The 57,671-nt window shown below is 72.0% G+C and carries 42 protein-coding genes (2 of these 42 running past the window's edge); 13 read left to right on the top strand and 29 right to left on the bottom strand.

Translation table 11 applies throughout. The annotated features are described in order from the left end of the window. Together ACFYM0_RS17655 and ACFYM0_RS17650 are read right to left on the bottom strand one after the other, a co-directional pair. Positions 1–74, bottom strand: the 5' end (the start) of a protein-coding gene (locus ACFYM0_RS17655; protein ID WP_388502072.1) for an ATP-binding protein. The gene continues 1,048 nt to the left of window position 1, outside the view; only the first 74 of its 1,122 coding nucleotides appear in the window; the start codon lies at positions 72–74; its stop codon lies off the left edge, out of view. A 532-nt stretch (positions 75–606) separates the two neighbouring features. Further along, entirely contained in the window at positions 607–1,002 is a 396-nt protein-coding gene (locus ACFYM0_RS17650; protein WP_250742110.1) for a cell division protein SepF, read from the bottom strand. A gap of 191 nt (positions 1,003–1,193) precedes the next feature. On the opposite strand from ACFYM0_RS17650, the gene ACFYM0_RS17645 reads away from it, so the two are divergent. Then, positions 1,194–1,928 carry a DUF2470 domain-containing protein gene (locus ACFYM0_RS17645; protein WP_388502070.1) on the top strand — a complete coding sequence of 245 codons (735 nt, stop codon included), beginning with the start codon at positions 1,194–1,196 and terminating at the stop codon, positions 1,926–1,928. Between the two features lie 110 nt (positions 1,929–2,038). Next, positions 2,039–2,959, top strand: a complete 921-nt coding sequence (locus tag ACFYM0_RS17640) for an NADP-dependent oxidoreductase (protein ID WP_388502068.1) — start codon at positions 2,039–2,041, stop codon at positions 2,957–2,959. Between the two features lie 79 nt (positions 2,960–3,038). On the opposite strand, the gene ACFYM0_RS17635 is transcribed toward ACFYM0_RS17640, so the two are convergent. The 8 genes from ACFYM0_RS17635 to ACFYM0_RS17600 all read right to left on the bottom strand — a co-directional run bounded on the left by ACFYM0_RS17635 (position 3,039) and on the right by ACFYM0_RS17600 (position 10,934). Further along, complete coding sequence (locus ACFYM0_RS17635; protein ID WP_385375065.1) at positions 3,039–3,407, bottom strand: 4Fe-4S binding protein; 369 nt, start codon at positions 3,405–3,407, stop codon at positions 3,039–3,041. Continuing rightward, entirely contained in the window at positions 3,404–4,987 is a 1,584-nt protein-coding gene (locus tag ACFYM0_RS17630) for an FAD-dependent oxidoreductase (protein WP_388502066.1), read from the bottom strand. The genes ACFYM0_RS17635 and ACFYM0_RS17630 overlap by 4 nt, the downstream gene beginning before the upstream one ends. Then, on the bottom strand, positions 4,984–6,333 hold the full coding sequence (locus ACFYM0_RS17625; protein ID WP_388502064.1) for an LLM class flavin-dependent oxidoreductase: 1,350 nt from the start codon (positions 6,331–6,333) through the stop codon (positions 4,984–4,986). The genes ACFYM0_RS17630 and ACFYM0_RS17625 overlap by 4 nt, the downstream gene beginning before the upstream one ends. Before the next feature lie 162 nt (positions 6,334–6,495). Further along, the gene (locus ACFYM0_RS17620; protein WP_388502061.1) at positions 6,496–7,443 is read right to left on the bottom strand and encodes an ABC transporter permease; all 948 of its coding nucleotides are present in this window, start codon (positions 7,441–7,443) and stop codon (positions 6,496–6,498) included. Continuing rightward, complete coding sequence (locus ACFYM0_RS17615) at positions 7,440–8,255, bottom strand: ABC transporter ATP-binding protein (RefSeq protein ID WP_388502058.1); 816 nt, start codon at positions 8,253–8,255, stop codon at positions 7,440–7,442. The genes ACFYM0_RS17620 and ACFYM0_RS17615 overlap by 4 nt, the downstream gene beginning before the upstream one ends. Positions 8,256–8,263: 8 nt before the next feature. Beyond that, positions 8,264–9,295, bottom strand: a complete 1,032-nt coding sequence (locus ACFYM0_RS17610) for an ABC transporter substrate-binding protein (protein ID WP_388502056.1) — start codon at positions 9,293–9,295, stop codon at positions 8,264–8,266. A 71-nt stretch (positions 9,296–9,366) separates the two neighbouring features. After that, positions 9,367–9,924 (bottom strand): NADPH-dependent FMN reductase, encoded by a 558-nt coding sequence (ssuE, locus tag ACFYM0_RS17605; RefSeq protein ID WP_388502053.1) that lies wholly within the window; start codon positions 9,922–9,924, stop codon positions 9,367–9,369. 71 nt (positions 9,925–9,995) lie between these two features. After that, entirely contained in the window at positions 9,996–10,934 is a 939-nt protein-coding gene (locus tag ACFYM0_RS17600) for a TauD/TfdA dioxygenase family protein (protein ID WP_388502051.1), read from the bottom strand. Between the two features lie 1,040 nt (positions 10,935–11,974). Here ACFYM0_RS17600 and ACFYM0_RS17595 point away from each other — a divergent pair. From ACFYM0_RS17595 to meaB, 4 genes are all read left to right on the top strand, one after another. Further along, entirely contained in the window at positions 11,975–13,186 is a 1,212-nt protein-coding gene (locus ACFYM0_RS17595) for an ROK family protein (protein WP_388502048.1), read from the top strand. Between the two features lie 62 nt (positions 13,187–13,248). Beyond that, positions 13,249–15,105 carry a methylmalonyl-CoA mutase family protein gene (locus ACFYM0_RS17590; protein WP_388502045.1) on the top strand — a complete coding sequence of 619 codons (1,857 nt, stop codon included), beginning with the start codon at positions 13,249–13,251 and terminating at the stop codon, positions 15,103–15,105. Continuing rightward, entirely contained in the window at positions 15,102–17,297 is a 2,196-nt protein-coding gene (gene scpA, locus ACFYM0_RS17585) for a methylmalonyl-CoA mutase (RefSeq protein WP_327255564.1), read from the top strand. The genes ACFYM0_RS17590 and scpA overlap by 4 nt, the downstream gene beginning before the upstream one ends. A 5-nt stretch (positions 17,298–17,302) precedes the next feature. Then, a complete protein-coding gene (gene meaB / locus ACFYM0_RS17580; RefSeq protein WP_388502042.1) occupies positions 17,303–18,286 on the top strand; it encodes a methylmalonyl Co-A mutase-associated GTPase MeaB in 984 nt (327 codons plus the stop codon). 33 nt (positions 18,287–18,319) lie between these two features. Here the strand turns inward: meaB and ACFYM0_RS17575 are convergent, their stop codons facing one another. Continuing rightward, a complete protein-coding gene (locus ACFYM0_RS17575) occupies positions 18,320–19,330 on the bottom strand; it encodes an asparaginase (protein ID WP_388502039.1) in 1,011 nt (336 codons plus the stop codon). Positions 19,331–19,466: 136 nt separating this feature from the next. Between ACFYM0_RS17575 and ACFYM0_RS17570 the strand changes: the two genes are divergently transcribed. From ACFYM0_RS17570 to ACFYM0_RS17550, 5 genes are all read left to right on the top strand, one after another. Further along, positions 19,467–19,916, top strand: a complete 450-nt coding sequence (locus ACFYM0_RS17570; RefSeq protein ID WP_254384480.1) for an Lrp/AsnC family transcriptional regulator — start codon at positions 19,467–19,469, stop codon at positions 19,914–19,916. Positions 19,917–20,061: 145 nt separating this feature from the next. After that, positions 20,062–21,651: an amidohydrolase gene (locus ACFYM0_RS17565; RefSeq protein ID WP_388502037.1), complete on the top strand. Its 1,590-nt coding sequence runs from the start codon at positions 20,062–20,064 to the stop codon at positions 21,649–21,651. A 14-nt stretch (positions 21,652–21,665) separates the two neighbouring features. Continuing rightward, positions 21,666–21,896: a hypothetical protein gene (locus ACFYM0_RS17560; protein ID WP_388502036.1), complete on the top strand. Its 231-nt coding sequence runs from the start codon at positions 21,666–21,668 to the stop codon at positions 21,894–21,896. Continuing rightward, entirely contained in the window at positions 21,887–22,615 is a 729-nt protein-coding gene (locus tag ACFYM0_RS17555) for a 4'-phosphopantetheinyl transferase family protein (RefSeq protein WP_388502034.1), read from the top strand. The genes ACFYM0_RS17560 and ACFYM0_RS17555 overlap by 10 nt, the downstream gene beginning before the upstream one ends. 88 nt (positions 22,616–22,703) lie before the next feature. Further along, the gene (locus ACFYM0_RS17550) at positions 22,704–23,264 is read left to right on the top strand and encodes a GNAT family N-acetyltransferase (RefSeq protein ID WP_388502032.1); all 561 of its coding nucleotides are present in this window, start codon (positions 22,704–22,706) and stop codon (positions 23,262–23,264) included. Positions 23,265–23,355: 91 nt separating this feature from the next. On the opposite strand, the gene ACFYM0_RS17545 is transcribed toward ACFYM0_RS17550, so the two are convergent. The 6 genes from ACFYM0_RS17545 to ACFYM0_RS17520 all read right to left on the bottom strand — a co-directional run bounded on the left by ACFYM0_RS17545 (position 23,356) and on the right by ACFYM0_RS17520 (position 28,974). Next, a complete protein-coding gene (locus tag ACFYM0_RS17545) occupies positions 23,356–24,489 on the bottom strand; it encodes an acetylornithine transaminase (RefSeq protein ID WP_388502381.1) in 1,134 nt (377 codons plus the stop codon). 47 nt (positions 24,490–24,536) lie between these two features. After that, entirely contained in the window at positions 24,537–25,439 is a 903-nt protein-coding gene (argB, locus tag ACFYM0_RS17540; RefSeq protein WP_388502378.1) for an acetylglutamate kinase, read from the bottom strand. Between the two features lie 74 nt (positions 25,440–25,513). Then, positions 25,514–26,665: a bifunctional glutamate N-acetyltransferase/amino-acid acetyltransferase ArgJ gene (gene argJ / locus ACFYM0_RS17535; RefSeq protein ID WP_388502030.1), complete on the bottom strand. Its 1,152-nt coding sequence runs from the start codon at positions 26,663–26,665 to the stop codon at positions 25,514–25,516. Then, positions 26,662–27,720 carry an N-acetyl-gamma-glutamyl-phosphate reductase gene (gene argC / locus ACFYM0_RS17530; protein ID WP_388502027.1) on the bottom strand — a complete coding sequence of 353 codons (1,059 nt, stop codon included), beginning with the start codon at positions 27,718–27,720 and terminating at the stop codon, positions 26,662–26,664. Before argC ends, argJ begins: the two co-directional genes overlap by 4 nt. A gap of 142 nt (positions 27,721–27,862) precedes the next feature. Next, a complete protein-coding gene (locus ACFYM0_RS17525; RefSeq protein WP_388502025.1) occupies positions 27,863–28,531 on the bottom strand; it encodes an isochorismatase family protein in 669 nt (222 codons plus the stop codon). Positions 28,532–28,761: 230 nt separating this feature from the next. Further along, positions 28,762–28,974 carry an MbtH family protein gene (locus ACFYM0_RS17520; RefSeq protein ID WP_243331582.1) on the bottom strand — a complete coding sequence of 71 codons (213 nt, stop codon included), beginning with the start codon at positions 28,972–28,974 and terminating at the stop codon, positions 28,762–28,764. A 193-nt stretch (positions 28,975–29,167) separates the two neighbouring features. Here ACFYM0_RS17520 and ACFYM0_RS17515 point away from each other — a divergent pair, with 193 nt between their 5' ends. Continuing rightward, on the top strand, positions 29,168–30,283 hold the full coding sequence (locus ACFYM0_RS17515) for an alpha/beta hydrolase-fold protein (protein WP_388502023.1): 1,116 nt from the start codon (positions 29,168–29,170) through the stop codon (positions 30,281–30,283). Positions 30,284–30,382: 99 nt separating this feature from the next. Here ACFYM0_RS17515 and ACFYM0_RS17510 read toward each other — a convergent pair whose 3' ends face one another. The 8 genes from ACFYM0_RS17510 to ACFYM0_RS17475 all read right to left on the bottom strand — a co-directional run bounded on the left by ACFYM0_RS17510 (position 30,383) and on the right by ACFYM0_RS17475 (position 50,645). Continuing rightward, positions 30,383–32,086 carry an ABC transporter ATP-binding protein gene (locus ACFYM0_RS17510; protein ID WP_388502020.1) on the bottom strand — a complete coding sequence of 568 codons (1,704 nt, stop codon included), beginning with the start codon at positions 32,084–32,086 and terminating at the stop codon, positions 30,383–30,385. Beyond that, complete coding sequence (locus ACFYM0_RS17505) at positions 32,073–43,088, bottom strand: amino acid adenylation domain-containing protein (RefSeq protein WP_388502017.1); 11,016 nt, start codon at positions 43,086–43,088, stop codon at positions 32,073–32,075. Before ACFYM0_RS17505 ends, ACFYM0_RS17510 begins: the two co-directional genes overlap by 14 nt. Before the next feature lie 58 nt (positions 43,089–43,146). Further along, positions 43,147–44,934 (bottom strand): ABC transporter ATP-binding protein, encoded by a 1,788-nt coding sequence (locus tag ACFYM0_RS17500; protein ID WP_388502014.1) that lies wholly within the window; start codon positions 44,932–44,934, stop codon positions 43,147–43,149. A 2-nt stretch (positions 44,935–44,936) separates the two neighbouring features. Beyond that, on the bottom strand, positions 44,937–46,004 hold the full coding sequence (locus ACFYM0_RS17495) for an iron-siderophore ABC transporter substrate-binding protein (protein WP_388502012.1): 1,068 nt from the start codon (positions 46,002–46,004) through the stop codon (positions 44,937–44,939). A 107-nt stretch (positions 46,005–46,111) separates the two neighbouring features. Continuing rightward, the gene (locus ACFYM0_RS17490; protein ID WP_388502010.1) at positions 46,112–46,957 is read right to left on the bottom strand and encodes an ABC transporter ATP-binding protein; all 846 of its coding nucleotides are present in this window, start codon (positions 46,955–46,957) and stop codon (positions 46,112–46,114) included. 40 nt (positions 46,958–46,997) lie between these two features. Then, entirely contained in the window at positions 46,998–48,095 is a 1,098-nt protein-coding gene (locus ACFYM0_RS17485; protein WP_388502008.1) for a FecCD family ABC transporter permease, read from the bottom strand. After that, complete coding sequence (locus ACFYM0_RS17480; protein ID WP_388502005.1) at positions 48,092–49,180, bottom strand: FecCD family ABC transporter permease; 1,089 nt, start codon at positions 49,178–49,180, stop codon at positions 48,092–48,094. The genes ACFYM0_RS17485 and ACFYM0_RS17480 overlap by 4 nt, the downstream gene beginning before the upstream one ends. Before the next feature lie 97 nt (positions 49,181–49,277). Beyond that, positions 49,278–50,645, bottom strand: coding sequence for a lysine N(6)-hydroxylase/L-ornithine N(5)-oxygenase family protein (locus ACFYM0_RS17475; protein WP_388502002.1), 1,368 nt, complete (start codon positions 50,643–50,645; stop codon positions 49,278–49,280). Between the two features lie 260 nt (positions 50,646–50,905). On the opposite strand from ACFYM0_RS17475, the gene ACFYM0_RS17470 reads away from it, so the two are divergent. Further along, on the top strand, positions 50,906–51,853 hold the full coding sequence (locus tag ACFYM0_RS17470) for a methionyl-tRNA formyltransferase (protein WP_388501999.1): 948 nt from the start codon (positions 50,906–50,908) through the stop codon (positions 51,851–51,853). A gap of 96 nt (positions 51,854–51,949) precedes the next feature. On the opposite strand, the gene ACFYM0_RS17465 is transcribed toward ACFYM0_RS17470, so the two are convergent. The 4 genes from ACFYM0_RS17465 to ACFYM0_RS17450 all read right to left on the bottom strand — a co-directional run. Beyond that, entirely contained in the window at positions 51,950–53,536 is a 1,587-nt protein-coding gene (locus tag ACFYM0_RS17465) for an NnrS multi-domain protein (RefSeq protein WP_388501996.1), read from the bottom strand. Positions 53,537–54,420: 884 nt separating this feature from the next. After that, positions 54,421–55,554, bottom strand: a complete 1,134-nt coding sequence (locus ACFYM0_RS17460; protein ID WP_388501992.1) for an IS630 family transposase — start codon at positions 55,552–55,554, stop codon at positions 54,421–54,423. A gap of 181 nt (positions 55,555–55,735) precedes the next feature. Continuing rightward, on the bottom strand, positions 55,736–56,956 hold the full coding sequence (locus ACFYM0_RS17455) for an McrC family protein (protein WP_388501991.1): 1,221 nt from the start codon (positions 56,954–56,956) through the stop codon (positions 55,736–55,738). Then, positions 56,953–57,671, bottom strand: partial view of a DUF4357 domain-containing protein gene (locus ACFYM0_RS17450; protein WP_388501988.1) — the 3' end only. The gene runs 1,129 nt beyond the window's last position; the window shows 719 of its 1,848 coding nt (coding positions 1,130–1,848); its start codon lies off the right edge, out of view; the stop codon is at positions 56,953–56,955. The genes ACFYM0_RS17455 and ACFYM0_RS17450 overlap by 4 nt, the downstream gene beginning before the upstream one ends.

Below are 57,671 nucleotides of genomic sequence, written 5' to 3'. Positions count from 1 at the left end.
GGGCCGAGGGCGAACCGGGCCCCGCGGTGCGCCCCGTAGGCGGAGAGCCGCAACTGGGTGACGGCGGGCCGCACATGCGGGGCGCCTGCGGCGGGCGGAACCTGACCAGGGGCCTGCCCCGGTACCGAGGCCTGACCCGGGACCCGACCCGGTACCGAGGCCTGCCCCGGGGCCGAAGCCTGGGCCAGGGCCGGAACCTGGGTCGGCGCAGGCGCCGTGGCCGATACCGGAGTTGCGGCAGGAGCCGGTACCCAGCCCACGGCTAACCCCGGACCGGCAACCACGGCGGAAGCCGCGGAAGCGGCGGGCGCGGCCGCGGAAACGACAGTAGCCACAGAAGCGGCCGGCGCTGCCGCCACCGCCTCGGGTACAGCAGTAGCCGCAGAGGCGGCAGTCACCGCCGCGGGAACGGCAGTAGCCGCAGAGGCGGCGGCCGCGGGGGCGACGGGAGCGGCCCGTGTCGTCGCGGGGGTGGCGGCCGTGGGGGTGGTGGCGGGCACCGTGGGAGGGGGCGCGGGAACGGCGAGGCGCGAGGTCATGCGCGGGACGGTACGGCCCGGCGAACCCCCCGTGGGTCCGGCGAACCGTTCCGCCCGCGGGACCTTCCTACGATCGGGGGACGGCCGCGGCCGCGATCCCCTCCACCTCGGTCCCGACGGGTGCCAGCAGGAAGACGTTCCGGTCGACCCGGTGCATGCCGCTGCCGAGCCCGAAGACCACGCCGCTGCTGAAGTCCAGGATCCGCTTGGCCACTTCGCCGTCAGCGCCCGTGAGGTCCAGCAGCACCGGGATCTGCGCGATCAGGTACTCCGCCACCTCCCGCGCGTCCGCGAAGACCTGGACCCGGATCACCACGAAGCGCCGCTGCTCCGCCGCGGACGCCCCCGGAACCGTGGGGATCGTGCGGTGATCCACCCGGGAGGGCCACTCGTTGCGACTCCGCAGGGGGACCACCTGCGCGAGCCCCTCCCACTGTTCGTCGGTGACGTCGTACCTGCTCACCAGGCCGCCTCGGCCTTGCGCTTCATGTGCATCCCCCCATCCTCTCGCGTTTCACCCGTTCAGCCCAACACCGACACGAGGCAGCTGAGACACCCCGCCGAACACCCCCGTCTACCCCCCACTCGCCGAGTAGGTTAGGTTAGGCATACCTAAGTACGCGCCTCTCGCCACTCGGGACGACGGAGATCCACATGCACCTCCCCCTGCCGCTGCCGCTGCCCACCGACGCCGAGCGGGTCAGGTCCGTCTTGGCCGCCGCCCACTCCATGACCGTCGTCACCGACGGCCGGCGCACGGAGATCCGCCACCTGGACGGCACCGACCCCCTCGGCCGGCTGCACCTGCACCCCGTCGAGCCGGGCGGCCGCGCCGAACACCTCCCCGCGATCCGGATGGAGTTCACGGACATCGCGCCCACCCCCGTACGGGACCGCGTGCGCGCCCGGGTCACCCTCGTCGGCCGCCTGCTCACCCCCTACACCGACGGAGCCGACGGGGGCGACGGGGGCTCCGACTCCACCTGCGTGGAGTTCGGCCGGGCCGTCCTCGAAACCCCCGACGGCGCCCGCGCGTACGTCGGGCTCGACGAGCTGGACGCGGCCCGCCCCGACCCGCTCGCGTTCTACGAGGCCGGGATGCTCACGCACCTCCTCGACGACCACGCCGAACTGGTCACCCTCCTGCTGCGCCTGGTCCGGCCGCAGCCGGCCACGGACCCGGCGGCGGGGTCCGCCGTCCTGCGCGCGCTGCCCCTCGCGATGGACCGGTACGGAATCACCCTGCGGCTGGAGGAACGGCGCGGCCACCGCGACGTACGGATCCCCTTCCCCTCCCCGCTCGACGACGTGGAGCAGTCCGGGGCGCAGATCCAGGCCCTGTTCAGCGCGGCCCGGCGCAGCTCGCACCGCAACACCCTGCCCGCCTGAGTGTTCCTGCCCGACCGTCCCCGCCCGCGGCCTCCGCCGAGAACCGGCCATTCCGGAGCGGAGCACCGAACCCCGGAACAACGCTCCCCCGGCGGCCCGTTGGGAAGATCATGAAGGCAATCACATACACCGCATACGGAACGCCTGACGTCCTCGCCCTCACCGAGGTTCCGGAGCCCAAGGTCGGTCCGGGCGAGGTCCTCGTCCGCGTCAGGGCCGCCGGGGTGAACCCGGTGGACTGGAAGCTCGCGGCCGGATACCTCGACCCGATCCTCGAGGTCCGCTACCCGGTCATACCCGGCTGGGACGTCGCGGGCGTCGTCGAGGCGGTCGGCGAGGACACCTTCGACTACGCCGTCGGCGACGAGGTGTACGGCTACGTCCGCAAGGAGTGGGTCGAGCTGGGCACTTACGCCGAGCTGGTCTCCGCGCCCGTCCGCACCCTCGCCCGCAAGCCGCGCGAGCTGACCTTCGAGCAGGCCGCCGGCGTCCCGCTGGCCGGGCTCACCGCCTACCAGTCGCTGACCCGCGTGGGTCTCAAGGCCGGCGAGACCGTGCTCATCCACTCCGCCGCCGGCGGCACCGGCTCCCTCGGCGTGCAGATCGCCGTCGCGCTCGGCCTGCGCGTCATCGGCACGGCCGGCGCACACAACCACGACTACCTGCGCTCCCTGGGCGCCGAACCGGTCCTTTACGGCGAGGGCTTCGCCGACCGGGTCCGCGAGCTGGCGCCCGAAGGGGTGGACGCCGCACTGGACTTCTTCGGCGACGACGTCGTCCCGGCGCTCCAGTCCCTGGTCAAGGAGCGGCACCGGGTGGTGTCCATCGCCGACTACACCGCGGCCGCCCAGGGCGCGCACCAGCTGTGGGTCCGCCCGGACACCGCCGACCTGACCTTCCTCGCCGAGCTCGCGGACGAGGGCCGGCTCACCGTCGACGTGCAGCACGCGCTGCCGCTCGCCGAAGCGGCGAAGGCCTGGGAGCTGAGCGCCACGGGCCGCACCCGCGGCAAGATCGTCCTGACCGTGTGACCCGTGTGGCCCGTGTGGCCGTGTGACCCGTCTGACGGTCCGACCGTCAGACGGGTCAGGCGCGGGCGCGGGCCCTCGCTCAGGAGGTGATGGGCGGCGCCGCACCGCCGCCGCCCGCCGGGCCGAGGGAGGGCCCGACCGCCCGCAGGGCGCCCGGTGTCCGTCCCTCGCCCCAGCCGATCTCCCGCCGGTAGCTGCCGAGCAGACCCCGGCCGGCGAGTCCGGCCTCGTCCCGTACGGCCGGGTCCTCCGGGACCGGACGGGTCAGCGGGGACACGAACAGCGCGTCCACCGGGCAGTTGGCCTCGCACAGGAAGCAGGTCTGGCAGTCCTCCTGCCGGGCGAGCAGCGGGATCCCCTCCGGCCCCCGCTCGAAGACGTCGGTCGGGCACACCTCCACGCACTTGTCGCAAGCGATGCACCGCTCGGCCGAGACCAGTTCGATCATGCGACCAGCTCCGCCGGCCGCGTCCACACCCGGTCGAGCCCGCCGGTCACGATCCGGTGGTGCTGCGCCGGGTCCTGCCCCGGGTGGTCGAGCCGGCGGGCCATCCCGCGGCTCTCGGTGCGGGCCAGCGCGGAGGCGTACATCCAGCGGGCGTGGGCCGTCATGGCCGCCGCCTGGCGGACCTTGACCAGCCCGGCACCCTCCCCGCGCAGGGAGCCGCGCAGTTGCGCCCAGACCTCGTCGAGGGCTCCGAGCGAGCCGGTGAGCACGGAGCCTTGCCGCAGGTAGTTCTTGTCGTACGGCAGCACTTGCTCCTGGACGAGGCGTACGAGTTCCCGTGCCTCTCCGGGCCCGGCCGCGAACCCGGCGCCCCCGGTGGGCCGCAGGCCCGCCCCGCCGGCCCCGGTGACCGGCCGGAAGGCGGCACGGCCCGAGCCGAGCGAGCGGGCGTACCGGGCCGCGCCGGCCCCCGCCCAGCTGCCGGAGGACATCGCCCAGGCGGCGTTGTGGCTGCCGCCTCCGGTGAAACCTCCGCAGATCTCCTCACGGGTGGCCGCGTCCCCGGCGGCGTACAGCCCGGGGACCGAGGTGGCGCAGTCCTCCCCGGCGAGCCGGATCCCGCCGGTGCCGCGGACGGTGCCCTCGGCCAGCAGGGTCACCGAGAAGCGGTCGGTGAAGGGGTCGATGCCGAGCCGGTCGAAGGTGAGGAAGAAGTTGGGCTGCGCGAGCCGCATGGCGGCCTGCGCTGTGGCGTCGGCCCGGTCGAGGCGGGCGTAGACCTTCGCTCCGGTGAGGAGTTCGCGGGCGATGACGGAGCGGCCGCCGAGGCTGGCGGCGCCCTCCAGGACCTCGCCGTCCTCCTGGTAGAAGGTGGCGAAGGTGTAGAAGGCGGTCTTGGTGACGGAGGTGCCCTCGGGGGCGATCCCGTAGGAGTTGGAGAACTCCATGCCGGACAGTTCGGCTCCGGCCTCGGCGGCGAGCAGCGCGCCGTCCCCGGTGTTGGTGTTGGTGCCGAGCGCGCCGCTGAGGAAGGCGCAGCCCCCGGTGGCCAGGACGACGGCGCCGGCCCGGACCCGGTAGGGCTCGCCGGCCTGGCGGCGGTAGCCGGCGGCGCCCGCGGCGGCGCCGTCGGCGTCGGTCAGCAGCTCGGTGACGGGGCTGTGGTCGAGGATCCGGACCCCGGCGCGGCGGATCCGGATGCGCATCCGCCGCATGTACTCCGGCCCCTGCAGGCCGTTGCGGAGCGGCCGGCCGTCGGGACCGGTCGGGAAGGGATAGCGCCCTTCGTCCGCCAGCTCGTTCATCCGGTCGTACGTCTCGTCGAGGACCCGGGACATCCACCGCCGGTCGGCGAGGTACCCGCCGAGCCCCTCTCGGCTCGCCATGGCGGCTTCCCGGGCGGCCGGCTCCGGCGGGACGTACCAGACGCCGGTGCCGCCCGCGGCCGTCGCCCCGCTGGTGCCGCAGTAGCCCTTGTCGGCGAGGACCACGCGGGCCCCTGCCCCGGCCGCCTTGAGGGCGGCCCAGGCGGCGGCGGGGCCCCCGCCGACGACGAGCACGTCGGCGACGTGCTCGCTCACGCTCCGGCCCCGGGGGCCGCTCCGGCCGACGCGTAGCGGTTGGCGGGGCGGGCCAGCCCGTAGTTCTCCCGCAGGGTGCGGCCGGTGTACTCGGTACGGAAGAGCCCACGGCGCTGGAGGATCGGCACGACCTGGTCGACGAAGTCGGTCAGCCCGGTGGGGAGTACGGGAGCCATGATGTTGAAGCCGTCGGCGGCCCCCTGGGTGAACCACTCCTCCAACTGGTCGGCGATCTGCTCGGGCGTCCCGGCGAAGACGCGGTGGCCGCGGCCCGCGCCCAGGCGGGCGATCAGCTCGCGCAGGGTGAGGCCCTCGCGGCGGGCGAGCTCGGCGACGAGCGTGAAGCGGCTCTTGTTGCCGTTGATGTCCCGCTCCTCGGGCAGCTCGGGCAGCCCGCCGTCGAGCGGCAGCCCGCTGAGGTCCACGCCCAGCATGTTGGAGAGCTGGGCGAGACCGTACTCGGGGATCTGGAGCTCGGTGAGCTCCTGCTCCAGGGCCCTGGCCTCGGCCTCGGTGGAACCGATGACGGGTGCGATGCCGGGCAGAACGAGCAGCTCGTCCTCGGAGCGGCCGTACTTGGCGAGGCGGGACTTGAGGTCCTTGTAGAAGGTCTGCCCGTCGGCGAGGGTCTGCTGGGCGGTGAAGACGGCCTCCGCGTACTGGGCGGCGAACTCCTTGCCGTCCTCGGAGGATCCGGCCTGCACGAGCAGCGGGTGGCCCTGCGGGGAGCGGGGCACGTTGAGCGGTCCGGCGACCCCGAAGTATTCGCCGCGGTGGGCGGCGGGGTGGAGCTTGTCGGTGTCGGCGTAGATGCCGTTCTCCTTGTCGAGGACGATCGCGTCGTCCTCCCAGCTGTCCCAGAGCTTGGTGGCCACGTCGAGGAACTCGCGGGCCCGGTCGTAGCGGAGGTTGTGCTCCAGGTGCTCCTCCCGGTTGAAGTTGCGGGCCTCGTCGACGCTGCCGGAGGTGACGATGTTCCAGCCGGCGCGGCCGCCGCTGATGTGGTCGAGGGAGGCGAACTTCCGGGCGGTGTTGAAGGGCTCGTTGAAGGTGGTGGAGACGGTGGCGATGAGCCCGATGTGCTCGGTCACCGCGGCGATCGCGGAGAGCAGCGTGAGCGGCTCGAAGCCGCCGACGGCGTTGTAGCGGGCCTTGCCCCAGAGGGCGACCCCGTCGGCGAAGAAGATCGAGTCGAGCCGTCCGCGCTCGGCGGTGCGGGCCAGTTCCTGGAAGTAGCGCAGGTCGGTGATCCGCTCGGGGCTGCTGGCCGGGTGGCGCCAGGCGGCATCGTGGTGCCCGGCGTTCATGAGGAAGGCGTTGAGGTGGAGGGTCCGGGGTGCGGTCATGTCATGTCCTCGGTTGGGATCCGGGCGCGGCGGCGCCCGCGGGGGTGGTCGTGGCGGGGCGGACGCGGGGGTGGTCGTTCGTGGCGGGCCGGACGGCCGCGGGGGTGGTCGTTCGTGGCGGGCCGGACGGCCGCATCGGCCGCCGGGCGGTGGATCAGGGCCTCAGGACGGGACGCGCCACGTGCTCAGCCGGCGTTCGATCGTGACGAGGATCTGGTTGAAGGCCAGGCCGATCACGGAGATCGTGACGATGCCCGCGTACATCTGCGGGATCGCGAAGTTGAACTGCGAAGCGTTGATCAGGTACCCGAGGCCCGCCTTCGCGCCGATCATCTCGGCGGCGACCAGGACCAGGATGGAGACGGCCCCCGCCAGCCGGATGCCCGTGAAGATGACCGGCACCGACGCCGGCAGGATCACCTTCTGGAACAGCTTCGGCGTGGACAGGTCCATGGAGCGGGCCAGTTTCACCAGCGTCGGATCGGCGTTGCCCACGGCGCTGATGGTGTTCAGCAGGATCGGCCAGACGCAGGCGTAGACGACGATCGAGACCTTCGAGGTCTCCCCGATGCCCAGCAGCAGGACGAACACCGGGAGCAGCGCGAGCGCCGCCGTGTTGCGGAACACCTCCAGCAGCGGTCCGAGCAGCGCCGCCACCGGCCGGTACCAGCCGATCAGGAGCCCGAGCGGGACCGCGACGGCGACCGCGATGCCGAATCCGCCGAAGGAGCGGGCCAGGCTGGCCTTGCTGTGCTCGGCGAGCTGCCCGTTGCCCAGCAGCTCCCACCAGGCCTTGGCCACCTCGCTCACCGGCGGCAGGAACGTCGCGTCGACCAGCCCCAGCCGCGGCGCCGTCTCCCACAGGGCCAGCAGCGCGAGGATCGCCGCGGAGCGCAGCGCCACCGCCCGCAGCCCCCGCAGGACGCGCCGCGCCAGGGCCGCGGCCGGCGACGGTGCGGGGGGCCGCGCGGGGGTCCGGACCTCCGGGGGCGCGAGGTCGCGTACGGCTGTCGCCGCCACGTCCGCCGCCACGTCCGCCGCCACGTCCGCCTCGGCGTCCGCCGCCCCGTCCGCCTTCGTCTCCACCGCCGCTTCCACCGTGGTGCTCATACGGCGACCTCCTCCTTCTCCAGTTGCTGGGCGCGGGCCACCTCGTCGTGGAGCAGGGTCCAGATCTCGTGGCGGTAGCGGGCGAACTCCGGGCTGGAGCGCAGGTCTTCACCGGTCGCCCCGGTGGCCCGGTCGCCGAACGACACCGGGACGACCTGCTTGACCCGGCCGGGGCGGGAGGTGATGACGGCCACCCGCTGCCCGAGGTACACGGCCTCTTCGATGCCGTGCGTGATGAACACGACCGTCTTGCCGGTGCTCTGCCAGATCCGGCGCAGTTCGTCCTGGAGGGACTCGCGGGTCTGCGCGTCGAGCGCGGCGAACGGCTCGTCCATCAGCAGCACGTCCGGGTCGTAGGCGAGCGAGCGCGCGATGGCGACCCGCTGGCGCATGCCTCCGGACAGTTCGTGCGGGTGCCGGTCCTCGAACCCGGTGAGACCGACGAGGTTCAGGAACTCCCGGGCTTTCGCCGCGCGTTGGCGGCGCGGGACGCCGGTGGCCTCCAGGCCGAACTCGATGTTGCCCAGCGCGGTGCGCCACGGCAGCAGCGCGTACTGCTGGAAGACGATGCCCCGGTCGAGCCCCGGCCCGGTGACCGGCTTGCCGTCGAGCAGGATCCGCCCGGAGGTGGGCGGGGTCAGGCCGCCGAGCAGGTCCAGGAGGGTGGACTTGCCGCAGCCGCTGGGGCCCACGACGACCACGAACTCCCCGGACCCGATCTCCAGGTCGATCCCGTCGAGGGCGGTGAACTCGGTCTTCTTGTCCTTCGTCGGGAAGGTCTTCGTCACGGAGTCGAACACGATCTTCGCCATGGCGCCGCTCAGCCCTTCCCTTGTCCGTTGAACTCGTTGGTGTAGAGGTCGGCCGCCTTGAGCTGGCCCTTCTTGATCTCGCCGCGCCCGCCCAGCCAGTCGATCCACAGCTGGAACTCCTTGTCGGCGATCCGGCCGCCCGGCTCGGCCACTCCGTAGGAGCGCCAGAACTTCAGGGTCGAGGTGTCCTCGTTGCGGCCGCGCTTCTTGACGATCTCCGTCATCCGGGCGATGACCTCCTCGCGCGGGGTGGCGCGGGACCAGTCGATGGCCTTGCCCACGCCCGTGGTGAAGGTGCGGACGGTGTCCGGGTTCTCCTTGATGAACTTCTGCGTCATCACGTACGAGCCGGCGCTGAACGCGCCGAGCAGTTCGAAGTCCTTGAACAGCGGCCGGATGCCACCCGCGGCCAAAGCCTTGTCGCGCAGCACGCCGCTGAGGACGCCGACCTCGATCTGCTTCTGTCTCAGCGCCTGCTCGGTGTTGACCGGGGGCACGACGAGCGACTCGACCTTCGCGGCCTCCGCCTTGGGTACGCCGTTTCGCTCCAGGTAGATGTCGAGCAGGGCCTGGGCGTGGGCGCCCAGGGTGTTCATGCCGACCTTCTTGCCGATCAGGTCGCGGGCGGAGCGGATCGGGCTGTCCTCCAGGACGTAGTAGCCGAGGTAACTGTCCTTGTCAGAACCGTAGTAGGAGGTGACGGCCTTGATCTGGGCCTTGCTCGCCGCGAGTTTGACGATCGCACCGTTGAAGGCGCCGCCGAAGTGGGTCTGGCCGGTGGCCGCGGACTGGATGTCCTGGGGGCCGCTGATGGTGTTGCCGACCCAGTCCAGGGTCACGTCGCCGAGGTAGCCGAGGTCGGCGGCGAGCTCGGGCAGGGTGACCGCGCCGACGTTGCCCTGGTACTTCAGGGAGGTGACCTGTCCACCGCGGGCGCCGGTGGCGGTCGCCGTCCCGCAGCTCACCGCGGCCGCCGAGATGCCGAGCAGGGTGAGGAACTGGCGTCGGGAGGTACGGGTGGAGGTGAAAGCTGCGGACATCGCGATTCCTTGTCGATCCGGGTCGGGCGGGTCGGGCGGTCAGGGAGGGTGGGGCGGTTTCCGTACGGAGATCAGCGCGCGGTGGCGAGCGCGGCGGCCTGAGCCGCGCGCAGCGCCTCGGCGAACTCGTCGACGGCCTGGTACAGGTCCAGCTCCGCCTCCGCGCGCAGCCGGTCCGGGCCGGCCCCGCGCTCGACGGAGGAGTCCAGGACGAAGCGGCCGGCGGTGACGTGCCGGGCGCCGAGCGCCGCGAGGACCGGGCGCAGGGCGTAGTCGATGGTCAGGACGTGGGCGAGGCTGCCGCCGGTGGCCAGCGGGAAAACCGTCTTCCCGGCCAGCCCGTCCTGCGGGAGCAGATCGAGGAAGGCCTTGAGGAGACCGGTGTACGAGGCCTTGTAGACGGGCGTCGCGATGACGATCCCGTCGGCTTCGGCGACGGCTTCGAGGGCCCGGCGGATCTCCGGCTCGCCGCGGCGTGCGGCGAGCAGATCGGCGGCGGGAAGCTCCCGGACGGCGAGCTGCGCGGTCTCGAACCCGGCGTGGTTCAGGCGGCGCAGCACGTGGTCGGCGACCACGTCGGTACGGGAGTGGACGGACGGACTGCCGGTGAGGGCGAGCAGCTTGGGCACGGAGCGCTCCTTGGCTGACGAGGGCGGGGCGAGCGGGGCGGGGCGTTCGGGGTCTGTTCGCGTCTGTCGGCTCAGACCTCGGAGGTGGAGGCGCCGGAGGCGATGCCGAAGGCCGGGTCCGGTACGGCCTCCGGGCTGATCAGCCGGGACGCGACCCCGTCGGGCCCGACCGGGACGTCGCCGTCGACCGTCACGCGGCGCAGGGTGCGCTCGTGGTCGTCCGAGTCGTCGACGCCGTAGTGCTGGGTGGCGCGGTTGTCCCAGATCGCGACGTCACCGGCCTGCCACTGCCAGCGGACGGTGTTCTCGGGGAGCTCGATGTGGGCCTGGAAGAGGTCCTGCAGGAGGCGCGAGTCGCGGCCGGTGAGCCCGTTGATCCGCTGGACGAAGTTGCCGAGCAGCAGGGTGCGTTCGCCGGTCTCGGGGTGGACCCGGACCACCGGGTGCTCGGTGAGGAACTTGGTCGAGGTGAACACCTCGCGGTACTGGGCGAGCGCCTCGGGAAGGGCGTCGGGCTTCAGGGCCGCGTAGTCGTACTCGTTGGAGTGCACGGCGCGCAGGCTGTCCGCGAGGACGCGCAGCGGCTCGGGCAGGCCGGCGTAGGCGGTGGCCGTGTTGGCCCACAGGGTGTTGCCGCCGTACGGCGGGATGGTGACGGCGCGGAGGATGGAGAAGGCGGGGTAGGCGGGGACGAAGGTGACGTCCGTGTGCCACTGGTTGGCGCGGGCTCCGTGGTGGGAGTCGATGCCGAGCGCGTAACGCCCGTCGGCGGAGGGCACGGTGGGGTGCGCGACGGGCGCACCGAGCAGCTGGGCGAAGGCCTCGTGCCCGTCCTCGTCGAGGTGGCCCTGACCGCGGAAGAAGACGACCTTGTGGGCGAGCAGCGCGGCCCGGATGCCGGCGACGGCCTCGGCTTCGAGTTCGCCGCCGAGCCGGACCCCACCGATCTCGGCGCCTATGCGGCCGCCGATCTTGGTCACGGTGAGGTCGGTGCGGGTGGCAGTGGACATGAGAGGCTCCTTGTTTATTTCCGCAGAGGAAGAAATGAGGGAAGCGAGGACGACGGAGATCCGGCCGGGGAGACGGACCACGGGCGGACCACGGACGGACGGACGGCGGGCGGACGGGAGGGGCGTGGACCGGCGGCCGGCCGCGGGATCGGCGAGCCACCAGGTCCGACGGGCGGACGGCTGGACGGGGCGGGGGCCGGCCTGCGGCCGGATCAGGCGGGCCGCGACGGTCCGGCCGGGTTCGACGGGTGGAGACCGGCGGGAGCCTGCCGGCGGCAAGGTTCGACGGATGGAGACCGGCGGGCGACAAGGTTCGACAGGCAGCCGCCGACCGGCGAAGGCGCTGAGCGGGCGCCGCTCGGAGACGATCGGCCCGAACCCGCGGAGCCCCCGCCCCCATCCACCGGAGTGAGTCGGCGCGAGCCCCACGCACACCCCGGATGACGGGGCACGAACGCCCAGCCGCTCGGGACCGGGAGGCTCAAGTGCTCCAGAGGCTCGGAGGCTCAGAGGCGCTCAGGAACAGTGCGGGGCCGTACAGCGGCGGCCCTGACACTCGCCCGGCGCGGTACGGCAACCGGGGGTGTGGAGCCGCGGGGCGAGGAACTCGGTCGCGGTCATGTCCCGGAGACTGCCAGCGCCCCCACGCACGGTCAACCCCGCCGGACACCCCCCGCCCTCACCCCCAGCCTCCGACCCACACCCCCCACGACCTGCCCTTTCATCGTTTTCCGCCACTCCCGGAACGGCCGAAACCCGTGGCCTGATTTCACGCCCCCGCAACGCACCCGCCACGCAGCCCGCCGGCATGTGAAGCGCGGGGCACGGGGGCGGAGCCCCACAGCGGCGCCACAGGCAATCCAGCCCCGCCGCCGTTTGGAGCGCGCGGCCCGGGGCGGAGCCCCGGGAGCGGCGCCGCACGACGGAGAGGGGCCGGCCCCGGGGGCCCCGCGCCGCAGGGCGTGACCCCGTCCCGTTCCCGCCGAGCGCAGCGACACGGCATGATCGGGACCACACCCCACCCCCCGAGGAGCCCGCCCGTGCCTCCCACCCCCGGTGACGGCCGGGCCGCCGCCAACGCCGCCGCCGTGCTCCGTACCGTCCTGAGCCACGGCCCCCTCGCCCGGAGCGACATCCCGAAGCTCTGCGGTCTCAGCCCGGCCGCCGTGTCCCGGCAGACCACGGCCCTGCTCCGCGCCGGCCTGCTGCACGAGCGCCCCGGGCCGGAGGAGCCGCCCGCGCCGATCGGCCACGCCGGAGTCGGCCCGGGCCCCGGCCGCCCCCGCATCCCCCTGGACCTGCACACCGGCCCCCTCGGCGGCCCCCTCGCCGCGGGCCTGCACATCGGCGTGCCCGCCTCCACCTTCAGCCTCGTGGACCTCCGCGGCCGCGTCCTGGCCCGCCGGGCCCTGCCGCACGCGGGCCGCTCCCCCGGCCGTCTCCCCGCCGTCATCGCCACCGAACTCGGCCGGTTCCTGCGGGAGTCCAACCCCGCCGGCCGCCCCCTGCTCGGTCTCGGCGCGGCCCTCGGCGGCTGGGTCCGCCCCTCCGACGGCACCGTCGTGCGCCACGACGCCCTCGGCTGGCGGGAGCTGCCCCTCGGCGCCGAGCTCTCCGACCGCCTCGGCCTGCCCGTCTCCGTGGACAACCACGCCCGCGCCATCGCCCACGCCGAGATCCTCTTCGGCCGCCCGGAGGCCCGCTCCAGCCTCCTCCACCTCTTCATCGGCAACGTCGTCGACGCCGCCTTCGGCATCGAGGGCACCGTGCACCAGGGCCCGGGAGCCGCCGCCGGGGACGTCGCGCACCTCCCGGTGCCCGGTTCGCGGACCCCCTGCGCGTGCGGCCGTACGGGCTGTCTCCAGGCGAGCGCCTCCGACGGGGTCCTCGGCGCCGAGGCCGTGCGCCTCGGCATCGTCCCGGAAACCGCCGACAACGCGGTCAGCCTCCTGGTCGACGCCGCCGCCACCGGCGACCCGCGCGCCGACCGGCTGCTGCGCGAACGCGCCCGTACGGTCGGCCGGGCCGCGGCCCTGCTCCTCGACGTGTTCAACCCGGCCGTCATGGTGGTCGCCGAGCTGGCCAGCATCCTCCACGACGGCTACCTCGACGAGATCCGCGACGCGGCCGGCGACCGGGACCGCTACGGGCGGCGGATCGTCGCTCCGCACGCGGGTCCCGCCGTACTCCCGGTAGCCTCCGCGACCGTCCTGCTCGCCCCGCTCTTCCGTGACCCCTCCCGACTCACATGAGAGGGGGAGATCACATCCGGTGGTTCTAGGTCGTTGACAGGTACCCCCCTAACATTCGAGCCATGACGGTCCTGCCTGATGACGGGCTCTCCTTGGCCGCCGAATTCCCTGACGCGACGCATGAGCAGTGGCAGCGCCTGGTAGAGGGCGTGCTGCGCAAGTCGGGCAAGGAAGTTTCCGGCGAGGCAGCGGAAGACGCGTTGTCCACGAAGCTTGAAGACGGGCTCACCACCCGCCCGCTGTACAGCGCGCCCGAAACCGCGCCGGACACCGGTTTCCCGGGGTTTCCGCCGTTCGTACGAGGTGGCCGCCCCGAGGGCAGCGCCGCCTCGGGCTGGGACGTGCGCCAGCGGATCGCGGGCACCGACCCCGTACGGGTGAACGACGCGGCCCTGGCCGACCTGGAGAACGGCACCACCTCGCTGTGGCTGGCCGTCGGCGACGCCGGCCTTCCCGCCGAGGGCCTGGGCCGTGCGCTGGAGGGGGTCTACCTCGACCTCGCGCCCGTCTCCCTGGACCCCGGCGCCCAGTACGCGGAGGCCGCCCGGGCCCTGCTCGCGCTGTACGCCGAGCGCGCGGTGGCCCCCGAGGCCGCCCACGCCTCCCTGGGCGCCGACCCGCTGGGCCACGAGGCCCGCACGGGCGAGGCCCTGGACCTGACGGAGGCCGCCGCGCTCGCCGCGGAGACGGCCGCCTGGCCCCACGTGCGCGCCCTGACCGTCGACGCCCTGCCGTACCACGAGGCCGGCGGCAGCGCCGCCGAGGAGCTGGGGCTCTCCCTGGCCACCGGGGTCGCCTACCTGCGCGCCCTCACCGAAGCCGGGCTGACCACCGAAGCGGCCTTCGGCGAGCTGGAGTTCCGCTACGCGGCCACCGCCGACCAGTTCCTGACCATCGCCAAACTGCGCGCCGCCCGCCGCCTGTGGGCCCGGATCGCCGAGGCCTGCGGGACCCCGGGGGCCGGCGCCCAGCGCCAGCACGCCGTGACCTCGCCGGTGATGATGACCCGCCGCGACCCGTGGGTGAACATGCTGCGCACCACCGTCGCCTGCATGGCGGCGGGCGTGGGCGGCGCCGACGCCGTCACCGTGCTCCCGTTCGACCAGGAGCTCGGCCTGCCCGACGCGTTCGCCCGCCGCATCTCCCGCAACACCTCCACGATCCTGCTGGAGGAGTCCCACCTGGCCCGGGTGATCGACCCGGCGGGCGGCTCGTACTACGTCGAGCAGCTCACCGACGAACTCGCCCACGCCGCCTGGGAGTTCTTCCAGACCGTCGAGAAGGCGGGCGGCCAGGCCGCCGCGCTGCGCTCCGGCCTGGTCGCCGAACGCCTCGCCGCCACCTGGGCCGCGCGCTCGAAGAAGCTGGCCACCCGGCGCGAACCCGTCACCGGAGTCAGCGAGTTCCCGCACCTGTCCGAGAAGCCGGTCGTACGGGAACCCGCGCCGGCCCCGCTCACCGGCGGATTGCCGCGCGTGCGGCGCGATGAGGCGTACGAGGCCCTGCGCGCCCGCAGCGACGTACACCTGGCGGCGACCGGCGCCCGGCCGACCGTCTTCCTGGCGGCCCTGGGCCCGGCGGCCGCGCACACGGCCCGCGCCACCTTCGCCTCCAACCTGTTCCAGGCGGGCGGCATCACCCCGGTCCACGACCCGGTGTCGGTGACCCCGGAGACCGCCGCGGCGGCCTACGCGGCGAGCGGGGCCGACGGCATGGCCGTGCTGTGCTCCAGCGACGCGCTGTACGAGGAGCAGGCCGAGGCGGTGGCCGCGGCCCTGCGCTCGGCGGGCGCGACGACCGTGTTCCTCGCGGGCAGGCCCGGCACCGCCGCGGCGGCCGTGGACGAGTACGTCTTCGCCGGCTGCGACGCGATCGCCGTGCTGTCCTCCGTACTCGACCGGATGGGAGTCGCGTCTTGAGCATCCCCGATTTCTCCGAACTCGCGCTGAACGGCGCGGCCCCGGCCGCCGGGTCCGAGGACCAGTGGCGGACCGCGCTGAAGGAGTCCACCGGCTCGGGAGCCGCCGAGCTGCTGTGGGAGACCCCCGAGGGCATCGGCGTACAGCCCCTGTACACGGGCCGCGACCTGGAGGGCCTGGACTTCCTGCACACCTACCCGGGTGTGGCTCCGTACCTGCGCGGCCCGTACCCGACGATGTACGTCAACCAGCCCTGGACGATCCGGCAGTACGCGGGCTTCTCCACGGCCGAGGAGTCCAACGCCTTCTACCGGCGCAACCTGGCCTCCGGCCAGAAGGGCCTGTCGATCGCCTTCGACCTGCCCACGCACCGCGGCTACGACAGCGACCACCCGCGGGTGACGGGCGACGTCGGCATGGCGGGCGTGGCGATCGACTCGATCTACGACATGCGCCAGCTCTTCGACGGCATCCCGCTGGACAAGATGACGGTGTCGATGACGATGAACGGCGCCGTGCTGCCGGTCCTCGCCCTCTACATCGTGGCGGCCGAGGAGCAGGGCGTCTCGCCCGACAAGCTCGCCGGGACCATCCAGAACGACATCCTCAAAGAGTTCATGGTCCGCAACACCTACATCTATCCGCCGAAGCCCTCGATGCGGATCATCTCCGACATCTTCGCCTTCACCTCGCAGAAGATGCCCCGCTACAACTCCATCTCGATCTCCGGATACCACATCCAGGAGGCCGGAGCCACGGCCGACCTCGAGCTCGCCTACACCCTCGCGGACGGCGTGGAGTACCTGCGGGCCGGGCAGGCCGTCGGCCTGGACGTGGACGCCTTCGCGCCGCGCCTGTCGTTCTTCTGGGCGATCGGCATGAACTTCTTCATGGAGGTGGCGAAGCTGCGCGCGGCCCGTCTCCTGTGGGCGCGCCTGGTCAAGCAGTTCGACCCGAAGAACGCCAAGTCCCTGTCACTGCGCACCCATTCGCAGACCTCGGGCTGGTCCCTCACGGCGCAGGACGTCTTCAACAACGTCACCCGCACCTGCATCGAGGCGATGGCGGCCACCCAGGGCCACACGCAGTCGCTGCACACCAACGCGCTGGACGAGGCCCTGGCCCTGCCCACCGACTTCTCGGCGCGCATCGCCCGCAACACCCAGCTCCTCCTCCAGCAGGAGTCGGGCACCTGCCGCTCCATCGACCCCTGGGGCGGCAGCGCGTACGTCGAGAAGCTGACGTACGACCTGGCCCGCCGGGCCTGGCAGCACATCCAGGAGGTCGAGGCGGCCGGCGGCATGGCGCAGGCCATCGACGCGGGCATCCCCAAGCTCCGCGTGGAGGAGGCCGCGGCCCGCACGCAGGCCCGCATCGACTCGGGCCGTCAGCCGGTGATCGGCGTCAACAAGTACCGGGTGGCGACGGACGAGCAGATCGACGTCCTCAAGGTCGACAACTCCTCGGTCCGCGCCCAGCAGATCGCCAAGCTCCGGCGGCTGCGCGAGGAGCGCGACGAGGCGGTCACCCAGGACACCCTGCGGGCGCTGACGAACGCGGCGGAGCGCGGGGACGGCAACCTCCTCGCGCTGGCGGTGGACGCGGCGCGCGCGAAGGCCACGGTGGGTGAGATCTCGGACGCCCTGGAGAAGGTGTACGGGCGGCACGCGAGCCAGATCCGTACGATCTCGGGTGTGTACCGAACCGAGGCAGGCGAGTCCCCGTCCCTGGAGCGCACCCGTGCGCTCGTCGACCGGTTCGAGGAGGCGGAGGGCCGCCGTCCGCGCATCCTGGTCTGCAAGATGGGCCAGGACGGGCACGACCGCGGCCAGAAGGTGATCGCCACCGCCTTCGCCGACCTGGGCTTCGACGTGGACGTCGGCCCGCTGTTCCAGACCCCCGAGGAAGTGGCCCGTCAGGCCGTCGAGGCCGACGTGCACGTGGTCGGCGTCTCCTCCCTCGCGGCCGGCCACCTGACCCTCGTACCGGCGCTGCGCGAGGCCCTCGCCTCGGAGGGCCGCGAGGACATCATGATCGTCGTGGGCGGGGTCATCCCTCCCGCGGACGTCCCCACCCTCCTCGAGATGGGGGCCACGGCGGTGTTCCCGCCCGGCACGGTCATCCCGGACGCGGCGCACGACCTGGTGACGCGGCTCGCCGCGGACCTGGGCCACGAGCCGCACGAGCTGTAGGCGCCGTGCCCCGGATCGACATCACCGCCTACACGAAGGGCGTACTCGACGGGAAGCGCGCGTTCATCGCGCGCGCGATCACCCTCGTCGAGTCCACCCTGCCCGCGCACCGGTCCCTGGCCCAGGAGCTGTTGACCGAGCTCCTCCCCCACTCGGGGCGGGCCCGGCGCATCGGCATCAGCGGTGTGCCGGGCGTGGGGAAATCCACCTTCATCGACGCCTTCGGCACGATGCTGACGGGACTCGGCCACAAGGTGGCGGTCCTGGCCGTCGACCCCTCCTCCACCCGTACGGGCGGCTCCATCCTGGGCGACAAGACCCGGATGGAGCGCCTCTCCGTGGACCCCGCGGCCTTCGTCCGCCCGTCCCCGTCGGCGGGGACGCTGGGCGGGGTGGCGAAGGCCACCCGGGAATCGATCATCGTGATGGAGGCCGCCGGCTACGACGTGGTCCTCGTGGAAACGGTGGGCGTGGGCCAGTCCGAAACCACGGTCGCCGGAATGGTCGACTCCTTCCTCCTCCTCTCCCTCGCCCGCACGGGCGACGGCCTGCAGGGCATCAAGAAGGGCGTCCTGGAACTGGCCGACGTCCTGGCCGTCAACAAGGCGGACGGCCCGCACGAGCGCGATGCGAAGGCCGCGGCACGCGAACTGTCCAGCGCGCTGCGCCTGATGCACCCGGCCGACGCGGCGTGGACTCCACCGGTCCTGACGTGCAGCGCCCGGGAATCCACGGGCCTGGAGGAGGTCTGGAACCGCCTGGAACAGCACCGCGTGCTCCTGGAAGCGGGCGGCCGCCTGGCGTCGAAGCGCGCGGCCCAACAGGTGGAGTGGACCTGGTCGATGGTCCGCGACGAACTCCTGGAACGCCTCCGCTCGAACCCGGCGGTACGGGACCTGGCCCCGGCCCTGGAATCAGAGGTCCGCGCGGGCACCTTGACCCCCACCCTGGCTGCGGACCACTTGCTGTCGGCCTTCACCGACTCCTGAGGGGTCGGGGCCGGTCCCCCGACCCCGTCGGCCTCAGGCGGCGACCAGTACGGGCCCGCCGATGGCCAGCACCCGCCGCAGCACCCGCACCCGCTCCTGCGCATCCCCCTCGGAGAGCAACGCCGCGAGCACCGCGACCCGCGCCTGCGGCGCCCGCAGCGTCCCCGTGGGCACGGCCCCGGCCGCAACCAGGTCCACCGCACCCCCGTGGGTGTAGATCTCCGTCACCGGCCCGGCCGCGACCCGCGTGGTCAACGCCACCAGCACACCGTCCGCGACGGCCGCCTTGACCGCGTCGACGATCTCCGGCGTGGCGTTGCCCGCGCCGGTCCCGACCAGCACGATCCCCCGTGCCCCCGCCGCCACCGCGGCGTTCAGCAGCACCGCGTCACCGCTCACGTGGTGCACCACGACATCCACCCGCGGCGGCCCTTCCAAGGCCTCGGGCATCGCGGGCAACGGCAGCGGCTCCGGCCGCACCGGCGTCCGCAGCACGGTGACCTTGCCGAAGCCGACCTTCCCCAGCAGTTCCTTCGACGGGTCGGCGAACGCGTCGAGGGCCACGGCCTGTGCCTTCACGGTCCCGCGCGCCGCGTGCACCCGCCCCGCGAACGCGATCAGGACGCCGAGCCCGCGCGTCTTCGACGCGGTCAGCAGGGCATCGTAGAGATTGCCGGGACCGTCCCCGTCCGCCGCGCCCATGGGCCGCTGCGATCCGGTGAACACCACGGAGCGCGCATCGTGGTGGTGCAGGTCCACCAGGAACGCCGATTCCTCCAGCGTGTCCGTGCCGTGCGTGACGACGATCCCGTCCACGCCCGGATCGGCGAGCACCTCGTGCACGGTCCGCAGCAGGGTCAGCTGGTGCGCGGTGGTCAGCCGGGGACTGTTCACGCTGAACAGGTCGACGACCTCGACGCTCACTCCCTCCGGCAGCGGCGCGGTGGCCATGACCTCGGCCCCGTCGGCATCGGCGGCGAAACCGGAACCCTGCCAGCGGCTGGCTATCGTCCCGCCCGTACTGATCACGACGATGCGTCCCATGACCACGACCCTTCCCTCACACAGCCCGAAGCGGCCCGCACAGATTTTCTAGAGACGGCAATGGTAGGCCGATCTACGCGCAATGTGATTGCGATTTCACCCCACTCCGCAATAAAACCTGAGTGATAATTGCGCCATGGATGCGATCGACAAAGAAATCTTGCGTGAGCTTCAGGCCGACGGCCGGCTCAGCAACCAGGAGCTGGCCCAGCGCGTGGGCCTCACCCCCTCCCCCTGCATGCGCAGGGTCCGCCAGCTGGAAGAGGAAGGCATCATCCAGGGCTACCGCGCGGTGATCTCCCCCGAAGCGGTGGGCCGCGGCTTCGAGGTCCTGGTCTCCGTGGAGGTCCGGCGCGACCGCGAGGCCGTCGAAGCCTTCGAAGCCGCCCTCCAGGACATCCCCGACGTCATCGAGGCCTACCGCCTCTTCGGCAGCCCCGGGTGCCTCCTGCGCATCGCGGTCGCGGACCTCCGCGCGTACGAACGCCTCTGGATCGAAAAGCTGACGGCCCTCTCGGGGGTCACGGAGGTCAACTCGCAGATCATCATGAAACGCATCAAGGAACCGACGGGCCTGCCGGTCTGACCCTCGCGGCGGACGCGGGCGCCCGTCGCACATTGACCGGCTGCCGAGGTACGGTTAGGGTTACCTAAGTCGGATGCGGCAGCCCTGGGGCCCCTGTTCTGACCCGTGTACATGCGCGTTGCCGCCAGGGGGAGTTGGACCGCCCATGCTGTGTTCGAGGCTGATCAACGCGAACATCATCACCATGGATCCGGCCCGCCCCCTCGCCCGTGAGCTGGGGATCTGGCGGGGACGGATCGTGGGGCTCGATGAGGACGTCGCCTCGCTGCCGGCCCGGGAGGTCATCGATCTGCAGGGCGCCACCGTGCTGCCCGGGTTCATCGACAGTCACGTGCACCTCGCCTGGACCGGGCTGAAGCAGAGCACCCCGAGCGTCGCCCCGTGCGAGCGGGTCGAGGACGTGCTGGCGGTGGTGGCGGAGGCCGTCTCCCGCTCGGCGGGCGGGGACGGCGCCTGGGTCGACGTGATGGGTTATGACCAGCGGGCCCTGGGGCGGCACCTGACCGCCGGCGAGCTGGATGCCGTCAGTCGCGGGCGCAAGGTGTTCCTGATGCACGACTCGGGGCACGGGTGCGTCGTGAACAGCGCGGTGCTGCGCCTGCTCCCCGACGGCGTTCCGCACCAGGACGGGTTCCTGGCCGAGGGTGCCATGACCGCCGCGCGGCGGCTGCGGCTGCCGTACGGGCAGGACGAGATCGCCGACGCCGTCGAGCGGGCGGCCCGGACCTGCCTCGCGGAGGGCGTGACCGCGGTCGCCGAGGCGGGCATCGGAGGCGGGCTGCTCGGCCACAGCCCGGTGGAGCTCGGCGCGTACCAACTGCTGCGGGACCAGGGGAGGCTGCCCCTGCGGGTGCAGCTCATGCCCGCCGGCGATGTGCTGCGACCTCGCGAGGCGCACCGGGAGGACGGGATCCCCCGCGCCCTGGACCTGGGCATGCGCACCGGGTTCGGCGACGACTGGCTGTCGCTGGGCGCGCTCAAGATCTACACCGACGGCGGGATGATGGCCCGTACCGCCGCGCTCACGGCCCCGTACGCGGGCACGGACCACACCGGGCAGCTCCAGGACGACCCCGACCGCCTCACCCGGCTCATCGTGGACGGCCACCTCGCAGGCTGGCAGCTCGCCGTCCACGCCATCGGGGACCGCGCCGCCGACCTCGCGCTCGACGCGCTGGAGCGGGCGCAGCGGCTGCGGCCCCGGCCGGACGCGCGGCACCGGATCGAGCACGCCGGGCTGATCCGCCCCGACCAGCTCCCGCGCTTCGCGCGCCTGGGCGTGAGCGCCGTCGTCCAGCCGGCCTTCCTGTACTCCTTCGGGGACGACTACGCGGACGTGATGGGTGAGGAGCGGGCGCCCTGGATGTACCGGGGGCGCGGGTTCCTCGACCACGGGGTGAACCTCGTGGGGAGTTCGGACCGGCCCGTGACGGACGGCGCCCCGCTGCGGGCGATCCAGTTCATGGTCGAGCGCGCCTCCGCCTCCGGGCGGCCGGTCGGGCCGGACGAGGCGGTCACCGTCGAGGAGGCGCTGTACGCGTACACGGTCGCCGGTGCGTACGCGTGCCGGTGGGAGGACAGGGCCGGCAGCCTCACCCCGGGGAAGCGCGCCGACCTCGTGGTCCTGGGTGACGACCCGCGGTACGTCGATCCGTCCCGGATCAGTGCCATCGAAGTCGTGGAGACCTTTGTCGACGGAAACCGCACGACCGATACGGATGCGGGAAAGCTGTGAGTGGAGTGAACAGAGTGAGTGGTACGAGTAGCGTCCTGGAACGTCTTTCCCCGCTGTGGGAGGCACCCGAGATGCCGCCGCGCTGGGTCATCTGGCACGCGGGCGCGGGTGACTCCTTCGTCTTCGACCGGGAGTTCAACATGCCCGTCGACGTGGACGACGCGCTCCTCGGGGAGGTTCTGTGCCGGATGCGCGAGGTCGGCGCCCCGGAGGGTGACACCTACCCCGGCCGCCCGTGCGGCTGACCGCCACCACGGATCCGGCCCCCGGCGCCGACGCCTCGGCGCGGTCCTGGCTCACCTCGCCGGGACCGGGGCTGTGGGCCGTGCGCGTGGGCCTGTACGCGGATCGGGCGCGGGAGTTGGAGGGGATGCTCGACGATGCCGAGCGGGCCCGGCTCCAGGGGATCCGGCGCGCCGGCGACCGTGACCAGTACCGGGTCGCCCACGTCGTGCTGCGGCAGTTGCTGGGTGACCGGCTCGGCCGGGATCCGGCGCGGGTGCGCTTCTTCCGCGAGCCCTGCCCCGGCTGCGGCGGACCGCACGGCCGGCCCGCCGTGCCCGGCACACCGCTGCACTTCTCGCTGTCCCACGCGGGGGACGCGGTCCTGGTGGCGTTCGCGGACGGTCCGGTCGGGGTCGACGTCGAGCGGCGGCCGGCGCCCGCGCTGGCCTCGCAAGTGGCCTCCGAACTGGCGCAGGTCCTCCATCCGGCCGAGCGCGCCGAGCTGTCGGCGCTGCCCGTCGACGAGCGCCCGGCCGCGGTGGCCCGCTGCTGGTCCCGGAAGGAGGCCTACCTCAAGGGGGTCGGCATCGGACTCGGCGGGGACCCGGCCCTGACGTACGTGGGCACGGGCGCCACCCCCTCGGCTCCGCCGGGATGGACCGTCACCGACGTGCCCGCCTTCCCCGGCTACGTGGCGGCTCGCGCCGTCCGTACGGCCCGACTTGGCCCGGCCGACTAGGTAAGGCTAACCTTACCTCGACCGTTCCGCCGGGAGGCCTGCGCCTCCGCACCCGCCCCGCACACGGCGGAACCGAGGAAGGAACACCTTGACCACGGCAACGCTGCCCCCTGCCGCCGCGCACGCCACCCTGCCGCCCCGCACCCGCACCCCCGCTCCCGGCCCCGCCCCCGGCGCCGCCGCTCCCCGGTGGCACGAGGTCCCCGGGTTCACGGTGCGCCCGGCGCGCCGGGACGACGGCCCCGCGCTCGCCGCCCTCTCCCGGCCGTTCGTGGCCGCGGGGGCGCTCCGCGAACGCCCGCTCTCCCTGTACCTCTCCCGGGCCTCGGACTTCCTCGTCGCGCAGGCGCCCGACGGCACCCTCGAGGGCTGCCTCGGACTGCACGAACACCCCGCCGCGGGCGTGCTGTACAACTTCTGCGTCGCGACCCACCGGCAGGGCTCGGGCATGGGCGCCCGCCTGCTGCACGCGGCGCTCGCCAGGGCCCGCAACCGCTCCCTGGCCGCGCTGTTCACGGCGACGACCGGCAGCGGCCGCCTCTTCCTCCTCCACGGGTTCCTCCCGGCCTGCCCGACCCTGGCGCCGGCCGAGTGGGCCCGGTCCCTGGACCCCGGCCGGGGCGCGCGCGTCCTGTCCCGCGCGCTCTAGACGGCGAGACGGCAGAGCCGGTGGACGACCGAGGGGCGGGCCCCTGAGGGACCCGCCCCGGCCGTACTCCCCCGGCCGTACTCCCCCGGCCTTACGGGGCGTCGAGGATCCCGGGCAGCGCCGCCACCAGGGCATCGGCCCGCTCCTGCGGCAGCGTCAGGGCGGGAGCCAGCCGTACGACGCCCGCGCCCGCCGCGTTCACGAGGAACCCGGCGTCCTGCGCGGCCCGCTGGACCCGCGCGGCGACGGGCTCGGCGAGGGCGATGCCCAGGAGCAGGCCGGCGCCCCGCACTTCCCGGACCAGGGGGTGTTCCAGGGCCTCGATGGCGAGCCTCAGCCGCTCCCCCACCCGCGCGGCGCGGGCGAGCAGCCCTTCCTTCTCGATGGTCTCCAGGACGGCCAGCCCTGCCGCGCACGCCACCGGGTTGCCGCCGAAAGTGGAGCCGTGCTGACCGGGGGTCAGCAGCTCGGCGGCGGGGCCGAAGGCGACCGCGGCGCCGATCGGCAGGCCGCCGCCCAGCCCCTTGGCCAGGGTGATCACGTCCGGCTCGGATCCCGGCTCCGCCTGGTGCGCGAACCAGTGGCCGGTGCGGCCGATCCCGGTCTGCACCTCGTCCAGTACGAGCAGGGTGCCCGTGGCGCGGGTGATCTCGCGGGCCGCCCGCAGGTAGCCGTCGGGCGGCAGGACGACTCCGGCCTCGCCCTGCAGGGGTTCGAGCACGACCGCGGCCGTCTGTTCGGTGACGGCCGCGCGGAGCGCCTCCGTGTCCCCGTAGGGAACGTGCGTGACCTCCCCGGGCAGGGGCAGGAAGGGGGCCTGCTTGGGCGGCTGGCCGGTGAGGGCCAGCGCTCCCATGGTGCGCCCGTGGAATCCGCCCTCCGTCGCGACCAGGTGCGGGCGCCCGGTCCGGCGGGCGATCTTGAAGGCGGCTTCGACCGCCTCCGCGCCCGAGTTGGCGAAGAACACCCGTCCCGGCCTGTCCAGCAGGGCCAGCAGCCGTTCCGCCAGCGCGACGGCCGGCTCCGAGACGAACAGGTTCGACACGTGGCCGAGCCGGGCGACCTGCTCCTGGACGGCCGAGACCAGGGCCGGGTGGGCGTGGCCGAGGGCGTTGACGGCGATGCCGCCGGTGAAGTCCGTGTACGCGCGGCCGTCTTCGTCCCAGACCGTGCTGCCCTCGCCCCTGACCAGGGCCAGCGCGGGGGTGCCGTAGGTGTCCATCATCACCGCGCGCCAGCGGTCGGCGAGAGGTGTCGTCGTGCTGTCGGCGGTCACGCGCCGCCTCCCTTGCCGCCGGACCCCTCGGGGCCGGTCTGCTCGTCCGGCACCACCGTGGTGCCGGGTCCGTCCTCGGTGAGGATTCCGCGCAGCAGCGCGTGCGGCACCCGGCCGTCGATCACCTGCGCCTTGCCGACGCCCGCCCGTACGGCGCGCAGGCAGCCCTCCATCTTGGGGAGCATGCCGCTCGCGAGCTCCGGCAGCAGGGCGTCCAGCTCGCCGGCGGTCAGGCGGTCGATCACCTCGGTGCTGTGCGGCCAGTCCGCGTACAGCCCCTCGACGTCGGTCATCACGACCAGCCGGTCGGCCCCGAGGGCCACGGCCAGCGCCGAGGCCGCGAGGTCGGCGTTGACGTTGTAGACCTGCCCGTCCTCGCCGCGCGCGACGGGGGAGATCACGGGGATGCGGCCCTGCTCCAGCAGCCCGGCGATCGTCGCGGCGTCCACGTCCACGATGTCGCCGACCAGGCCGATGTCGACCGGCAGGCCGTCGACCCAGGCCGGGCGGCGTACGGCGGTCATCGTGTGGGCGTCCTCGCCCGACAGGCCCACGGCGAACGGCCCGTGGGCGTTGATGGCCCCGACCAGTTCGCGCTGGACCTTGCCGGTGAGCACCATGCGCACCACGTCCATCGTCTCCGGCGTGGTCACCCGCATTCCGGCCTCGAAGCGCGTCTCCAGGCCGAGCCGGTCGAGCAGTGCGCTGATCTGGGGACCGCCGCCGTGGACGACGACGGGCCGCAGGCCCGCGTGCCAGAGCTCCACGACGTCCTGGGCGAACGTCCGGTGCGTGGAGGGGTCCACCATGGCGTTGCCGCCGAACTTGACGACGACCGTCCGGCCTTGGAGCTGCTCCAGCCAGGGCAGGTCCCTGGGGGCGGGCACGGCGCCCGGCATGCCGGCCGGCATGGCGCCCGGCACGTCGTCCTGCGCGTGCGTCCGCTTCGTCTCCGCCGTCATCTCGACCCCGTTCACGAGCTGTAGGCGCTGTTCTCGTGCACGTACTCGGCCGTCAGGTCGTTGGTCCAGATGACGGCCGAGGAGTCACCCGAGCGCAGGTCCACGGTGATGGTGATCCGGCGACCGGACAGGTCGACCTTGTCCCGCGGCTCGCCCCCGGCTCCGTCCCGGCACACCCAGACGCCGTTGATCGCCACGTTCAGCCGGTCCGCGTCGAAGACGGCCGAGGTGGTGCCGATCGCGGACAGCACCCGGCCCCAGTTCGGGTCCTCGCCGTGCAGAGCGCACTTGAGGAGGTTGTTGCGGGCCACCGAACGGCCCACCTCCACCGCGTCCGCCTCCGAGGCCGCGCCGACGACGGCCACTTCGATCTCCTTGGACGCGCCCTCGGCGTCCGCCACCAGCTGGAGCGCCAGGTCCCGGCACACGGCGTGCACGGCGGCGGTGAGCTCCGCCGGTGCGGGCGTGATGCCCGAGCTGCCCGAGGCGAGCAGCAGCACGGTGTCGTTGGTGGACATGCAGCCGTCGGAGTCCACCCGGTCGAAGGTGGTGCGCACCGCTTCGCGCAGCGCCGCGTCGAGTACGCCGGCGCTCGCGTCGGCGTCCGTGGTCAGGACGACCAGCATGGTGGCGAGTCCGGGGGCGAGCATCCCGGCGCCCTTCGCCATGCCCCCCACCGTCCAGCCGGGGCCGGCGGCCACTGCCGTCTTGTGGACGGAGTCCGTCGTCTTGATCGCCACGGCCGCTTCCTCGCCGCCCTCGGACGAGAGCCGGACCGCGGCGGCGTCGATGCCGGCCGTCACCCGGTCCATCGGCAGCCGGACGCCGATGAGGCCGGTGGAGCAGACCGCGACCTCGTCGGCCGCGATCTCCACGGCCCCCGCGGTGCGCTCCGCCATCGTCCGCGTGTCCTCGGCCCCACCGGGACCCGTACAGGCGTTCGCGCCACCGGAGTTGAGGACGACGGCGGAGATCCGCCCGTCGGCGAGCGCGCTGCGGGACCAGCGTACGGGCGCGGCCTGCACACGGTTCGAGGTGAAGACACCGGCGGCGGCGCGCGAGGGGCCCCGGTTCACCACCAGGGCCAGGTCCGGGTCACCGGACTCCTTGATGCCTGCGCGCACGGCGCCTGCAAGGAATCCCCGGGCGGCGGTCACACTCACGGAGCCACTCCATTCATGGGCAGGCCCAGCCGTTCCGGCAGGCCGAGGGCTATGTTCATGCTCTGCACCGCGCCACCGGCGGTGCCCTTCGTCAGGTTGTCGATGGCGCTCACGCAGATCAGCCTGCGGGCGTCCGGGTCCACGGCGATCTGCACCTGGGCGGTGTTCGAGCCGAGGACCGACGCGGTGGTGGGCCACCGGCCGGGCGGCAGCAGCCGTACGAACGGCTGGTCGGCGTACGCGGCTTCGAACACGGCGCGCACCTCGTCCTGCGAGGGGATCGCGGAGGTGCCCGCGGAGGTGCCCGCGGCGGTGCGCAGCCGGGCCGAGCAGGTGGCGAGGATGCCCCGGGGCATGGGCGCCAGGGTGGGGGTGAAGGAGACCGTCACGTGCTCGCCGGCCGCGCGGGACAGGTTCTGGGTGATCTCCGGGGTGTGCCGGTGGCCGCCGCCGACTCCGTACGGGCTCATGGAGCCCATCACTTCGGCGCCGAGGAGGTGGGTCTTGAGCGCGCGTCCGGCGCCGGAGGTTCCGCTGGCGGCGACGATGACGGCTTCGGGCTCGACCAGCTGTGCCGCGTAGGCGGGGAACAGGGCCAGGGTGACCGCCGTGGGGTAGCAGCCGGGTACGGCGATCCGGGTGGCGCCCTTCAACTCCGCTCGGGCTCCCGGCAGTTCCGGCAGGCCATAGGGCCAGGTGCCGGCATGGGCGCTGCCGTAGAACCGCTCCCAGGCGGCCGCGTCCCGCAGCCGGAAGTCGGCGCCGCAGTCCACCACCAGCGTACCGGGCTCCAACTCCGCTGCCAGAGCGGCGGATTGACCGTGGGGCAGGGCCAGGAAGACCACGTCGTGACCGCGCAGCGAGGCGGCGGAGGTGTCCAGGAGGACCCGGTCGGCGAACTCCGGCAGCTGCGGCTGTACGGACCCCAGCGGGCGCCCCGCGCTGCTGTGCGCGGTGAGCGCGCCGATCTCCACGGCGGGGTGCGAGCCCAGCAGGCGGAGCAGCTCCCCGCCCGCGTAGCCGCTGGCACCGGCCACCGCGACCCGTACGGTCATGTTCTTCCGCTCTCTCTCGGTTCGTGCGCGCCTTCGGCGCAGGGCGACGCCGTGGTGATGGCGTGGTGGTGGCGTGAGTGGTGTGGCCGGAGTGGTGTGGCCTGAGGGGTGGCGGTGGGGTGCGGGCGTCGGCGGGACGCCCTCAGGCATCCTTGCGCACGTTTCGGGACCCTCCGCCGAGCAGGAGCTCTCGGAGCAGGGTCTCGGTCGTGCACACCACCGCGCTGCGGGCTGCCCAGCGCAGGGCCATCGCGTGCTCCTCTGCGGAGAGATCGGCGACGGCGTCGGCGACCACGAAGGGCTGGATGTCGTTCATGAAGGCGTCCGCGGCCGTCAGGAGGACGCCGAGGTGGGCGTGGACCCCGCAGACGATCAGCTGGTCACGCCCCTCCGAGCGCAGCAGTCTCCCCAAGTGGCTGCGGAGGAAGGCGTTGTGGCGCACGTTGGCCAGGACGCGCTCGCCCGGCCGCGGGGTGAGCGGCGGGATGATCGCGGCGGCGTCGGTCCCGTCACCGATGCCCGGCCCCCAGACGTCCGCGGCGAGGCCGCGCTGACCCGGCGGCTGGGCGGCCGGCTCGGCGGTGAAGACGACGGGAATCCCCAGTGCCGTGGCGAGGGCCCGAAGAGCCGCAATGTTCTCCACGAGTTCCACGACCGGGGACCGGTCCGTGGGGAGCTCCCCGACGAAGTGGTTCTGCATGTCGTGGACCAGCAGGGCGGCGCGGCCGGGGTCGATGACCCAGGACGCGCAGGAGCGGGGCAGGGCGGCACGGTCGGGCATGGGGTAGGAGCCGATGACCGGCAGGCTCATGACGATCCCCTCCCCTGATGCCGCGCGCGGCTCCCACACAACCTCTGTGCAGTTAGCTTAGCCTAACCTAATCTACCTTGATCCCGCTCGCGCGACCCGTCGGCAACCGGCCACACACCGCGCCCCCTTGGGCCGAGGCGCTCCAGAGGCGCGCCCGTCCGGACGCGGGTAGCCGGACGCGGGGCGGCCCCGGACGCGCCGCGAGCGCGGTACGTCCGGGGCCGTCCCGGTCAGGCTTCGACGGCCGCCGCGAGGGAGCGGGGGCGCAGGTCGGTCCAGCTCGACTCGATGAATTCCAGGCACGCGTCACGGGTGGTCTCGGCGAGGGCGACCGTCCATCCGCCGGGAGCGTCGGCGAAGGAGGGCCAGAGGGAGTGCTGACCCTCGTCGTTCACCAGGACCAGGAAACGGCCGTCGGCATCGTCGAACGGGTTGGTGCTCATACTGGGGTTCCTCCAGGAGCCCGATGGGACCGGCGGGTGGCGTCGGCGTGCGGCGCGCGGCGCGCACAGTCCGACAGCGGGCGCCGTGCCCGTGGGAAAGGTCGATCGGGAATGAAGAGAGCCATCCACTTAGGTTAGGCTCGCCTAATTATAGAGCTTAACGTTTCCCCTTCCCCCTCACAAGGAGGCACCGATGCGTGCACTCGAACGGAGCCTGGCCGACGGCGGTTCGGAGAGCCCCTTCGCCGCGTTCGACCTGCCCGGCACGCCCGGCACCGACGCGTTCTGGGCGGCCGCGGCACCCGCGTCCGCGCCTTCCGGCGACGGTGGCTGGGTCACCCTGTTCCTGTGGCGCGGCACCCCGACGGTCATCGACTTCGAGAGCTGGTCGGAGCCGGTCGTGCTGCTCCGGTGGCGCGATACGGACTGCTGGTACGCCGAGGTGCGCATGCCCGCACGGCTCCGGGTGACCTACCGGTTCCTCGCGGATGACGGATCGTCGTACCCCGATCCGCTCAACCCCCTCCGGGCAGGCGGCGACCGGTCCATCGTCGCCACCCCGGACGCTCCGCCCCAGCCGTACTGGCCCGCCGTGGGCGCCGACGACGTACTGCCCCTGCCGCGCACCCGGATCCGGTGGGCGAGCGAACGGCTCGGCGGCAAGCGCACCGTACGGGTCCACCCGGTGGGCGGCGGCGGACCGGTGGTCCTGCTGCTCGACGGGGACGACTGGCTGTACCTCCACCCGGCCATGACGGCCTTCGACGCGGCCTTCGAGGCCGGCGACATGCCCCCGGCCACCCTGGTGTTCCTGCCCACCAAGGACCGCCGGGCGGAGTTCGGTTGCCGGCCCGAGCTGTGGGAGGCGGTACGGGACGAACTGCTGCCGCTGGTCGCCGGCAGCGGGGTGCCCGCGGACCTGGACCGGCTGGTGGTCGCCGGGCAGAGCCTCGGCGGTCTGAGCGCGATGTACGCGGCCCTGGAGTTCCCGGAGCTGGTGTCCCGGGTCGCCTGCCAGTCGGGGTCGTTCTGGTGGACCCCGGAGGCCGCGGACCTGCCGGACCCCCTGGGCGGTCCGCGCGGCGGCGCCGTCGCCGCACGGCTGCGCGAGCGGCCCGCCCCGTCCGGGCTGCGGATCGCCTTCGACGTGGGCGAGCACGAGACGCGCATGCTCCCCCACTGCGAGCTGGTCGAAGCCCTGACGGAACAGGCCGGCGCGACCGTACGGGTGTCCCGGTCGGCGTCGGGCCACGACCGGGCGGGCTGGCGCCAGGCCCTGCTGAGGGACGTGGCCTGGGCGCTGGCCTGACCACCCGACGGCAAAGGGGCCCGGGTGCCCGGCGGATCGCCGGGCACCCGGGCCCCTTCTTCTGTCTGTTCAGCGGCTCGCGTTCACCGTCCTACGAGGTCACCGCGTGACCGCCGCGCAGTACGCCGGGTCGCTGGCCAGCAGGTGACGGTGCGTCCCTTCGGCCGTGACGACCCCGTCGTCCAGGACGAGGACCCGGTCGGCGGCGTCCAGCAGGGCCGGGCTGCTGGTGATGACCACGGTGGTACGGCCCCGGCGCAGCTCCGCGATCTTGCGTGCGACGAGCTGCTCGGTGACCGCGTCCACGGCCGTGGTCGGGTCGCGCAGCACGAGCACGTCGGAGTCCGCGGCCAGCGCCCGGGCCAGCGAGAGCCGCTGGCGCTGCCCGCCGGAGAGGTTCGAACCGCGGTCGCGGACCTCGTAGTCGAGTCCCTGCCGGTGCAGGGCGACGACATCGGTCAGCATGGACGCCTCGACGGCTTCGGGCACCGTCCGGCTGGTGCCCGACGGGTCGATGTTCGTGCGGAGGGTTCCCGCGAAGATCTCCCCGTCGTACGGGTTCACCAGCATGAGCTCGCGGACCGCCTCGACCGACAGTTCCGCGAGGTCCTGCCCGCCGAGCCGCACCGTTCCGCCGTACGCGGCCGGCGGCACGTTCACGGCCAGGATCGAGGCGAGCTCCGCCGCCGCGCGCGGCTGGTAGACCGCGATCGCCGTGAACTGGCCCGCCGGGACGCGGAACTTCAGGCCCTGGAGGGATTCGTACCGGACGCAGTCGATCTCCAGGTCCCCGCCCGGTGCCGGGCGGGCCGTCCCCGGGGCCGCCACCGGCGGGGCGGACAGCACCAGGGCCATCCGCTCCGCCGAAGCGCGCGCCATCATCACGTACTTGGGCATGTCCGAGAACAGCCTGAGCGGTTCCATGATGAACTGCGCCAGGCCCACGGCCATGACGAGCTCGCCGATGCTGATCTGCCCGTCGAAGGCCAGCCAGCCGGCGGTCAGGGTCACCGCGGCGGCGAGGGTCGAGTTCAGGGCCAGCGCGGTGCCCGTGTAGGCGCCGTTCACCTTGGCGACCGTGATCGCCTGTTCCTTCGCCTCCGTGCTGACCTTCCGGTAGGACCGGAAGGCCGCGTGGTTGCCGCCGAAGCCGTGCAGCGGGCGCAGGCCGGTGATCAGGTCGGCGACCTTCGCCCCCGCCCGTGCCACCCGGGCCTGCTGCTCCTGGGTGCTGCTGCCGATCCGCTTCGACATCACGCTGAGGGTCGACAGGATCAGGGCCGTTCCGATCATGACCAGCAGGCCGAGGCGCAGGTCCGCCAGGCTCAGCGCGACCGCCGCGACCAGCACCGCGACCGAGGAGCTGATCAGCATCGGCACGACCTCGACGATGTCGGCGGTCTGGTCGGCGTCCTCGGTGGCGATGGTGAGCACCTCGCCGGACTTGAGGTCCACGTCCCGGGCCACCGGCTGGAGGCCGCAGGACGCGACCGCCACCCTCCAGTGGTGCGCCTCGGTCGTGTTGGCCTTCTGCAGGATGCGCATCCCGAACCGCCACGACAGCGACACGGTCGTGATGATCACGGCCAGCGCGGCGATCGAGAGGGCGAGCGCCCCGAGGCTCCGCCCGCGCATCGTGTGGTCGACGATCAGGCCGAGCGCGATCGGGAAGGCCGTCTCGCCCGCCTGGTACAGGCCCATGAGGACGGTGCCCCAGACCATGGCGCCGCGGTTGCGCCGTACGGCGGTCCGGAGGATGTCGGATCCCGCGCGGCGGGATGTCTGGACGTCAGGAGTTGTCATCAAGGTGCCGGGCAATCGCTTCGGGGGTTCGCAGGGTGAGCAGGTCACGGATGGTGATCGTCGGGCCGAATTCACGGCGCAGGAGTCCGACCAGGCGTACGGCCAGCATGGAATGTCCTCCGAGGGAGGCGAAGTCGCTCACGGCGCTCACCTCGTCGTCGTCCAGGTCCAGTGCTTCGGCGAAGAACTCGCAGACCAGGACCTCGGTATCGGTCTCCGGGCCGCGCTCGCCCGAAGTGGTCAGCGCGCCCAGCGGCTTGGGTTCCGGCAGGGCCTTGGTGTCGGCCTTCCCGTTCACCGTGAGCGGGATGGCTTCGACCTGAGCGTAGTGCGTCGGGCGCAGGTAGTCGGGCAGCCCGGCGCCCACCTCGGCGGCGACCGCCGCCAGGTCGGATCCGTCCGCCAGCACGAGGTACGCGGCCAGCCGGTGGGCGCCGTCGACCTGCGGGTCGGGCTGGGCGACCGCGGCGGTGAACCGTACCGCCTGGTGCGCGGCGAACGCCGCCTCCACCTCGCCCAGTTCGACGCGGTGGCCCCGGATCTTGACCTGCTGATCGGTGCGGCCGAGGTACATCATGTTCCCGTCCGGCCGGCGGACCACCAGGTCGCCGGTACGGTACATGCGCTCTCCGGGCGCACCGAACGGAGAGGCCACGAACCGGTGCGCCGTCTGGGCCGGCTGGCCCAGGTAGCCGCGGGCGATGCCTATGCCGGAGACGTAGAGCTCACCGGGTACCCCGTCCGGCAGCGGTCGCAGCCACGGGTCCAGGACGAACACCTCGGTGTTGTCGATGGCCACGCCCACCACCGGGTCCTGGCACTCGAAGGTGCCGACGCCCAGGGTGTTGATGGTGTACTCGGTCGGCCCGTACAGGTTGTAGCCGACCGTGCCCTCGGTCTCGGCGAGCCGCTGCCACAGGGTCGGGGTGACCGCCTCGCCGCCCAGGAGCACCAGCGCGGGGCGCCGGTCCGGGTTGTCGAGCAGGCCTTCGGCCGCCAGCTGCTGCGCGTAGGTCGGGGTCACGTTGATGACGTCGATCCCGTGCTCGCGGCAGTAGTCGACCAGGGCGGGTGCGTCGCGGCGCAGTTCCTCGTCGCAGATGTGCACCTCGTGGCCGTCGGCGAGCCACAGGAGCTCCTCCCACGACATGTCGAAGGCGAAGGACACGGTGTGCGCGATCTTGAAGATCCGGTTGCCGTGTTCCGCCAGCACCGGTTCGAAGATGCGGCGCTGGTGGTTGATCAGCATGTTGGTGAGTCCGGCGTACTCGGTCACGACGCCCTTGGGCTTGCCGGTGGAACCGGAGGTGTAGATCGTGTACGCCGGGTACCGCAGCCGGTCCGGGTCCTGCGGCGCGAACGTCACGAGCGGCTCGGCCTCCGGAAGGGGCCGGTCCAGCTCGATCAGGTCTCCGGTCAGCCGGGGTGCGACGGCGCTGACGGTGAGGATCACCTCGGGCCGGGCGTCCGCGACGATGGTCGCGATCCGCTCGTCCGGGTGGTCCAGCTCCAGCGGTACGTACGCGGCTCCGGTGCGCAGCACGGCGAACAGCGCGACGATCCATTCCGGCGTGCGCGGGATCGCCAGGCCCACCGTCTTCTCCGGGCCGATGCCGCGCCCGGCGAGCACGCCCGCCAGCAGGCGGCTGCGGTCACGGAGTTCACCGAAGGTCATGCTCCGGCCGTGTGCGACGAGCGCGACCCGCTCGGGTGCGCGGTCCGCCGCCAGGTCGAAGCGGTCCACCACGGTGTCGGTGCCGATGTCCGTGCGGTCGGTGGGGGCGGGCACCGGTCCGAGGCCGGGCAGCGCGCCCACCGGTCCGGTGGACCGGGCGAGGTCCCGGAGCAGGCCGACGTAGTCCTCGAGGAGGCGACGGGCGCTGTCGGAGTCGCCGTGGCGGTGCTCCAGCTTGACGGTGAGCCGGTCTCCGGGCGTCACGACCCAGGTGAACGGGTAGTGCGTGGAGTCGTCCGACTTCACCTCCGTGATGCCGTGGCGGGCGTTCATCTCTGCGAGCCCGTCCAGGTCCAGGAAGTTCTGGAGGACGAACAGGTTGTCGAAGAGGGTGTCGTGGCCGCTGGCCCGCTGGATCTCGCCGAGCCCCAGGTGCTCGTGCTCCATCGCCTCGACCCGGGCCGCCTGTACGGAGGCCAGGTACTCCCCGACCGTGTCCGCGGGCCTGGCCCGCGTCCACATGGGCACGGTGTTGAGCAGCACGCCGACGATGTCGGACAGGCCCTCGCCCTCGCGGCCGGAGACGGTCACGCCGAACACGGCGTCGCTGCGGCCGGTGTGGGCGCCGAGAAGCAGGCCGAAGGCGCCGGTGAGGACCGAGTTGAGGGTGACTCCGTGCGCCCTGGCCGTCTCCCGCAGCAGCTGAGACTGTTCGGCGGTCAGGGTGTGCAGGAGCGCGGGCGGCAGCTCGTCCGAGAGGGCCGGCGCCGGTCCGGCGAGCAGCGTCGGGCCGGAGAGCCCGGTCAGGTGCTCGGCCCAGAACCGCTCCGAGAGGGCCGGGTCCTTGGCGGCGAGCGCGCGGGCGTGCTCCTCGAAGCCCGGCACGGCCGGGGTCCGGGACGGCTTCTCGCCGGCGAGCACGGCCCGGTAGGCCTCGAACAGGTCCCGGAGCACGATCGCGCGGGACCAGCCGTCCCACAGCAGCAGGTGGTAGCTGAGGAGCAGGCCGTCGCGGCCGTCGGGCAGCCGGATCACGGTCAGCCGGATCAGCGGCGGCTCGGCCGGGTCGAAGCCGGTGTTGCGGTCGCGGACGCGCAGGGCTTCGACGTCCTCCTCGGTCGACAGCTCGACCGTGTGGACGCCGACGCGGCGGCCCGCCTTGAGGATCTGGACCGGGTTGCCGTCGTCGTCGGTGGTGAAACCGGCGCCGACGACCGGGTGCCGGGCCATGACCACGGCCATGGCCTCGGTCAGTGCCTCGGTGTCGAGGCGGTGGTCGAGGGCGAAGTAGCTCTGCGCGACGTAGTGTCCGGCCGTGCCGGCCAGCTGGGCCTGGAAGAACAGGCCCCGCTGGAGCGCGGTGACCGGAGCCGTGCGCTCGGCCGTCACGGAGGCCTCCGCGAGGGTTTCCAGGGCGTGCAGCCAGTGCGCCGTGATCTCGTCGGGGATCTCCTCGGCGAGGGTGAAGGCCGCGTGCAGGCTGCCGGTGGCCGCGTCGGTCCAGGCGTTGACCTCGACGGCGTACGGACTGCCCTGGTCACCGCCGGTGATGTGCAGTGCCTGGGACTCGCTGCCCCGGCCGAGGTAGTTGAAGAGCACCTGCGGGCGGGCCGTCAGCAGCGGGGCCGTCTGCGGGTTGAGGTAGCGCAGCCGTCCGTAGGCGAGGTGCCCGGACTCGTCGGGCTGCCGCTCGGCGAGCTCGCGGGCCGCCGCGACGGGGTCGGTGTGCGCGGTGAGCCGGACGGGCGCGATGGCGGTGAACCAGCCGACCGTACGGGTGTAGTCGTGGTGCTCCAGTACGGACACCCGGCCGTGCCGCTCCAGCTCGATCGCGAGATCGGTGGGCGCCGGCTGGATCCGCGTCAGGGCGGTGCGCAGGGCGCCGCACAGCAGCTCGGTGAGGGCGACGCCGAGCGCGGCGGGGGCGGTGCGCGTCACCCGGTCGCTGGCCTCGGGACCGAGGACCACGGTGGTGTCGCGCAGCGTGCCGGACGTGCCGGACGTGCCGGACGCGGGGAGCAGCGCGGGCGCCCGGAGGGTTTCGGCCCAGTGCCCGAGGTCGTCGGCGCCGGCGGCGGACCGCAGGGTCAGCGCGTCGGCGTACTCGGCGTAGGAAGTGGTCGCCGGTGCGAGGGTCTCCCCGCGCAGGGCGGCGGCCAGGTCGTCCAGCAGGATCAGCCAGGACACCGAGTCGACCGCGATGTGGTGCACGGTGACCACCAGGGTGCCGGTCGCCGCGAGCCAGGTGAAGGCGGTGACCTCCCCGGTCTCGGGGTCGAGCCGTCCGGCGGCCTCGTTCGCGGCGGCTGTGGCATCGGCCGTGTCCGCGCGGACGACGGTCGCCTCGCGGGCGGGTTCGGTGCGCAGGGTCCACACGCCGTGCTCGGTGTTCAGGCGCATCCGAAGGGCCGGGTGGGCGGCCAGCACGGCGTTCGCCGCGCGCTCGATGTCGGCGAAGGCGGTGCCTTCGGCCACGTCCACGGTCCTGGCCTGGGCGAACCGGGCGAGGGAACCGCCCAGTTCGCGCTGGCGCAGGATGATCGGCGTGGGCGCCAGCGGGCCGTCCTCACGGCGCGCGGGGGCCGCGGCGGTGGCCCCGGTCTGCGGCGCACGCGTGGCCAGGAGCTCCGTGAGGGCGCGCGGCGTCTTCAGGAGGAACACGTCGCGGGGTGCGATCGGCAGGCCGAGCGCCCGGGCGCGGTTGACCACGGTGATGGCGACGATGCTGTCGCCGCCGGCTCCGAAGAAGTCGGTGTCGCCGTCAGCGGCCGGGTGGGACAGGGTGTCGGCGAAGATGCCGACCAGCGAGGCGAGGACGGAGTCCGTGCCGGAGGCGGCGGACCCGTTGACCGGACCGTCGGCGCGGCCGCCGGTGGCCGGGGTGTCGTCCTGCACGGCCCGCGCGATCAGGGCCTTGCGGTCCAGCTTGCCGTTGACGGTCAGCGGCAGGGCGTCCACGGGCAGGACCCGGCCCGGCACCATGTGCACGGGCAGCTTCTCGGCGAGGAGGGCGGAGAGTTCTCCGGGTACCCGGCCCACGACGTGCGCGACCAGGTGGTCGCCGCTGTCGGCCACGGTGACGGCCACGTCGACCACCCCGTCGAGGTCCCGCAGCGCGGACTCGACCTCGCCGAGCTCGATGCGGAAGCCCTTGAGCTGGACCTGGTCGTCGGCGCGGCCGGTGAACTCCAGCTCCCCGTCGAGGGTGCGGACGGCCAGGTCGCCCGTGTGGTACATCCGGGAGCCGTCGCTCGCGAACGGGTTCGCGACGAACCGGCCCGCGGTGAGGCCCGGCCGCCCGAGGTAGCCGAGGGAGACCTGGTCGCCGGTCACGTAGATGGCGCCCACCTGCCCCGGCGGCACCGGCCGGAGCCGGTCGTCGAGCAGGTGGGTGACCAGGCCCGGAATGGGTCCGCCGATGGGGCTGACGTCGTCGCCGAAGGCGAAGTCCTCTTCGGTCAGCACCCGGTGGGTCACGTGGACGGTGGTCTCGGTGATCCCGTACATGTTGACGAGCTCGGGCGAGGCGGCGCCGTGCCGTTCGATCCAGCCGCGCAGCCGCCCGAGGTCCAGTGCCTCGCCGCCGAAGATGACGCGGCGCAGGGCGGGGAGCTCTTCGGCGGCGTGCCGGTCGGCCTCGACGAACTGGTAGAAGGCCGAGGGCGTCTGGTTCAGCACGGTCACCCCGCGCTCGCGGACCAGCCGGTGGAAGTCGACCGGGGAGCGGGTCAGCCCGTAGTCGGGCACGAGCAGCTCGCCGCCGTGCGCCAGGGCGCCCCACAGCTCCCAGACCGCGAAGTCGAAGGAGTAGGAGTGGAACTGGACCCAGACGTCGTCGGGGCCGAAGTCCATGTCGGGCTGGGTGTTGGCGAGCAGGGCCACCACGCTGGAGTGCGGGACGACGACACCCTTGGGCTTGCCGGTGGAGCCGGAGGTGTAGATCACGTAGGCGGGGTCGTGCCAGCTGACCTCGTCGGCCGAAGCCGCCCCGGTCTCCCCGGTCTCCCCGGTCTCCCCGGTCCGGGCGGGGCCGGCATCCGTCCGCGCCGGTTCGTCGCCCTGTACGAGGACGCGTGCGGCGACTCCGGCCCGCTCCAGCAGCGCCGTGAAGCGTTCGCGCTGACCGGGATCCACGAGGACGGCCTGCGGGGCGGCGTCCGCGAGGACGTACTCCAGCCGCTCGTCGGGGTAGGCCATGTCGAGCGGTACGTACGCGCCGCCCGCGCTGACGATCGCGACCAGGGCGACGACCTGCTCGATGGTGCGCGGGACGGCCACGGCGACGCGCCGGCCCGGCCGGACCCCGGCCGCGCGCAGGGCGGCGGCCAGTTCGTTCTTGGCGTCGGCGAGTTCGCCGTAGGTCAGCGAGCGGGTGGTGCCGTCGAGCGCGCACTGGGTGACGGCGGTGGCCGCCGGGTCCCGGTCCGCCGCGGCGTCGAAGAGTTCGCCGAGGGTGGTCGGGGCGATCCGTGCGGGGGTCCGGCTTCCCTCGGGGGCGAGCTCGCCGACCGGGGCGTCCGGCCGGGTGAGCAGGCCGGTGAGGGTGTGCGTGAACCGGTTCAGGATGTCCCGGGCGCTGCTCTCGCGGAGCAGTTCCCCGTCGTAGATCAGGTTGAAGCGGGGGCGCCCGTCGAGGGCCCGTTCCACGACCAGGGTCAGCGGGTAGTGCGGGGCTCCCTCGTTGACGAGACCGGTGACGGCGAGGGTGTCGCCGGTGCGGCGCAGGGCGGCCACGTCGGTGGCCACGTCGAACACCACGAGGGTGTCGAAGAGGGAGCCGACGCCGGCCAGGCGGCCGATCCGTGCCAGCGAGACGTGCTGGTGCGGCAGGACCGCGCCCTGGTGCTCGCGCACCGAGGTGAGCAGTTCGCGCGCCGTGGTGGCGGCGGCCCACCGCGCGCGCAGCGGGACGGTGTTGATGAACAGGCCGACCATGTCCTCGATACCGGGGACGTCCGCGTCGCGGCCGGAGACGGTGGAGCCGAAGACCACGTCGTCGGAGTGCAGGATCCCGCCCAGGGTCACCGCCCAGGCGCTGTGCACGGCCACGCTCAGCGGTACGCCCGCGGAACGGACGGCGGCGTCGACGTCCAGGGCCGGCTCGACGGAGGTGTCGGCGAACCGGTCGGAGGGGGTGTGCTCCCTGGCCACCAGCGAGGGGCCGGGCAGCCCGGCGAGTTCGGCGCCCCACACGCGGTCGCTCTCGTCGGCGTCGCGTTCCGCGAGCCAGCCGACGTAGTCGGGGAAACCGCTCAGCGGGTAGGTGCTCCCCGGAGCGTGGTACTCGGCGAGCAGCGCGCGCAGCATCGGGGGCACCGACCAGCCGTCGGCGATGATGTGGTGGACGGTCTGCACCAGGACGTTGCGGCCGGATTCCGGGTCGCGGACCAGGGTGAACCGCATCAGCGGGCCGGTGGCCAGGTCGAATCCGGCGCGGCGGTCCCGCTCGGCGTGGTCGTGCAGCTCCCCGTCGGTGATGCCGGGCCGGTCGAGGGTGGTGAAGGGTGCCTCGGCGCCGGTTTCCAGTACGGAGACGACGCGGCCGTCGGCGAGGGCCGTGAACCGCGCGGCCAGGTTCGGGTACAGGGTGAGCAGCCGGGTGGCCGCGGCCCGGAGGCGGTCGGGGGCGAGCTCGCCCTCCAGCGTCAGCAGCTGCTGTTCGACGTAGCTGCCCGCGGAGTCGTCGTCGAAGACCGAGTGGAAGTACAGGCCTTCCTGCAGCGGGGTGAGCGGCAGGACGGCGCGCAGCTCGGGTCCGTCCAGGGCGTCGACGTCGGCCTGGGTGAGCCGCACCAGCGGGAAGTCGCTGGGCGAGTGGCCGCCTTCTTCGAGCGCGGCCAGGGCGGTGAGGGCCGCCTGGAAGTATCCGCCGATCGCCTCGATGTCCTCGTCGGTGAACATCCCGTCGGGCCAGGAGAGGGTGGTGACGAGTTCGTACTCGCCGGTGACGGAGGGTTCGGCGATCGCGTTGAACTCCAGGGCGCGCGGCAGGCGCATCCTCGGGTCGCGCTTCTCGCCGAGCTGCCCGGTGGTGCCGGAGAGCTGCCAGTCCCCCGCCGCGCCCGCGTCGAAGCGGCCGAGGTAGTTGAAGAGGACCTGGGGCGCCGGCGCGGTGAAGGCGGCGTCGGCCAGGTAGCGCAGGGCGCCGTAGGAGACGCCGTTGCTCGGTACGCGGGCGAGGTCTTCCTTGACCGCCTTGAGTGCGGCGGCGAGGTACCGGGGGTCGGTGAAGTCGCCGGTCGTACCGGGGTCCACGGTCACCGGGAACAGGGTCGTGAACCAGCCGACGGTCCGCGACAGTTCGGGCTCGATGCCGGCGGCGCCCGCCACGTGGCGTCCTTCGCGGCCGTGGCCCTCCAGCTCGATGTGCGCGAAGGTCTGCTCCTGGCCGCGGCCGCGCCGCCAGCGGGCGAGGGTGACGGCCAGCGCCGTCAGCAGGACGTCGTTGACGCCCGCGTGGAACTTCGCGGGGATCTCTCCCAGCAGTGCGGCCGTGGCCTCGGAGCCCACGGTGAAGACGCGGCTGCGCTCCCGCTCGACCGTGTCGGCCTGCGACGGGGCCCGCCTGCCGAGCGGTGCGTCGGGGCCGGGCAGGGGGCGCTCGTAGTGGGCGCGGTCGGCGTCGAAGTCGGCGGTTTCCAGGAGCTGGGTCCAGCGGCGGAACGAGGTGCCGACCGCGGGGAGTTCGATCTCCTCGCCGGCGGTGAACTGGCGCCATGCCGTGGCCAGGTCCTCCATCAGGACCCGCCAGGACACGCCGTCGACGACCACGTGGTGGGCGACGAGGACCAGTTGGCGGGCTTCGCGGCGCCACACGGCCCGCAGCATCACGCCGTTGTCCGGGTCCAGTCCCGCGGTGGCGAGGGCCACGCACGCCTCGAGCGGCCCGTCGCTCTCCTGCCAGTCGGCGGTGGTTCCGTCGGCCTCAGGGATGTCGAAGCTCCAGCGGTCCCCGCGGACGAGCCGGGCGCGCAGCATGTCGTGCCGGGTGACGACGGAGTCGAGGACGGGGCCGAGGGCGTCGGCGGTGAGGTCCGCCGGGGTGTTCAGTACGACCGCCTGGACGAAGCCGTCGATGGTGTCGGTGGTCCGGCCGAGCCACTGCACGATGGGCGATCCCGGTACGGGACCGGTCGCCACGTCGGCGTGGTCGACCCGGGCCGCGTCCTCGCGGCCGGCCACGGCCGCCAGGGCGCCCAGGACGCTGTTGGCGAAGATCTGGCCCGCGGTGACGTAGAGGCCCGCCGCGCGCAGGGCGCTCAGCAGCGAGATGGCGAGGATGCTGTCTCCGCCGAGCTGGAAGAAGTCCTGGTCGACACCGACTTCCTCCAGCCGCAGCACGGAGGCGACGGCCGCGCACACGGCGCGCTCCTCGTCCGTGGAGGGCCGGACGAACGTCCCGCTCACGACCTCGGGTTCGGGCAGGGCCCGCCGGTCGAGCTTGCCGTTCGCGGTGAGCGGGAACTCGGTCATGACGACGATGTGGGCGGGCACCATGTACTCGACCATGTGCTCGGTGGCCCAGGCCCTGACCTCGTCGGCCCTCAGCTGTTCGCTGCCGGCGGCGGGGATCACGTACCCCACGAGGTAGGTGCCGCCCGCGCTGTTCTTCTTCGCGATGACGCAGGTGTGCCGTACCGCGGGGTGCTCCGCGAGGCCGACCTCCACGTCCTCCAGCTCGAGGCGCATGCCGCGGATCTTGATCTGGTTGTCGGCCCGGCCGAGGAAGTCCAGCGAACCGTCGGGCGCGAACCGGGCGAGGTCACCGGTGCGGTAGAGGCGGGAGCCGTCGGCGGCGAAGGGGTTCGCCACGAACCGGGACGCGGTCAGTCCGGGTGCGCCTACGTAGCCGCGGCCCAGGAGGAAGCCGCCGACGTAGAGCTCGCCGCCGACGCCGACCGGGACGGGACGCAGCTCGTCGTCGAGGACGTACAGCTGGGTGTTGGGGTTGGCCTTGCCGATCGAGGTCGACAGGCGTTCCGCCTCGCCGCGGTAGATGACGTGGGAGACGCCGATGGTCGTCTCGGCCGGTCCGTAGCCGTGGTACATCGGGATGTCGAGCCGGGTGCGGAACCGCTCGTAGAGCTCGGGGGTGAGCACCTCGCCGCCGCACCACACGTGGCGCATGCTGTCGAGGCGGTCGGAGTCGCCGGCTATCTCCAGCAGGACGTCCAGCATGGAGGAGACGAGGTAGGTGAAGGTGACGCGGTGTTCGGCGATCACGGCGAGCAGGTGGTGCGGGTCGCGTTCGCCGCCGGGCCGCAGGACCACGAGCCGGCCGCCGCAGACCAGCGGGAGGAAGATCTCGTTGATGGATATGTCGAAGGAGAGCGGCGCCTTGAACAGCGAGGCGTCGTCGTGGCCGAAGCCCAGGATCTCGTCGACCTGCCACAGCAGGCGCTCGCTGATCGCCTCGTGCCGGATCATCGCGCCCTTGGGGCGGCCGGTGGAACCGGACGTGAAGATCACGTAGGCGAGGGAGTTGCCGTGCGCGGTGATTCCGGTGCCCTCGGTCGGCTGGTCGGCGTAGCGCCAGTCGTCGAGGTCGACGACCGCGGCGGCCGGTTCCGCGGGATCGTGCTCGCCGGAGCCGCTCAGCTGCAGGACGACGCGCGCGTCGTCGATGACGACGGCGCGGCGCGCGGCGGGCCACTGCGGGTCGAGCGGGACGAACGCGCAGCCGGCCTGGAGCACGCCGAGCAGGCCGATGACCATGTCGGCGGAGCGGCCCAGCGAGATGCCCACGACCTGCTCGGAGCCGAGTCCGCGGCCGATCAGGTGGTGGGCCAGCTGCGCGGACAGCTCCGCCGCCTGGCGGTAGGTCAGCGAGCGGTGTTCGTCGATGATGGCGACCGCGTCCGGCCGGAGCCGGGCCTGCTCGCGGAACATCTCCACGATGGTCGGCCGGACCCGGTCCGCCGCGTTGTCGTTCCACTCGGCGAGGGAGACGAGGCGCTCCGCCACGCCGGACGGGCTGATGGTGCCGAGGGGCCGGTCGGGGAAGTCCGCCAGGTCGTCCAGCGCGAGCTGGGCGTCGGTCCGCGGGACGCTCCCGGGGACCGCGATGGCCCAGCCGTCCGGGGCGGCCTCGCCGGTCTCCCAACCGCTGGGCGCGCCGCCCCCGTTGTCGACCCAGCCGAGGACGTCCGCGAAGAGCGTGCCGGGGGCGAGGTCGATTCCGTCGGGGCTCTCGCCCGTCGCCCAGTACGACAGTCCGATGGCACAGGCCTCGGCGATGGTCCGGTCGGAGTATCCGCCGGTACGCCGGCGCACGTCTGCCAGGCGCGTAGGAGAGATCAGCACGAGACGAGCGCTCGGTTCCATCATTTGAAGACTCAACACCCTTCCAAGGTACGAAGGCTAGCCTAACCTAAATTAGGGTGACCTAACTAGCGTCTCTCCAGGCCCGCCAGAGTCGCGCGTAGCGGCCGCCCAGGGCCACCAACTCCTCGTGCGTGCCCTGCTCCACGACGCGTCCCGCATCCAGCACGGCGATCCGGTCGGCAGCCACCGCCTGGGTCAGCCGGTGCGCCACGAACAGCGTGGTCCGCCCGGAGCAGGCGGCCAGTACGGCCCGTTCCAGCTCGGCGGCGCCCTCACTGCCCGCCTCCGCGGTCGACTCGTCGAGCACGACCACGGGTGCCCGGCCCAACACCAGCCGGGCCAGGGCGACCTGGGCGACCTTGGTGCCGTCCAGGCGCGCACCGCCCTCACCGACCGCGGTGTCCAGGCCTTCGGGCAGCGCATCGACCCACTCGGCCGCCCCTACGGTGCCCAGCGCGGCCAGCAGTTCGGCGTCGGTCGCCTCCGGCGCGGCCAGTCGCAGGTCGTCGGCGAGCGGCCCGGAGAACACGTGCGTCTCCTGGGTCAGGATGCTCACCAGTGCCCTCGCCGCGGCCTCGTCCAGATCGGCGAGGTCGGTCGAACCGATCCGCACCGAACCGGCCTCCGGGGTCCCGATGCCGGCGATGAGCGCGGCCAGGGTCGTCTTGCCGGCGCCCGTCGCGCCCACCAGGGCCAGCGAGCCGCCCGCCGGGATCGTCAGGCTGACGTCGCTCAGGACCGGCTCGTCGGCTCCGGGGTAACGGAACGTCAGCCCCTTCACCGTCACCGGGTACGGCTCCTCGTCCGCCGGCGCGGCGGCCCGGTCACCCACCAGCCGGTCCTGCGTGGGTTCCGCCAGCACCCCGACGAGCCGGGTCAGGCTCGCGCCCGACTTCTGGGCCTCGTCGAAGGTGAACATGATCGCGCCCAGCGGGGTGAACAGGCGGTGGAACACCAGCGGCGCCGCGGCCACTTCGCCGAGGGTGGCGGAGCCGGTCTCCAGCAGGGCGTAGCCCACCACGAGGATCAGGACCAGGCCGATGAACTCCGCGCGGTTCTCCCTGCCGACGAAGCGGCCGAAGAAGTGGAACACCTCGATGCCGAGGTCCCGCACCCGCCGCGAATCCTGGGAGACCTTCTCGCGGAAGGCCTCCTCCAGCCGGTGCGCCCGTACCGTCTCGATGCCGTTGAGCCCGCTGATCAGGGCCTGCGCGCGCTCGGCCTGGGCCACCGCGCGCTTGCGGTAGAGCGGGGCGGACCGGGGCAGGTACCAGCGCAGGGCCAGCGCGTAGGCGGGCAGCGCACAGGCGCCGGCCAGGCCGAGCCGCCAGTCGAGGCCGAACATGCCGATCGTGGCGATGGCCACCAGGACCCCCGCGGAGAACACCGTGGGGATGGCCGAGCGGATGCCCTTGGACAGGACGGCGACGTCGTCGCCGACCCGGGAGAGCACGTCTCCGCGGCCCACCTGCTCGACCCGGGCACTGGGCATGCCCAGTACGGCCCGTACGGCGCCTTCGCGCAGGTGCGCGAGCAGGTCGGCGCCGAGCCGCCCGATCAGGTAGGCGGACAGGGCGGTGGCCGCCGCGCCGAGCAGCGCGGCGGCCACCATCCACGCCCCGATCGTGATCAGGACCGAACGCGGTTCGCCCCCCGTCACTCCGTCGACCACCCGGCCGAGCAGCAGTACGGGGAGCATCTGGAGAGCCGCCCCGGCGACCGTGCTGAGTACGGCGCCGGACGTCAGCCAGGGCATCGTGCGGCAGTTGGCCGCCACCCACCGGGCTGCTTCACGTCCGGTCGTCGTACGCAGGGTTGCCGGGGCGACCCGAGTTTCCGTGGTGCTCACACCTAGCCGACCGACTTGACGAGCTCGTCGATCGCGAACGGCAGGGCGGGCAGGGTGGCCTGGGACATGGCCGCGCCGGCCGCCGGGCCCTCGCTGTCCAGCAGGTAGGACACCTTGTTGGCCTTGGTGACCTTGAGGTTGGCGAAGAGGTCGAACTTCTTCAGCGCGTCCGTGTCGGCCTTGTCGTTGACGACGAAGACGCGGTCGACGTCGATGAGGTCCATGCGCTCGGGGGAGAGCGCGAAGGAGAACTTGCCGTCCGAGATCTTGTCGAGCTCGGTCTGGCCCTTGAAGCCCATGCCGGTCAGGAGCTGGCCGCGCACGTCGGTGGTGGTGAAGGGGTTGACCGCGTCCTTGTACCAGGAGACCGCGACGGCCGTCTGGGTGGCGAACTCGGGGTGCGCCTTCTTGACCGTGGCGAGCTTGTCCTGGATGCCCTGGACCATCGCCTTGCCCTCGGTCTCCTTGCCGACCGCCTTGGCGATCTGGAGGGCGTTGTCCTGCCACTTGGCGCTGAAGGGCTCCTTCTCGGCCTTGGTGCGGCCGACCGTCGGGGCGATCTTCGACAGCTTGTCGTAGGCGGCCTGGTCGACCTCGGAGTAGACCGCGATGATCAGGTCGGGACGCAGGGCCGCGATCTTCTCGAAGTTGGGGCCGGCGTCACCGTTGTTCATGATGACCTCGGGCTTGGTCTCGCCCCACTTGTCCTTCACCCACGGCCACTGGGTGTTGATGTCGGGGCTCTGACCGGCCGGGTTCGGGTACTGGTCGACCATGCCGACCGGCTTGATGCCGAACGCGAGGACGTTCTGGTCATCGGTGTAGCCGACGGTGACGACCCGCTGAGGGGCCTTCTTGACCTCGGTGGAGCCGAAGAAGTGCTCGACGGTGACCGGGAACACACCGTTGGCGGCAGGAGACTTGGCGGTGTCTTCCTTCTTGTCCTTGCCGTTGGTGTCGGCCTTCTCGGAGCCGCAGCCGGCAAGGACGCCTACGCCGAGGGCCGCTGCGGACACGGTCGCCGCCAGCTTCAGCCAGGGCCTGTTACGTGTCGTTCGGTCGAGGAGCATTGCGGGATCCCTTGCTTTCGTACTGTCCACTGCGGCCCCACTTAGGGCAGGCAAACCGTACCCCGGTGAAGTGAGGTAAGCCTAGCCTAAGTGATAACGCTCTGGTTTCAGCTGCCCGCACTCTGGACGTGGGTCCGCCCGATCGGCACGACGAGGGGCCGGTCACCCACCGGATCGTCAATCACCATGGCGCGCAGGCCGAATGCCTCGTGCAGCAGCTCGGCGGTCAGCACCTCGCGCGGATGACCCTGCGCCAGGACCTGACCGGCCTTCATCACGATCAGGTTGTCGCTGTAGCGCGCGGCCAGGTTGAGGTCGTGCAGCACCATGACCACGGTGCATCCCGACTCGTGGAGATCGTCGACCAGGTCGAGCACGTCGATGGCGTGCGCCAGGTCCAGATAGGTCGTGGGCTCGTCGAGCAGCAGCAGATCGGTGCCCTGAGCGAGGGTCATCGATATCCACACGCGTTGACGCTGGCCGCCGGAGAGCGCGTCGACGGGACGGTCGGCCAGGTCGGCCACCCCGGTCATGGCCAGCGCGCGTTCCACGACGGAGGCGTCGTCCGAGGACCACTGGCGCAGCCAGCTCTGGTGTGGATGCCGGCCCCGGGCGACCAGGTCGGCCACGGTCAGGCCTTCCGGCGCGACGGGCGCCTGGGGCAGCAGGCCGAGCTTCTTGGCCACGTCCCTGGTCCGCAGCCGGGCGATGTCCTCGCCGTCGAGCACGACGGAGCCGCTGGTCGGCTTGAGCAGCCGCGACAGCGTCCGCAACAGGGTGGACTTGCCGCACCCGTTGGGGCCGATGATCGTGGTCACCACCCCCGGCGGGATGGACACGTCGAGCGCGTCGATGACGGTCCGCTCGCCGTACCCGACCGTGACGCCCCTGGCCGCCAGCCGCGGAACGCCATCCGCCCCGGACTCGACCTCGGTGATGAACTGAGCGACCACGGCTCCCCCTCTATTTAGGCTTGCCTAACCTTTCTATCACCTAGCGGCGGTTCGCCCGCACCAGGAGATAGATGAGGAAGGGTCCGCCGATCGCCGCGGTGACCACGCCGACGGGCAGGGCGATCGGCAGCGCCGTACGGGCGACCAGGTCCGAGCCGATCAGCAGCACCGCCCCCACCACGGCGGAGGCCACCAACGGCGGTGTCGGGGACTTCGTCAGACGCATCGCCACCTGCGGCGCCACCATGGCGACGAACGGGACGGGTCCCGCCGCGCTCACCGCGAAGCCGGCCAGGAGCACGGCGCACAGCAGCAGGACCGCCCGTACCAGCGCGTACCGGACGCCGAGGCCGGCGGCCACGTCGTCACCGAAGTGCAGCGGCTTGAACTGGAAGGCCACGCACGCCACGACCGCCGCGAGGACGAGCGTGCCCCACAGGGCCACCCCCACCTCGTCCCACGACCGGTTGTCCAGGGAGCCGACCAGCCACGCCTGGGCCCGCGCCACGTCCCTGATGTCGGCGGTGACCAGCAGCCAGGTCGTGATCGCCTCCATCACGGCACTCACGGAGAGGCCGATGAGGATGAGCCGGAAGCCGTCGACCCCGCGCCGCCACGCCATGAAGTAGACCAGCAGCCCCGTGCAGAGGCCTCCCGCGAGCGCCGCCCCGGACAGCCCCACGGAGCTGACGACCGCGGCCGTGGCCCCGCCCGACACCGTCACCAGGCACACCGCGACCGCGCTGGCGCCTCCGGTGATCCCGAGGATGTCCGGACTGGCCAGCGGATTGCGGGCGATGGACTGGGTGATCGCCCCGGACATCCCCAGCGCGACGCCCACGACGAGCCCGGCCAGGGCCCGCGGCATGCGCAGGTCCATGATCACGAACTGGTCGACCTGCTCGCCGCCGCCGAAGAGGGTGGCCACCACCTGCGACAGGCCGAGGGGGAAGTCCCCCACGGCGATGGACAGGCAGAACACCAGGAAGGCCGCCGCCGCCAGCAACAGCGTGACCAGGACGATCCGGGGCCGCCAGACGAACGACATGCCGCCGAGCCGCACGCCCGGCGCCACCGAGGGCTTCCTCCCGGGCTTCTCGGCGGACTCCTCGCCGGACTTCACCACTGTCACGTTCATGCGCTCTTGAACTTTCCCCGCCACACCAGGACCGCGAAGAAGGGGGCGCCGAGGAGAGCGACGAGGATGCCCGCGTCCAGCTCTCCCGGCCGCACCACGACGCGTCCCACGATGTCGCAGACCAGAAGGACGACCGCGCCGAGCAGACCCGCGTACGGCACCAGCCAGCGGTAATCGGGCCCGGCCAGATGGCGGGCCACGTGCGCGACCATCAGCCCGAGGAAGGCGATGGGCCCGCACGCCGCCGTGGCCGCGCCCGCCAGCAGCGTGATGGCGACGATGCCGACGGTCCGGATCAGCGTGATGTTCACGCCCAGTCCCCGTGCCACGTCATCGCCCAGGTTCAGCAGGTTGACCGACGGCAGGGTGGCCAGCGCCAGCACCAGCCCGACCACGATGAAGGCGGTCACCGGCCAGATGACGTCGAAGCCGACACCGGCCACCGACCCGGCGTTCCAGAACCGCAGGGCGTTCAGCGCCGCCTTGTCCGACAGCGCGACCGCCGTCGTCATCGCCATCAGGAACACCGTGACCCCCTGCCCGGCCAGAGCCAGCGTCAGCGGATTGCCTGCGCCCCGGCCGATGCTCGACAGCCCGAACACCACGACGCCGGCGAGCGCGGCCCCGAGGAAGGCGAACCAGACGTACTGGAACGGGTCGGTGAACCCGAGCAGGGCGATCGCCGACACCACGGCGAACGAAGCGCCGGTGTTCACCCCGAGCAGGCCGGTGTCCGCGATGGGGTTGCGCGTGTACCCCTGGATCAGCGCTCCGCCGACGCCCAGGGCGATGCCCGCCACGATCGCGAGGACCGTACGGGGCACCCGTACGGTCCGCATGATGAGCCTGGCTTCGGAGAGCTTCTGGTCGGGGTCCGGACCTGCGAAGAGCCCGTGCCACGCCTCGGCGGGGCTCAGCGCCCGCGCGCCGACCGCGAGCGACACCACGGCCGCGAGCACGAGGACCACGAGGATGACACCCAGACCCACGATCCGCCGCCGCCGGACCTGCGCGACGACCCGGGAAGGCGCCGGGCGTTCGACCGTCGGCGGGCCGCCGGCAGGGCGGCGAGTACCAGTGGGCACGGACGTTCCTTATGTATGGGACAACTGGTTGCACACTACTGCCGTGCCTCGGGCGCGAGAACGCCCGGGAGGCACGGCAGCGGCTGAGCGGGGCCGGTCAGACGGCCGGCTGGCGGGCTCCGCCACCCGCTCCGCCGGCGACCGGGCGCGCCTGGTCGGGAACGGACTTGAGGTTCCGGTCGAGGATCGAGTCGAGTATCTCCCCGACCCGTACCGCGGTGTTGGACAGCAGGGAGGAGGTGATGCCGTGCGTGTGCTCGGTTCCGCCCTGGAGGTAGATGCCGCAGCTCACTTCGAGGTCGGTCGCCACCCGGTAGTCGCGCTCGACGCGGACCCGGCCCTGCTCGTCGCGGTGGCAGCGGTCCGCGACCTCGCCGAGCAGCCCCAGGCCGTCGGCCTGCTGGTAGCCGGTGGCGCACACCACGACGTCGGCGTCGAGCACGCTCTCCTCGCCGGTGACGAGGGACTTGATGCTGGCGCGGACCCCGTCGGCCGACTCCTCGACACCCGTCAGGCGCGAGACGTTCAGGAAGCGGAGCCGCTCGGTGCCGAGCACCTTCTCCTGGTACGACTGCCGGTACAGGTCGTCGATGAGGTCGATGTCGACCACGGAGTAGTTGGTGTTGCCGTGGTAGCCCATCAGCCGCTGCTTCACGTCCTCCGGGGCGGTGAAGTACTCGTCGACCGCCTGGGGGTCGAAGATGCGGTTGGCGAAGCTGCTGTCGTCCGCCGGGCTGTAGCCGTAGCGGGAGAAGACGGCGCAGACCTCGGCCTGCGGGAAGCGGCGGTGCAGGTAGGCCACGTTCTCGGCCGCGCTCTGGCCGGCGCCGACCACGATGAAGCGGGTGGGCTCGGTGCCCTCCAGGCCGTCGATCTTCTTCAGCAGGTCGGTGTTGTGCCAGACGTGGTCGGTCCGCTCGACGCCCTCCGGCATGACCGGGCGCAGCCCGGTGGAGATGACGAGGTTGCGGGCACGGTGGACGACGACCTCGTCGCCGGAGCGCGCCGTCACGTCGAGGTACTCCACGACGCCGTCGCGCACCACGGGCTCGACGGAGACGACCTGGTGGCCGTACGAGACCATGTCGTCGACCTTGGCGGCGGCCCACTCGAGGTAGTCGTGGAACTCGACCCGGAGCGGGAACAGGTTCTTGTGGTTGACGAAGTCGATCAGCCGGCCCTTCTCCTGCAGGTAGCAGAGGAAGCTGTATTCGCTGGTCGGGTTCCGGAGCGTCACCAGGTCCTTCATGAAGGACACTTGCATCGTCGCGTCGTCGATGAGCATGCCGCGGTGCCACCCGAAGCGGGGCTGCTGCTCGAAGAAGTGGGCGGTGACCGCCTCTTGCCTTCCGACGCGCACGTTGTGCTCGCTGAGCGCGATCGCCATGGCGACGTTCGACGGCCCGAAGCCGATACCGATCAGGTCGTGGATCAGTGGTGCGTCGCCAGGAAGAGCCTGTGACATGTCACTCCCATTGGTGCGGGACAGCCGCCTGCCAGGCGTCGTGTCAGGGTGGGGGAAAGGGGGCGTCCAGGCGCACCGGTGACCGGCAGCCGAGTGGAACTTAGGTAAAGCTAACCTGATCTGAACGACCTGTCGACCAGACAAACAACCCAAATCACCCACACTTGGGTCAATCAAGCCCAGAATCGGGGTTGTTGCGCCGTTAGGTAAGCCTTGCTTTACTTACCTTTGCTCATTCGCTCTTCTGAGGAGGAACCCCGATGCGGGTCGTCATGTTCGGTTATCAGACCTGGGGCCACCGCACCCTGAAGGCGCTCCTGGACTCCGAGCACGACGTCGTGATGGTTGTGACCCACCCCAAGAGCGAGCACGCCTACGAGAAGATCTGGAGCGACTCGGTCGCCGACCTCGCCGAGGAGCACGGCGTCCCGGTCGTGATCCGCAACCGCCCCGACGACGAGGAACTCTTCCAGCAGCTCAAGGAAGCCGACGCGGACATCCTCGTCGCGAACAACTGGCGCACCTGGATCCCGCCGCGCATCTACACGCTCCCCCGGCACGGCACGCTCAACATCCACGACTCCCTCCTCCCTAAGTACGCGGGCTTCTCCCCCCTCATCTGGGCCCTCATCAACGGCGAGCCCGAAGTCGGCGTCACGGCGCACATGATGGACGAGGTGCTCGACGCCGGCGACATCGTCATGCAGCGCTCGATCCCCGTCGGCCCCACGGACACGACCACGGACCTGTTCCACAAGACGGTCGACCTGATCGCCCCGGTCACGATCGCCGCCCTGGATCTGATCGCCTCCGGCCGGACCGACTTCACCAAGCAGGACCGCACCCAGGCCACGTTCTTCCACAAGAGGGCCGAGGAGGACATCCGGATCGACTGGTCCTGGCCCGCCGAAACCCTGGAACGCCTGGTCCGCGCCCAGTCGGCCCCGTACCCGGCCGCCTTCACCTTCCACAAGGGCAAGCGCCTGGAGATCCTCACGGCCGTGGTCTCCGAGGGCCGCTACGGCGGCACCCCGGGCCGCATCTTCTACCGCGAGGGCGAAGGCGTCGTCATCGTCGCCGGCCCGACCGCCCACACGGGCCACAACCACGGCCTGGCCATCACGTCCGTCCGCACGGAATCCGGCGAGGAACTCCCGGCGACGCAGTACTTCAAGTCCATGGGCGGCTACCTCACGACCCGCCCGTAACCGAGCAACCCCCCTGAACCCCGGCCCGCCCCGGACGGTCCCCGGGCGGGCCGGCCTCGCGCGACCAGGACTTGGACCGGGAGCGCCGGGGACAGGTCAGTCAGCCTTCGGGAGGCTGGCGTAGGAAAAGGTGCATCTCGTCTCGCCGTCAGACACCGGAACGAGCCGAACCTGCTCGGCCGGCATCTGCACTGCCTTGCCCGCAGGCTCGTCCCACAGCGAAACCGTCCCCCCAGCCTCCCCGAACGACACGTACGGGCGCTCGGGGTGCAGGACACCACCCCGCGTGCTGAGCTTCGCCGCGAGGACCGTCGGCTCGACGCACGTCCATTCGGGCTGCACCCCGAAGTAGGAAGGTAGTTCCGCTTTCCGCGCCGCCGCCGCACGCAGGGCTTTGCCGGCGTCGTCCACCGACTCCACCACATCCGCCATGCACCACGCCAGCACCGCCAGCTGGGCGATGACGAACACCGGCACGGCCATCCGGTCGACGGGGCTGACGAACGGCGCGTGCACATGCTTCGCAATGCCCCACAGGGCAGGAACGAAGAGGGCAAAGCTCAAGAGACTCAACAGCTTGGCCACCGAGACGGCCTGCCAGATCGCCGGCACGTCGAGATCTTCAGGCTGCAGGTCAAGGCTGTCCGCATAGATCGCGTGCAGAACCGATCCGGAGGACACCACAAGGGACACGACGAGCGCGAATGCCAGAGGCGCAACGCAGGCGATCCACTCTCCCCACCTCCATCGGCGCACCAGGAGCCAGATGCCTCCCACCGTCACCATGACGGCGACCGCAACCAACATCTGCACCGGGGTCCAGCCGCTGCTGCTCCCCCCGTCCATACCCAGGGCCGCCGCAAGGATCCACCCCGCCGCTCCCGTCCCCAGGAGGAGGCTTCCCTTACGCCCTCCGGACGCGAACATGACGCGCGCCAACCGGGCTCCCATCAGAAAACACAGGACGGCGGTGCCGGCCCATACCCACGTCCGCACGCCACTCTGCTGCCGCGACATGACCGCACAGAAGGCCATCGCGAGCAGCCAGGCGAGGAACCGGTTCGTCCTGCGGTGGAGATCATCATCCCGGCGCGGCACGATGTGGCTGCGGACCCGGCCGGAGAACGGCCTCACATCCGTACCGGGCCCGTGGACGGAACCTTCGGGCAAGTCCATGCGGGAGATCCGCCGCGCCTCCGACGCCGTCCCCGTCACCACAACGCCATTGTCGTGGTGCCCGCGCCGCTCCGTGAAGCGCGCCCGAGACAGCAGCGCCACCCGGCGCGTCCTTGCCGCCAGCCTCAGCGGCCGCGGAACTGGCACCGGGGGCGGCCGGTGGTCGACGGTGTGCACCCACCAAGAGGTCAGTTGTTCCCTGTCCCGGTCCAGCGGCTCGCAGCGCCTGGCGTACATCTCCAGCCCCGTCACCCGGGCCAACCGCTCCACTTGCCATGCAGCCGCCTGCCCGGTTCGCCGGTTGAGAGCCCCGAAGAACCGCACCTCGACGCAGTACAACCGCGCCAGAGCATCGGCCCGCAGCACCCCCCGGGACGGCCCCTCACCCCGCACTGACGCGGAGGCGACCTGCCATCCCCGCTCCCCGAAGGCCCGCTCCGCCTCGTCCCAGTCACGCTGCCCGCCCCGTACTTCCACCAACACCATTACCCGTTGGTCATAACGCATCCCCGGCATCGTTCTCCCCTCCACCGGAAGGAGAACGTACAGCGGCCTACGACGTGACGTCATGCCGAAAGGAATCCATCCTCACGGGCGGAACTGACCGGCACTGGACCACACCATCCAGCACACGTACAAGGCCGTCTCCCCAACAAGGATGGGCCCCACCCGGAAAGCGGCCCTTCCTCACCGACAGGCAGTCAGGATCATCTCGGGCACGCGCCGGACGGCCCCACCCTGCGGCTCAGCGGCCTTCACGACGAGCTCCGGGATCACCGCGTTCTCCACTTGGTGGGTCATCGAAATAAGGTCTAACCAAAACAGGTTAAAGAAAACCGCAGGTCAGAGGCCTAGATTGCGCAAATCGGACAGGCTGCCTGTGTGCGTTACGTGCGGAGTGGGCGGTATGAGCAGCACGCTGACGCTGTTTGCCACCCCTGACCCGGGTGAGAAGGACCCCCACCGCCACGCGGGAAGCGCATCGCAGGCGGGGCACTGAGGGGTTCGGCTCGCGACACTCCGGCGGGACGGCTCCAGGCCTGGTGCAGATTCAGGTACCAGGCTCGGTCACGCGACCTAGTGCCGCATCAGGCAACGTTCGCCCTGTTGGCGAGGGATTGAAGGCTGCGGGCGGTCCTCTGAGGAGAGGGATTACCTTCATGCGGTGGAATCAAATAGCACGGCACCCTGTTGCCCGTCCTGTGACCAGGCGATGACCTGCACTGCGATGGTCCTCTCACGGCGGGATGACGACGGGAAGCGTGTCTGCCGAAGCGTGTGGCAGTGCGGGGATCGCCACCTGTGGTGGGGCTGGAGCGATCGTCCAGGCGAGGGGTTGGAGGTCTGCCCTCATCCGCACTTCGGTGCCTGACTGGGGGTGCGGTAGGAGGTCAGGCGATGCTGACTCTGGCGACGACGTCGCGTAGGCGCTTGTCCTGGGCGTGTTTGTTCCGCCAGATGATGTAGCGGCGGATCATGCTGCCCTGGGCCTTGTGGGAGGGGTGGTCGGTGCCGTCGAGGGCGAAGTAGCGCAGGGCGGTGAACTGGGCTTCGATGCGGTTGAGCCAGGAGCTGTTGGTCGGGGTGTAGGCGATCTCGACGTTGTTCGCCTCGGCCCATGTCCCGACCCGCTGGCACCGCTTCGTCGTCAGGTGCGGAGAGTAGTTGTCGCAGACGATCGCGATCCGCACGTCCTGTGGGTGCAGCGAGCGCAGGTAGCGGCAGAACTCCAGGAACTTCGATCTGTTCTTGGTCTTCTTGATGTGTCCATAGAGCTGGTCTTTGCGCAGGTCGTAGGCGGCGAACAGGTGACGGACCCCGTGTGGGCGGGTGTAGGTGGCCCGTCTGCGTGGTCGGGGGTCGCGGTCGGGGTCCTTGTGCTTGCCGCCGCGTTCGGTCCACTGCCGACCTGGATGGGGCTGGAGGTTGAGCGGCCCGAACTCGTCCATGCAGAAGACGACTTCGGGTTCGTTCTCCTCGGGTATGACCTCGCCGTCGGCGATCGCGTAGAGGTGCTCGACGCGGGCCTTCTTCGTGGCGTAGTCGGGGTCGTGGGAGGTCTTCCAGGTCTTCACGCGTTGAAAGGAGACGCCTTCCTCGCGGAGCAGGATGCGCAGGCCCTCGTGGCTGATGTCGTCGACCACCCCCTCGGCGACCAGGAAGTCGGCCAGTTTGGCCAGGCTCCAGGTCGAGAACGGCAGGCCGTGCTTGGCCGGCTTGGACTTCGCGGTCTTCTTCATCTCCCGGCGCTCCGGGAGGGTGAACGTCGTGGGCCGGCCGCCCTGGTACTTCGGGTAGAGCGAGGCGAATCCGTCGGCGTTGAAGTTGTGGATCACATCCCGGACCCGGTCCGTGCTGGTGAACGTCACCTCGGCGACCTTCGCCACCGGCATTCCCTGGGCGGACAGGAGCACCATCTGGGCCCGCCGCCAGGTCACTACCGACCCGGTTCCTCTGCGGATGATCCGCAGCAACCGCCTGCCCTCGTCATCATCAATCTCCCGAACCTGTACGCGTTCAGCCACGTCGATCATTCTGGCCGTCCGTGCCGCCCAGCACAGCAACCGGGCGACACGTCACGACGGGGCGAACGTTTGCCTGGTACTAGAGTGGTCATGACGGTCTCGATTTCGACTGGTCAGCCGGCCGAGTACGGCCTGTCTGCGGCGGGGGTAGGCACCATCAGTGCATGCCGTACGCCGGGTGTCACGAGGCACCTTCACCGGTACCCCTGACCATACGCAGAGCCAGTGCCCGGACTTCCGCCAGCAGAGGTTCCGGCTGTTGGTCCAAGTCGAGGGCGTGCTGGTGCAGGACCGTCCCGGCACGGCGTACTCGGTGACTGGTGTGCGGCGCATTGCCCTTCGCGTACACCAGGTGACCCTCGGGCAGCCCCAACGCGGTGCAGTAGGCCAGCATCTGATAGAGATCCTCGTTCGGGTAGCCTCGCCGCTTGCCGATCTTGTACTTGGCATCAGCAACTATGCCCGGTGCCCCTGAGCCCGTGTGCCAGACGAAATCCGGTTGCAGGCGAACGGAATCGCTTTCGTCCAGGTGCATGTCCTTGGCCTGAAGAACGCTCCGCCCACCGTAGGGCTGCATCGCTTCCCGCAGCGCGGCGCACACGAAGTCCTCGTAGACACGGTTCATGTCAAAGAGGAAGCCGTCGATGCGCAGCCCGCCGGGCAGGTGTTCGGCAGACGATCCGTCCAGAACCACCTCAGCCAGGTGGAGAGCCTGGTGGTAGCGGGTGTTGAGACGTGTCGGCCGCCAAGCCGGAATCGCCTGGCCTCGTACGACCGGCGTCATGTCTGCCAGCCGGGCCCTCTGGTGCATCAGGCGTGTCCGTACTGCCCTGGGCACGCCTGGAAGGAGCAGCAGACGGTCGACGGCAGCACGCAGGATCCGGTTTTCGGCGATGTCGGTGGTGAACTCGTCGTATGCCACTTCCACCGGCAGGGACATGCCGAACCGGCGCCTGATCTGCTCGGCCTCCCGGATGCGGCCCCGTACGACGAAGGACGACTCCTCGACGCTCCGGTAGCCCTGAATCAGGCCCCGCCGCAGAGCCCGGTCCGTCTGCCGCTCGACGGCATGTGCAAGCGCGGGAAGGAGCTCGGCGTGCTCGGCGACATCGACCGTGCCGTCCCGCCATCCACGTGGGTCCCTACTGTAGCCGAGCAGAAAGAACAGGCGCGAGACGGGCACCTTGGGAATGATCCGCACGGTGACGGTCTCACCACCGGGGACCGCGACGGCCACCGCCCCGACCTTGCTCCCCGCACGCAGACGCCACATTCCCGGCTCATGGGCGTCGGGAGCGGCCTCTCCGAGGATCTTCGAGACGGCCAGCACGCGGCCGACCACGTCCGGCAGCGGGAACCCCCGGGCAGGCGCGTGCTCGACGAGGGAAACGACGGCCGTCACTCCGGGTCGAACCCCTCACTTGTCTCCTCTTGCCCCATCGCCACCGTACGGCGCAGCGTCGGCAGCCCGTAGCGGCCTTCGATGTCCACGCCTTCCCCGTAGTGGTGCTCCTCCAGCAGCGGAAGAATCTTGGTCCTCCACGTGCGCTCCAGCCCTCCGTCCCTGAAGACTCCCGGCTTCATCAGGTAGGACGGTCCGATCCGGAAGTCGGCGTCGTCGATCCGGACATTGAGCGCGTCGAGCAGGTCGGCCGGTTCGGGGTCCTTGCCCTCGGCGGCCAACCAGCGGCGCAGCAGTCCGGCAGCCGGCTCGATGCGCGGGGACAACTCGACGAATGCGAAGCGCCGACGCATCGCGGCGTCTACGAGAGCGATCGATCGGTCGGCCGTATTCATGGTGCCGATGATGAAGAGGTTCCGGGGGAGGAAGAAGTCCTCCCCCGAGTAGGTCAGCCGGACGGAGCGGTCGCGGTACTCCAGGAGGAAGTACAGCTCACCGAAAACCTTGGCGAGGTTGGCCCGGTTGATCTCGTCGATGATCAGGAAGTGCGGGATGTGCCGGTTTCCCTCGCGGCGGGCCACCTTGGCGAACTCCCGCAGCGGGCCGGCTGTAAGGCGGAACGCGACCTCGTGGGTCTGGGGGTCCTCGATGGGGCGGAAGCCTTCGAAGAAGTCCTCGTATGCGTACGAGGGGTGGAACTGGACCAGCTTCACCT

The organism is Streptomyces sp. NPDC006487 (genome assembly GCF_042870555.1).
GTDB lineage: Bacteria > Actinomycetota > Actinomycetes > Streptomycetales > Streptomycetaceae > Streptomyces.
This window is presented reverse-complemented; position numbering and strand designations above follow the sequence as displayed.

Excerpts from the sequence above, each read along its gene's own strand:
- ACFYM0_RS17645 (WP_388502070.1), top strand. The coding sequence starts at position 1,194 with ATGCACCTCCCCCTGCCGCTGCCGCTGCCCACCGACGCCGAGCGGGTC.
- ACFYM0_RS17640 (WP_388502068.1), top strand. The coding sequence starts at position 2,039 with ATGAAGGCAATCACATACACCGCATACGGAACGCCTGACGTCCTCGCC.
- ACFYM0_RS17635 (WP_385375065.1), bottom strand. The coding sequence starts at position 3,407 with ATGATCGAACTGGTCTCGGCCGAGCGGTGCATCGCTTGCGACAAGTGC.
- ACFYM0_RS17625 (WP_388502064.1), bottom strand. The coding sequence starts at position 6,333 with ATGACCGCACCCCGGACCCTCCACCTCAACGCCTTCCTCATGAACGCC.
- ACFYM0_RS17620 (WP_388502061.1), bottom strand. The coding sequence starts at position 7,443 with ATGAGCACCACGGTGGAAGCGGCGGTGGAGACGAAGGCGGACGGGGCG.
- ACFYM0_RS17615 (WP_388502058.1), bottom strand. The coding sequence starts at position 8,255 with ATGGCGAAGATCGTGTTCGACTCCGTGACGAAGACCTTCCCGACGAAG.
- ACFYM0_RS17610 (WP_388502056.1), bottom strand. The coding sequence starts at position 9,295 with ATGTCCGCAGCTTTCACCTCCACCCGTACCTCCCGACGCCAGTTCCTC.
- ACFYM0_RS17600 (WP_388502051.1), bottom strand. The coding sequence starts at position 10,934 with ATGTCCACTGCCACCCGCACCGACCTCACCGTGACCAAGATCGGCGGC.
- ACFYM0_RS17590 (WP_388502045.1), top strand. The coding sequence starts at position 13,249 with ATGACGGTCCTGCCTGATGACGGGCTCTCCTTGGCCGCCGAATTCCCT.
- ACFYM0_RS17575 (WP_388502039.1), bottom strand. The coding sequence starts at position 19,330 with ATGGGACGCATCGTCGTGATCAGTACGGGCGGGACGATAGCCAGCCGC.
- ACFYM0_RS17570 (WP_254384480.1), top strand. The coding sequence starts at position 19,467 with ATGGATGCGATCGACAAAGAAATCTTGCGTGAGCTTCAGGCCGACGGC.
- ACFYM0_RS17565 (WP_388502037.1), top strand. The coding sequence starts at position 20,062 with ATGCTGTGTTCGAGGCTGATCAACGCGAACATCATCACCATGGATCCG.
- ACFYM0_RS17545 (WP_388502381.1), bottom strand. The coding sequence starts at position 24,489 with ATGATGGACACCTACGGCACCCCCGCGCTGGCCCTGGTCAGGGGCGAG.
- argB (WP_388502378.1), bottom strand. The coding sequence starts at position 25,439 with ATGCCGGGCGCCGTGCCCGCCCCCAGGGACCTGCCCTGGCTGGAGCAG.
- argC (WP_388502027.1), bottom strand. The coding sequence starts at position 27,720 with ATGACCGTACGGGTCGCGGTGGCCGGTGCCAGCGGCTACGCGGGCGGG.
- ACFYM0_RS17525 (WP_388502025.1), bottom strand. The coding sequence starts at position 28,531 with ATGAGCCTGCCGGTCATCGGCTCCTACCCCATGCCCGACCGTGCCGCC.
- ACFYM0_RS17520 (WP_243331582.1), bottom strand. The coding sequence starts at position 28,974 with ATGAGCACCAACCCGTTCGACGATGCCGACGGCCGTTTCCTGGTCCTG.
- ACFYM0_RS17515 (WP_388502023.1), top strand. The coding sequence starts at position 29,168 with ATGCGTGCACTCGAACGGAGCCTGGCCGACGGCGGTTCGGAGAGCCCC.
- ACFYM0_RS17510 (WP_388502020.1), bottom strand. The coding sequence starts at position 32,086 with ATGACAACTCCTGACGTCCAGACATCCCGCCGCGCGGGATCCGACATC.
- ACFYM0_RS17505 (WP_388502017.1), bottom strand. The coding sequence starts at position 43,088 with ATGATGGAACCGAGCGCTCGTCTCGTGCTGATCTCTCCTACGCGCCTG.
- ACFYM0_RS17495 (WP_388502012.1), bottom strand. The coding sequence starts at position 46,004 with ATGCTCCTCGACCGAACGACACGTAACAGGCCCTGGCTGAAGCTGGCG.
- ACFYM0_RS17485 (WP_388502008.1), bottom strand. The coding sequence starts at position 48,095 with ATGAACGTGACAGTGGTGAAGTCCGGCGAGGAGTCCGCCGAGAAGCCC.
- ACFYM0_RS17475 (WP_388502002.1), bottom strand. The coding sequence starts at position 50,645 with ATGTCACAGGCTCTTCCTGGCGACGCACCACTGATCCACGACCTGATC.
- ACFYM0_RS17470 (WP_388501999.1), top strand. The coding sequence starts at position 50,906 with ATGCGGGTCGTCATGTTCGGTTATCAGACCTGGGGCCACCGCACCCTG.
- ACFYM0_RS17465 (WP_388501996.1), bottom strand. The coding sequence starts at position 53,536 with ATGCGTTATGACCAACGGGTAATGGTGTTGGTGGAAGTACGGGGCGGG.